The sequence below is a fragment of the Biostraticola tofi genome (genome assembly GCF_004343195.1).
GTDB lineage: Bacteria > Pseudomonadota > Gammaproteobacteria > Enterobacterales > Enterobacteriaceae > Biostraticola > Biostraticola tofi.
This window is the reverse complement of sequence record NZ_SMCR01000002.1, coordinates 1-57671: the sequence shown is the minus strand read 5'-3', so window position 1 is coordinate 57671 and position 57671 is coordinate 1. Positions and strand designations below refer to the sequence as shown.

Annotated in this window: 53 protein-coding genes and 6 pseudogenes (1 of these 59 running past the window's edge); 26 read left to right on the top strand and 33 right to left on the bottom strand. The window is 51.7% G+C overall.

The annotated features are described in order from the left end of the window. The 7 genes from EDC52_RS04445 to EDC52_RS04415 all read right to left on the bottom strand — a co-directional run. On the bottom strand, nucleotides 1-557 hold the 5' portion of the coding sequence (locus tag EDC52_RS04445) for a dihydrodipicolinate synthase family protein (protein WP_131864146.1). Its footprint begins 382 nt before the window's first position; the window shows 557 of its 939 coding nt (coding positions 1-557); its start codon is at nucleotides 555-557; its stop codon lies beyond the left edge, outside the window. A 13-nt stretch (nucleotides 558-570) separates the two neighbouring features. Then, nucleotides 571-1248 (bottom strand): GntR family transcriptional regulator, encoded by a 678-nt coding sequence (locus EDC52_RS04440; RefSeq protein ID WP_131864145.1) that lies wholly within the window; start codon nucleotides 1246-1248, stop codon nucleotides 571-573. Further along, nucleotides 1245-2204 (bottom strand): 5-oxoprolinase subunit C family protein, encoded by a 960-nt coding sequence (locus EDC52_RS04435; RefSeq protein ID WP_131864144.1) that lies wholly within the window; start codon nucleotides 2202-2204, stop codon nucleotides 1245-1247. The genes EDC52_RS04440 and EDC52_RS04435 overlap by 4 nt, the downstream gene beginning before the upstream one ends. Continuing rightward, nucleotides 2201-2920, bottom strand: a complete 720-nt coding sequence (gene pxpB / locus EDC52_RS04430; protein WP_131864143.1) for a 5-oxoprolinase subunit PxpB — start codon at nucleotides 2918-2920, stop codon at nucleotides 2201-2203. Before pxpB ends, EDC52_RS04435 begins: the two co-directional genes overlap by 4 nt. After that, a complete protein-coding gene (locus tag EDC52_RS04425; RefSeq protein ID WP_131864142.1) occupies nucleotides 2917-3918 on the bottom strand; it encodes an ABC transporter ATP-binding protein in 1002 nt (333 codons plus the stop codon). Before EDC52_RS04425 ends, pxpB begins: the two co-directional genes overlap by 4 nt. Continuing rightward, nucleotides 3899-5608, bottom strand: coding sequence for an ABC transporter permease subunit (locus EDC52_RS04420; protein ID WP_230467956.1), 1710 nt, complete (start codon nucleotides 5606-5608; stop codon nucleotides 3899-3901). Before EDC52_RS04420 ends, EDC52_RS04425 begins: the two co-directional genes overlap by 20 nt. A 172-nt stretch (nucleotides 5609-5780) precedes the next feature. Next, complete coding sequence (locus EDC52_RS04415; RefSeq protein WP_131864141.1) at nucleotides 5781-6827, bottom strand: ABC transporter substrate-binding protein; 1047 nt, start codon at nucleotides 6825-6827, stop codon at nucleotides 5781-5783. A 123-nt stretch (nucleotides 6828-6950) separates the two neighbouring features. On the opposite strand from EDC52_RS04415, the gene EDC52_RS04410 reads away from it, so the two are divergent. Both EDC52_RS04410 and EDC52_RS04405 read left to right on the top strand, forming a co-directional pair. Continuing rightward, nucleotides 6951-7727, top strand: a complete 777-nt coding sequence (locus tag EDC52_RS04410; RefSeq protein WP_131864140.1) for a LamB/YcsF family protein — start codon at nucleotides 6951-6953, stop codon at nucleotides 7725-7727. Nucleotides 7728-7836: 109 nt separating this feature from the next. Further along, complete coding sequence (locus EDC52_RS04405) at nucleotides 7837-9045, top strand: pyridoxal phosphate-dependent aminotransferase (protein WP_131864139.1); 1209 nt, start codon at nucleotides 7837-7839, stop codon at nucleotides 9043-9045. A gap of 162 nt (nucleotides 9046-9207) precedes the next feature. On the opposite strand, the gene EDC52_RS04400 is transcribed toward EDC52_RS04405, so the two are convergent. After that, nucleotides 9208-9681, bottom strand: a complete 474-nt coding sequence (locus EDC52_RS04400) for a hypothetical protein (RefSeq protein WP_131864138.1) — start codon at nucleotides 9679-9681, stop codon at nucleotides 9208-9210. Nucleotides 9682-10099: 418 nt separating this feature from the next. Between EDC52_RS04400 and EDC52_RS04395 the strand changes: the two are divergent. Then, nucleotides 10100-10348, top strand: a pseudogene (locus EDC52_RS04395) (pyridoxal-phosphate dependent enzyme); the annotation flags it as partial. 88 nt (nucleotides 10349-10436) lie between these two features. On the opposite strand, the gene EDC52_RS04390 reads toward EDC52_RS04395, so the two are convergent. The 6 genes from EDC52_RS04390 to EDC52_RS04365 all read right to left on the bottom strand — a co-directional run bounded on the left by EDC52_RS04390 (nucleotide 10437) and on the right by EDC52_RS04365 (nucleotide 16760). Further along, complete coding sequence (locus EDC52_RS04390) at nucleotides 10437-10754, bottom strand: helix-turn-helix domain-containing protein (protein ID WP_131864137.1); 318 nt, start codon at nucleotides 10752-10754, stop codon at nucleotides 10437-10439. A gap of 52 nt (nucleotides 10755-10806) precedes the next feature. Beyond that, complete coding sequence (locus EDC52_RS04385; RefSeq protein ID WP_131864136.1) at nucleotides 10807-11262, bottom strand: PTS sugar transporter subunit IIA; 456 nt, start codon at nucleotides 11260-11262, stop codon at nucleotides 10807-10809. Then, entirely contained in the window at nucleotides 11259-12641 is a 1383-nt protein-coding gene (locus tag EDC52_RS04380) for a PTS galactitol transporter subunit IIC (RefSeq protein WP_131864135.1), read from the bottom strand. Before EDC52_RS04380 ends, EDC52_RS04385 begins: the two co-directional genes overlap by 4 nt. 4 nt (nucleotides 12642-12645) lie before the next feature. Beyond that, nucleotides 12646-12927: a PTS sugar transporter subunit IIB gene (locus tag EDC52_RS04375; protein WP_131864134.1), complete on the bottom strand. Its 282-nt coding sequence runs from the start codon at nucleotides 12925-12927 to the stop codon at nucleotides 12646-12648. 485 nt (nucleotides 12928-13412) lie between these two features. Then, nucleotides 13413-15614, bottom strand: coding sequence for a TonB-dependent receptor (locus EDC52_RS04370; protein ID WP_131864133.1), 2202 nt, complete (start codon nucleotides 15612-15614; stop codon nucleotides 13413-13415). A 57-nt stretch (nucleotides 15615-15671) separates the two neighbouring features. Further along, nucleotides 15672-16760, bottom strand: coding sequence for a YncE family protein (locus EDC52_RS04365; protein ID WP_131864132.1), 1089 nt, complete (start codon nucleotides 16758-16760; stop codon nucleotides 15672-15674). A 327-nt stretch (nucleotides 16761-17087) separates the two neighbouring features. Between EDC52_RS04365 and EDC52_RS19845 the strand changes: the two genes are divergently transcribed. Next, complete coding sequence (locus EDC52_RS19845; protein ID WP_165911656.1) at nucleotides 17088-17255, top strand: hypothetical protein; 168 nt, start codon at nucleotides 17088-17090, stop codon at nucleotides 17253-17255. Here the strand turns inward: EDC52_RS19845 and EDC52_RS04360 are convergent. Then, a complete protein-coding gene (locus EDC52_RS04360; protein WP_131864131.1) occupies nucleotides 17252-17833 on the bottom strand; it encodes a TetR/AcrR family transcriptional regulator in 582 nt (193 codons plus the stop codon). The two genes, EDC52_RS19845 and EDC52_RS04360, sit on opposite strands and share 4 nt — an antisense overlap. Before the next feature lie 70 nt (nucleotides 17834-17903). Between EDC52_RS04360 and EDC52_RS04355 the strand changes: the two genes are divergently transcribed. Continuing rightward, nucleotides 17904-18311, top strand: a complete 408-nt coding sequence (locus tag EDC52_RS04355) for a RidA family protein (RefSeq protein ID WP_131864130.1) — start codon at nucleotides 17904-17906, stop codon at nucleotides 18309-18311. A gap of 115 nt (nucleotides 18312-18426) precedes the next feature. Here EDC52_RS04355 and EDC52_RS04350 read toward each other — a convergent pair whose 3' ends face one another. The 6 genes from EDC52_RS04350 to EDC52_RS04325 all read right to left on the bottom strand — a co-directional run bounded on the left by EDC52_RS04350 (nucleotide 18427) and on the right by EDC52_RS04325 (nucleotide 24675). Further along, the gene (locus EDC52_RS04350; protein WP_131864129.1) at nucleotides 18427-19164 is read right to left on the bottom strand and encodes a hypothetical protein; all 738 of its coding nucleotides are present in this window, start codon (nucleotides 19162-19164) and stop codon (nucleotides 18427-18429) included. Nucleotides 19165-19503: 339 nt separating this feature from the next. Further along, nucleotides 19504-20682, bottom strand: a complete 1179-nt coding sequence (locus EDC52_RS04345) for an ROK family protein (protein WP_165911655.1) — start codon at nucleotides 20680-20682, stop codon at nucleotides 19504-19506. 341 nt (nucleotides 20683-21023) lie between these two features. Continuing rightward, nucleotides 21024-22052, bottom strand: a complete 1029-nt coding sequence (locus tag EDC52_RS04340) for an N-acetylglucosamine-6-phosphate deacetylase (RefSeq protein WP_131864127.1) — start codon at nucleotides 22050-22052, stop codon at nucleotides 21024-21026. 11 nt (nucleotides 22053-22063) lie between these two features. Further along, nucleotides 22064-22804, bottom strand: a complete 741-nt coding sequence (locus tag EDC52_RS04335; RefSeq protein ID WP_131864126.1) for a glucosamine-6-phosphate deaminase — start codon at nucleotides 22802-22804, stop codon at nucleotides 22064-22066. A 61-nt stretch (nucleotides 22805-22865) separates the two neighbouring features. After that, nucleotides 22866-24203, bottom strand: a complete 1338-nt coding sequence (locus EDC52_RS04330) for an MFS transporter (protein WP_131864125.1) — start codon at nucleotides 24201-24203, stop codon at nucleotides 22866-22868. Nucleotides 24204-24363: 160 nt separating this feature from the next. Further along, entirely contained in the window at nucleotides 24364-24675 is a 312-nt protein-coding gene (locus EDC52_RS04325) for a hypothetical protein (RefSeq protein ID WP_131864124.1), read from the bottom strand. Nucleotides 24676-24925: 250 nt separating this feature from the next. Between EDC52_RS04325 and bla the strand changes: the two genes are divergently transcribed. Further along, nucleotides 24926-25780 carry a class A beta-lactamase gene (bla, locus tag EDC52_RS04320; RefSeq protein WP_131864123.1) on the top strand — a complete coding sequence of 285 codons (855 nt, stop codon included), beginning with the start codon at nucleotides 24926-24928 and terminating at the stop codon, nucleotides 25778-25780. Between the two features lie 168 nt (nucleotides 25781-25948). Here the strand turns inward: bla and EDC52_RS04315 are convergent, their stop codons facing one another. Genes EDC52_RS04315 through EDC52_RS04305 form a run of 3 tightly spaced genes read right to left on the bottom strand, consistent with a single transcriptional unit; the run spans nucleotide 25949 to nucleotide 29312 of the window. Next, entirely contained in the window at nucleotides 25949-26773 is an 825-nt protein-coding gene (locus EDC52_RS04315) for a sugar phosphate isomerase/epimerase family protein (RefSeq protein WP_131864122.1), read from the bottom strand. A gap of 59 nt (nucleotides 26774-26832) precedes the next feature. After that, the gene (locus tag EDC52_RS04310) at nucleotides 26833-28134 is read right to left on the bottom strand and encodes an ABC transporter substrate-binding protein (protein WP_407924199.1); all 1302 of its coding nucleotides are present in this window, start codon (nucleotides 28132-28134) and stop codon (nucleotides 26833-26835) included. Continuing rightward, entirely contained in the window at nucleotides 28134-29312 is a 1179-nt protein-coding gene (locus EDC52_RS04305) for an oligogalacturonate lyase family protein (protein ID WP_131864120.1), read from the bottom strand. Before EDC52_RS04305 ends, EDC52_RS04310 begins: the two co-directional genes overlap by 1 nt. A gap of 174 nt (nucleotides 29313-29486) precedes the next feature. Here EDC52_RS04305 and EDC52_RS04300 point away from each other — a divergent pair, with 174 nt between their 5' ends. Next, complete coding sequence (locus EDC52_RS04300) at nucleotides 29487-31064, top strand: hypothetical protein (RefSeq protein ID WP_131864119.1); 1578 nt, start codon at nucleotides 29487-29489, stop codon at nucleotides 31062-31064. A 268-nt stretch (nucleotides 31065-31332) separates the two neighbouring features. On the opposite strand, the gene EDC52_RS20315 is transcribed toward EDC52_RS04300, so the two are convergent. Next, a complete protein-coding gene (locus EDC52_RS20315; protein ID WP_329955545.1) occupies nucleotides 31333-31506 on the bottom strand; it encodes a helix-turn-helix domain-containing protein in 174 nt (57 codons plus the stop codon). A 508-nt stretch (nucleotides 31507-32014) separates the two neighbouring features. Between EDC52_RS20315 and EDC52_RS04290 the strand changes: the two are divergent. Continuing rightward, a pseudogene (locus tag EDC52_RS04290) lies at nucleotides 32015-32352 on the top strand (DDE-type integrase/transposase/recombinase); the annotation flags it as partial. Nucleotides 32353-32533: 181 nt separating this feature from the next. Here EDC52_RS04290 and EDC52_RS04285 read toward each other — a convergent pair. Next, nucleotides 32534-33397 carry a helix-turn-helix domain-containing protein gene (locus EDC52_RS04285; protein ID WP_131864659.1) on the bottom strand — a complete coding sequence of 288 codons (864 nt, stop codon included), beginning with the start codon at nucleotides 33395-33397 and terminating at the stop codon, nucleotides 32534-32536. A gap of 257 nt (nucleotides 33398-33654) precedes the next feature. Here EDC52_RS04285 and deoC point away from each other — a divergent pair, with 257 nt between their 5' ends. The 12 genes from deoC to EDC52_RS04225 all read left to right on the top strand — a co-directional run bounded on the left by deoC (nucleotide 33655) and on the right by EDC52_RS04225 (nucleotide 45437). Next, nucleotides 33655-34356, top strand: coding sequence for a deoxyribose-phosphate aldolase (deoC, locus tag EDC52_RS04280; protein ID WP_131864118.1), 702 nt, complete (start codon nucleotides 33655-33657; stop codon nucleotides 34354-34356). Between the two features lie 73 nt (nucleotides 34357-34429). Further along, on the top strand, nucleotides 34430-35359 hold the full coding sequence (locus tag EDC52_RS04275) for a ribokinase (RefSeq protein ID WP_165911654.1): 930 nt from the start codon (nucleotides 34430-34432) through the stop codon (nucleotides 35357-35359). A 5-nt stretch (nucleotides 35360-35364) separates the two neighbouring features. Next, on the top strand, nucleotides 35365-35865 hold the full coding sequence (locus EDC52_RS04270; RefSeq protein ID WP_131864116.1) for an RbsD/FucU domain-containing protein: 501 nt from the start codon (nucleotides 35365-35367) through the stop codon (nucleotides 35863-35865). Nucleotides 35866-35877: 12 nt separating this feature from the next. Further along, complete coding sequence (gene adhP / locus EDC52_RS04265; RefSeq protein WP_131864115.1) at nucleotides 35878-36939, top strand: alcohol dehydrogenase AdhP; 1062 nt, start codon at nucleotides 35878-35880, stop codon at nucleotides 36937-36939. Continuing rightward, the gene (locus tag EDC52_RS04260) at nucleotides 36936-38090 is read left to right on the top strand and encodes a mandelate racemase/muconate lactonizing enzyme family protein (protein WP_131864114.1); all 1155 of its coding nucleotides are present in this window, start codon (nucleotides 36936-36938) and stop codon (nucleotides 38088-38090) included. The genes adhP and EDC52_RS04260 overlap by 4 nt, the downstream gene beginning before the upstream one ends. A 16-nt stretch (nucleotides 38091-38106) precedes the next feature. Next, on the top strand, nucleotides 38107-39057 hold the full coding sequence (locus EDC52_RS04255; protein ID WP_131864113.1) for an aldo/keto reductase: 951 nt from the start codon (nucleotides 38107-38109) through the stop codon (nucleotides 39055-39057). After that, nucleotides 39054-39917 (top strand): amidohydrolase family protein, encoded by an 864-nt coding sequence (locus tag EDC52_RS04250; protein ID WP_131864112.1) that lies wholly within the window; start codon nucleotides 39054-39056, stop codon nucleotides 39915-39917. Before EDC52_RS04255 ends, EDC52_RS04250 begins: the two co-directional genes overlap by 4 nt. Nucleotides 39918-39990: 73 nt before the next feature. After that, the gene (locus EDC52_RS04245; RefSeq protein WP_131864111.1) at nucleotides 39991-41295 is read left to right on the top strand and encodes an MFS transporter; all 1305 of its coding nucleotides are present in this window, start codon (nucleotides 39991-39993) and stop codon (nucleotides 41293-41295) included. An 83-nt stretch (nucleotides 41296-41378) separates the two neighbouring features. Then, nucleotides 41379-42548 carry a lactaldehyde reductase gene (fucO, locus tag EDC52_RS04240; protein ID WP_131864110.1) on the top strand — a complete coding sequence of 390 codons (1170 nt, stop codon included), beginning with the start codon at nucleotides 41379-41381 and terminating at the stop codon, nucleotides 42546-42548. A gap of 16 nt (nucleotides 42549-42564) precedes the next feature. Further along, the gene (locus EDC52_RS04235) at nucleotides 42565-43482 is read left to right on the top strand and encodes a dihydrodipicolinate synthase family protein (protein ID WP_131864109.1); all 918 of its coding nucleotides are present in this window, start codon (nucleotides 42565-42567) and stop codon (nucleotides 43480-43482) included. 4 nt (nucleotides 43483-43486) lie between these two features. Beyond that, nucleotides 43487-43819, top strand: coding sequence for an L-rhamnose mutarotase (locus tag EDC52_RS04230; protein ID WP_196237745.1), 333 nt, complete (start codon nucleotides 43487-43489; stop codon nucleotides 43817-43819). A gap of 97 nt (nucleotides 43820-43916) precedes the next feature. Beyond that, nucleotides 43917-45437, top strand: a complete 1521-nt coding sequence (locus tag EDC52_RS04225) for a carbohydrate porin (protein WP_131864108.1) — start codon at nucleotides 43917-43919, stop codon at nucleotides 45435-45437. Nucleotides 45438-45491: 54 nt separating this feature from the next. Here the strand turns inward: EDC52_RS04225 and EDC52_RS04220 are convergent. After that, nucleotides 45492-45680 (bottom strand): annotated as a pseudogene (locus tag EDC52_RS04220) (integrase core domain-containing protein); the annotation flags it as partial. A 161-nt stretch (nucleotides 45681-45841) separates the two neighbouring features. Between EDC52_RS04220 and EDC52_RS04215 the strand changes: the two are divergent. From EDC52_RS04215 to EDC52_RS04195, 6 genes are all read left to right on the top strand, one after another. After that, nucleotides 45842-47878 carry a hypothetical protein gene (locus EDC52_RS04215; RefSeq protein WP_131864107.1) on the top strand — a complete coding sequence of 679 codons (2037 nt, stop codon included), beginning with the start codon at nucleotides 45842-45844 and terminating at the stop codon, nucleotides 47876-47878. Continuing rightward, the gene (locus EDC52_RS04210; RefSeq protein WP_131864106.1) at nucleotides 47875-48738 is read left to right on the top strand and encodes an OmpA family protein; all 864 of its coding nucleotides are present in this window, start codon (nucleotides 47875-47877) and stop codon (nucleotides 48736-48738) included. The genes EDC52_RS04215 and EDC52_RS04210 overlap by 4 nt, the downstream gene beginning before the upstream one ends. Then, nucleotides 48735-49022, top strand: coding sequence for a hypothetical protein (locus EDC52_RS20030; protein ID WP_230467955.1), 288 nt, complete (start codon nucleotides 48735-48737; stop codon nucleotides 49020-49022). Before EDC52_RS04210 ends, EDC52_RS20030 begins: the two co-directional genes overlap by 4 nt. Beyond that, nucleotides 49023-50063: an EH signature domain-containing protein gene (locus EDC52_RS04205; RefSeq protein ID WP_329955548.1), complete on the top strand. Its 1041-nt coding sequence runs from the start codon at nucleotides 49023-49025 to the stop codon at nucleotides 50061-50063. It begins immediately after the preceding gene. Then, nucleotides 50060-53188 (top strand): DEAD/DEAH box helicase, encoded by a 3129-nt coding sequence (locus tag EDC52_RS04200; protein ID WP_131864105.1) that lies wholly within the window; start codon nucleotides 50060-50062, stop codon nucleotides 53186-53188. The genes EDC52_RS04205 and EDC52_RS04200 overlap by 4 nt, the downstream gene beginning before the upstream one ends. A 300-nt stretch (nucleotides 53189-53488) precedes the next feature. After that, nucleotides 53489-54448, top strand: coding sequence for a 5'-nucleotidase (locus tag EDC52_RS04195; protein ID WP_131864104.1), 960 nt, complete (start codon nucleotides 53489-53491; stop codon nucleotides 54446-54448). Nucleotides 54449-54530: 82 nt separating this feature from the next. On the opposite strand, the pseudogene EDC52_RS04190 reads toward EDC52_RS04195, so the two are convergent. From EDC52_RS04190 to EDC52_RS04170, 6 genes and pseudogenes are all read right to left on the bottom strand, one after another. Beyond that, nucleotides 54531-55454 (bottom strand): annotated as a pseudogene (locus EDC52_RS04190) (tyrosine-type recombinase/integrase); the annotation flags it as partial. Nucleotides 55455-55581: 127 nt separating this feature from the next. After that, nucleotides 55582-55758: pseudogene (locus EDC52_RS20025) on the bottom strand (hypothetical protein); the annotation flags it as partial. A gap of 105 nt (nucleotides 55759-55863) precedes the next feature. Further along, on the bottom strand, nucleotides 55864-56214 hold the full coding sequence (locus EDC52_RS04180; protein WP_131864103.1) for a DUF1493 family protein: 351 nt from the start codon (nucleotides 56212-56214) through the stop codon (nucleotides 55864-55866). Further along, a complete protein-coding gene (locus EDC52_RS04175; protein ID WP_131864102.1) occupies nucleotides 56208-56651 on the bottom strand; it encodes an STM2901 family protein in 444 nt (147 codons plus the stop codon). The genes EDC52_RS04180 and EDC52_RS04175 overlap by 7 nt, the downstream gene beginning before the upstream one ends. 148 nt (nucleotides 56652-56799) lie before the next feature. After that, nucleotides 56800-56964, bottom strand: coding sequence for a hypothetical protein (locus EDC52_RS19840; protein WP_165911653.1), 165 nt, complete (start codon nucleotides 56962-56964; stop codon nucleotides 56800-56802). A 117-nt stretch (nucleotides 56965-57081) separates the two neighbouring features. After that, nucleotides 57082-57671, bottom strand: a pseudogene (locus EDC52_RS04170) (transposase); the annotation flags it as partial.

Genomic DNA, 57671 nt, shown 5'->3' with positions numbered 1-57671 from the left:
CTCTGGCTGCGTACCTGGCTGAGTTTGCGCATGCCCGGCAGATCTTCATGCTTTAGCATCACTACCTGAGGCAGCGCCTCGATAAGGCGGAGGATCACCGGCACCGAGGTATAGACGCCGGTAGCCTGGGGAAAATCCTGCAGGCAGATAGGCACATCCTTGCCCAGCAGACCGGCGACATTGAGAAAATACTGTTCTACCTGAGGGTCGGTTTTCAGGTTGGCGCCCGGTGCCAGCATTACGCCGGCGGCGCCCAGTTCCATCGCCGTTTTGCCGAGCCGCTCCACATGGCGATGGGAGGCATGACTGACCCCGACCACCACCGGCACCCGGCCGTTGACTCTGGCGAGCACCCGCTGCATAAATTGCAGCGACTCTTCATCGGTCAGCTTGGGCGCTTCGCCCATCATGCCGAGGATGGTGATGCCGCTGACGCCTTTCTCCAGATAGAAGTCGGTCAGGCTGTCAGCGCTCGCCAGATCCAGTTCGCCATTGTCGGTAAATGGCGTTGCCGAGATGATGTAAACGCCGCTGGCCTTCTCATTAAGCTTGTTCATTCACTGCATTCCCTCAGATTGCGGTAAACCGCGCCACGATGCTGGCGCGGGCCTGGGTAATATGGTGTTCCATGGACTGGCGGGCGCCGCTGGCGTCGCCGACCCTGATTCGCTCCATCAAGGCGATATGCTCCTGGCAGCCGGGCTCGAAACGCGCCACAGTGCCGTTCTGGTCAAAACTGCGCGCTTTGATCCGCAGATCGAAAATCATGCTTTCCAACATGGCATTGCCGCAATGGGCGGCAATGGTCAGGTGCACCAGATTATCGATACGATGGTTTTCCACAGCAGAAAAATCCTGGGCCAGGCGGTGTGCCTGCAGCGCTGCGATCACCGCATCGGCTTGCTCCGGCGGCATCCGGCCGGCGGCGACATAGGCCGCTTCGCCCTCTAGCAGAATACGTAACTGCAGGATCTCCAGATATTCCCGCAGAGTCGGCTCTTTAATCATCAGTTGCCCGCGCCCCACCCGGCAGGCGAAACCGCCGCCCACCAGCCGGCTGAACGCTTCGCGCAGTGGTGTGCGGGACACGCCCATCGCTGATGCCAGCGTTCTCTCCTGCAGCGGCACATTGGTGGGAATGCGGCCCAGTTGGATCATTTCCAGCAAGCGGCGATAGGTTTCCTCGGTCAGATCAGGCACCGGGGTATCAAGAAAAATACTGTCAGAGCCGGGTAATTTATCAGTCATAGCCAGTTCACTTGAGTTGATTGGATACGGTCGAGGCAGGCGGCCATGCCTGCCTGGAGTTGACGCCAGCGCGCCGCGCCCTGCTCTGGCGTTACCGCGCGAAACGTCAGTCCCTGTCCGGGACGCATCTGACCCAGACGGGGAAGATCGGCGCCGATAAGGGTCGCGATTTTGGGATAGCCGCCGGTGGTCTGCCGATCGTGCAATGCAATGATCGGTTGCCCATTGCCGGGAACCTGGATACTGCCGGGTACCACCGCATCGGATACCATATCGGCGCCGTTAAGATGGCCCAGCGCCGCACCGGCGAGGCGGTAGCCCATGCGGTCGGCCATGGCGCTGATGCGATACCGGCTATGATAAAAGGTCGCCAGGGCGGTCGGGGTAAAAGCTTCCTGCTGCGGACCGGGCACCACCGCCAGCGGACCGGTCGGGTAGAGCCGGTCGAGCAGTCGGTGCGGACAGTGCCGCTGTCCGCAGCCGTTGTCCTCGCCAAGTATTAGCAGGTCGTTTTTGGCCAGAGCCCGACCCTGAAAGCCACCCAGCCCGGCCCGGGTAAAGGTCGCCCGACTGCCCAGCACCAGCGGAACATCAATGCCGCCGGCAAATGCCAGATAGGCGCGCAGGCCCGTTCTGACGGGCCCCAGGGTCAATTCGCTGCCGGCTTTTAGACGATGGCCGGTCCAGGCGGGCAACGGCCGGCCATCAACCTTCGCCTCCATCGCCCCGCCCAGGCACAACAGGCAATCGCCGCCAGTCACTCGGAAACGTCCCCCCAGGGCGGTCAGTTCCAGCGCTGCCGCCGTCGGTCCATTACCCACTACCTGGTTTGCCAGCCTGAACGCGATGGCATCCATCGGCCCGGACGCCGGCACGCCGGCATGGCCATAGCCAGGTCGGCCGATATCCTGAACGGTAGTAAAAAAACCTGGCGACAGCACCTGCAATTGAGTCATGACGCCTTCTCCGCCTCGGGAAGCCAGCGGGGATTGGCGCAGATCGGCTCCAGACGCCGGAACGCCTCCAGGCTTATCGGTTCAAAAATGATGGCATCTCCGGCCTGGAACAGAAAAGCCGGCTGCCGCGCAGGACTGAACGAACGCCAGGGAGTACGGCCAATCAGATGCCAGCCGCTGGGGCCCGCCACGGAACTTATCGCCGTCTGCTGACCACCGATATTAATGCTGCTGGCCGGCGTCATGGCGCGCGGAGAACTGCGCCGCGGCGTATGCAGCGCCGCCGGCAGCCCCCCCAGATAGGCAAAGCCCGGCATGAAACCCACCATAAACACCCGATAAACTGCGCCACAGTGCAGGGCGATGGCTTGTTCAGCAGACAGTTGATGCTCCGCTGCCAGCGAAGACAGATCTTCGCCGCAGCTGCCGCCGTAGCATACCGGCACTCGCCAGCAGCGCGATGGCGCCGATGACAGCGCCAGATGATGCAGGCGATCGCCGCAGGCTCGGCAAAGGTCGGTCAGTTCAATCAACAGCGGATCAAACTGCAGCGTCAATGAACGATAGGTCGGGATAATGTCCTGCACACCATCAATATCGGCAACCGCCGCCGCCAGCGCCTGAACCCTGGCATTCAGCCGGTCATCAATCACCGCGCCGAATTCAATCAATAGCGCCTGGTCGCCTACCGGCACGAAGCGGGGATAGCTGTTCACGTCGTATCCGAAAAGGTCATGGCATCAGCGTCCTGGTATCCGAAGTCAATTCTGCTGCCCGGCTGGCGCAATGCTGGCGGTAAATCCACCGGTGCATAGGCCACCAGCTGCTGTCCCTGATGATCAATCAGCAGTTTCCAGTGCAGGCCGCAGAAGGTGGCCATCCGCAATTCGCCCTGATAGCGACGCTCAGCCTGCTGGCTGGCGGCACCGACCAGCAGGTGCTCCGGTCGCACGCCAACCGTGGCGCTGCCGTTACCGGCGACAAAATTGCATTCGCCCAGGAATCCGGCGACAAAACGGCTGTCCGGCTGGCGATACAGGTTTTGCGGCGCGCCTTCCCCAACAATCTGGCCCTGGTCCATGATGATGATACGATCCGATAGGTTCATGGCCTCCTCCTGATCATGGGTGACGAAAACCACGGTCAGGCCCAGCTCCTGGTGCAACTGTTTGATCTGGATCTGGATCGTCTGACGCAGGTTTTTATCCAGCGCACCCAGCGGTTCATCCATCAGCAGAATATCAGGATTAAACACCAGCGACCGCGCCAGGGCAGCGCGCTGCTGCTGACCGCCGGAAAGCTCGCCCGGCAGCCGGCGGCGATAGTCGCCCAGGCTCACCAGCGCCAGTGCATCGCCTACCCGTCGGTCAATGTCTTCTTTGGCAAGCTTACGCATCCTTAACGGAAAGGCCACGTTCTCAAATACCGACATATGGGGAAACAGGGCGTAGTTCTGGAACACCATGCCGATATTACGATCGGCGATAGGCTGGCGGGTCACGTTGCGACCGGCAATCTGGACGCTGCCGCTGTCCGGCATTTCAAAACCGGCGATGATCTTCAAAATGGTGGTTTTACCGGAACCCGATGCGCCGAGCAGGGTGCAGAACTCGCCGCGCCTCACCGCCAGATCAATCTGCGGCAGCGCGACGGTAGGCCCGTAAGTCTTGCGAATAGCGGTCAGGGTGACGTCTTTACCTTGCAGTTGCTGCATATTTGCCTCCGTTACGTTTAATCAGGCCCTGGGCTAGCAGAATGCCCGCCGTGGCGGCGATAAGCACACAGGAAGCGGAAATCACCGTTGGGTCAAAATCGAACGCCAGTCCTTCATACATCAGTTTGGGTAGCGTCCGGTTGCGGATCGTGGTCAGGAACAGGGACATCACGACATCGTCAAAGGAGGTGACGAAGGCAAACACCGCCCCACCCACCATGCCGGGCACCAGCGCTGGCAGCATCACCCGCCGGAACATTTGCCAGCCGCTGGCGCCCAGGCTGTATGCCGCCAGCTCCAGGCTGGGGTCGAAGCCTTTCAGCGCGGCGCGCAAGGTAATGTAGGTATAAGGCGTTGCCAGCACCGTGTGGCCGAGGATCAGCGCCACCGAGTTATTAATAAGACCCAGCGGGCCGCACAGGTAATAAAGCGAAACGGCGGTAATGATCGCCGGCACCGACATCGGAATGATAAACAGCGTTTCCAGCCAGCTTTTGCGCGGCGAACGCAGCTTATGGATACCCATGGCGGCGGTGGCGCCCAGCACCATCGACAGCAGGGTAACCATAAGTCCGATGCGTACGCTTTCACCCAGTGCCGCTGTCCATTTACGATCGCTGAAGAAGTTGGCATACCAGCGCACGCCATACTCGGCCGGCGGAAAGGTCGGGAAATTGGCGGTGCCGAAACTCATCGGAATGACGATAAGGATCGGCAGGATCAGAAACAGCGCCACCAGAATACCCGCCGCCACCGTAATGCGCCCGCCGCTGCTGCGCTGGGTGACCACCACCGATTGACTGCCTTTGCCTGATGAACCGGCCATCAGCTTATCCAGCCCGAACAGGCGGTTAAACAGCCACAGCGACAGCAGGGTGGTCAGCAGCAGCACCAGGCCGAGTGCGGCGGCGATGCTCCAGTTCAGTTCATCGGTAATATTGTGGGAAATCAGTTCGGCGATCATCCGCTGGCCCGGACCGCCCATCAGTGAAGGTGTGATGTAGTAACCGACGGCGTTCATAAAGACAATGATCGCGCCGGCCACCGCGCCGGGCCGGGTCAGCGGCAAAATGATCCGGGTGAAAATACTGAGTGAATCTGCACCCAGGCTCTGAGCAGCCTGTAAAAGCGTGCTGTCCATCGAACGAAATGAGGAATACAGCGGCAGCACCACAAAAGGCATCAGCACATGGATCATGCCGATCAATACACCGGTGAAGTTATACAGGAAGGCGATCGGTTGTTCGGTAATGTGGCTGCTCATCAGCAGGGAATTGACCACGCCATTTTGCTGCAGCAGGGCTATCCAGGCGGTGGTGCGCACCAGTGCGCTGGACCAAAAAGGCAGTAGCACCGCGAAGAACAGCAATTTAGCCGTCCCGGGCCGCACCGATGCCATCAGCCAGGCCAGCGGATAACTCATGACGATGCAGCCCACCGTGACCGACAGCGCGATGACAAAGGTATTTTGCAGCACGATGCGATAAATCGGCGTATCCCACAAGTGCAGGAAATTATCCAGGCTGAACTGGCCCTGAACATAAAACCCCTGTTTTAACAGCCCAATCAGCGGCCAGACAAAAAACAGCAGCAAAAACAGCAGTAGCGGCAGCGTCGCCACCATTGCCGGCCCGGGTTTTCGCCAACGCCCCTGCTGGGCCGGGTTATCAGTCAATGCAGATACCGCCATAACACACTCCGTTATCACCGGGGGCTTATCGCTACCTTTCCCCCTTACTGCGTTGGCATCGCAGCGGTCATCGGCCGCGATGCATACTGCCCGCTCGACTGTTATCGAGCGGTGTTTAACCATGCCGCGGCCAATGCCGGAACCTGCCGGCACAGGTGCGGTAATTCAGCGGTTATTGGGCGCGAACCTGGTTATAGCGTTCGATAATGGCCTGGCCATTGCGGTCCCACCAGTCCGCATTCATGAACAGGGTGTTCTGCAGACGCTGCGGTGTGGAAGGCAGCCGTTCCAATCGGGCCGGATCGATATACTGCATCGCCGCTTCGGTGGTCGGACCGTAGGCAATATATTTGCTGAACTCGGCTTGATGCTCCGGGGAAGCGATATAGTTAAGCAGTTTCAGGGCACCCTCACGGTTATTGGCCCCTTTAACCAACGCAAAATAGCCGACCTGGGCGATGGAATTATCCCAGGACATGGCGATTTTCACCCCTGAATCGATTCCGGACTGAAAGCGGCCATTCCATCCCAGCGCCATCACCACTTCACCGCTCGCCAGGGCTTGGACCGGTTCAGCGCCGTTTTTCCACCACTTGGCGACATAGGGTTTTATTTTTTTGATTTGGTTCATCGCCCGATCCACCCCTTCCGGGGTATCCAACGTTTTATAGACATCTTCCGGCTTGACGCCGTCGGCAATGAGCGCCGCTTCAATAACAGTCGCCGGCTCATCCTGCAGCGTCCGTTTGCCGGGGAATTTTTTAATATCCCAGAAATCGGCAAAATTCTTCGGCTGGGGTTTACCGTCGGGATAGCTTGTCAGCGAGAAGCCTATCAGTGTCGAAAATATTTCCGAAGGAACGCCATAGTCATTACGGGCTGCCGGGATAATGTGCTGTTGATCAACCATCTGCGGGGTAATCTTTTCAAATACGCCAAGCTTGATGCCCCTCGCCAGACGAGCGCTGTTTTCGGTGACCACATCCCACGCCACCGTTTTGGTGTCCTGCATCGCCTTGAGCTTGCTGACCTGAGGATCGGTATCCTCCACTACCTCGACGCCGGTTTCCTTACTGAAAGGCGTTAACCAGGCTTGGCGAATGGCATCCTGGTAGGCGCCGCCCCAGCTGGCGAAATACAGCTCGTCTGCAGCGGCGTTAACACTGCTTAGACTCAACAGGCCAAAGGCCAGATACCCTGCTTTGATTAATGGCTTCATCAGGTCACTCTCTCCAGGTTAATCGTTAGGTCTGCTCTCACTTTTGATGGCATTGGCGATAAAGACCTCATTTGGCATTCGCATTGCATGCATTGGGTATACCAAGTGTGTCATGGAGGTTTCATGCAAGAAGTAGACCTGAATTCAGATCTGGGTGAAAGTTTTGGGCATTTTACCGTCGGCGATGACCAGGCGATGCTGAAACTGGTGTCATCGGCCAACGTAGCCTGTGGCTTTCACGGCGGCGATGCGCTGGTGATGCACCAGACAGTCATGGCCGCCAAAGCGCGTGGGGTGGATGTCGGCGCCCATCCCGGATTTATGGACTTATGGGGCTTTGGTCGCCGCACCATTACCGGCGATAGCCCTGGCGATTTAGGGCGGATAGTGGTCTACCAACTGGGCGCCATGCAGGCCATCGCACGAACCTGTGGCCATGCCATGACCCATGTGAAACTGCACGGCGCCATGGCCACCCAGGCCTTTACCGATGCCGCAATGTCAGCGGCGATAGTTGCCGCTATCCGCGCCGTGGACCGGAATCTGATACTGGTCTGCACCCCTCACAATGAGACCGAGCGTGCCGCTCGCCAGGCCGGGCTTAGGGTAGCCTGCGAAGCCTTTGCCGATCGCAACTACGGGGAAAACGGCCTCACCCTGCCTCGCCACCAGCCGGACGCGGTAATCCATGACCCGGAACGGGCGGCGCATCGCGCCCTGCAGATGATTGATGAGCAGGCCATTCGCACCCAGGGCGGTGTAAAAATCCCGATGCCTATCCATACGCTTTGCGTCCATGGCGACAATCCGGTCGGCGTCGCTATTGCCCAAAAACTGCGCCAACGCCTGACAGCGGCGGGCGTAACCATAAAGCCGATCAGCCAGCTCAGCGGCTTCTGAGGTTAGCGGGACATGCGCTCGGCGCACTCCGTCAGCACAAAATCTGCGCATCACTGGTGCAGAACTGCACCAGCAGCAGGCAATCCATTGAGCACGATAAGAGAACACTATGTCAGCAGAATTCATCGCCCCGCGCCTGAAGCGCGTTCGTCCTTCACCTACGGCGGCAGTCGCCGACCGGGTCCGCGCTTTGCAGCTGCAGGGGATCGCCGTCATCAGCCTGGGCCAGGGGGAGCTCGATTTCGATACCCCTGACTATATCAAGCAGGCCGGAATAGAGGCTATCCAGCACGGCGAGACCAAATACACGGCGGTAGGCGGCAGCGCGGCGCTTAAATCGGCCATTATCGGCAAATTCAGCCGTGATAATGACCTGGTCTACCGACCTGAAGAAATCATTGCCGGCACCGGCGCCAAACAGTTGATTTTCAATGCCCTGCTGGCCACGCTCAGCGAAGGTCAGCAAGTGATTATCCCGGCCCCCTACTGGGTATCTTATCCCGATATGGTTGCTCTGGCCGACGGTAAGGCAATTACCGTGCCTTGCCTGGAGCAGGACGGCTGGAAGCTGACCCCCGCGGCGCTGAAGGCCGCTATCACCCCCAAGACCCGCTGGCTGATACTTAACTCGCCCAGCAATCCGACCGGCGCCCTTTATAGCCGTCAGGAGCTGGAGGCGCTGGCGGCGGTGCTGCTTGACGCGCCACAGGTGCTGGTGCTGGCGGATGATATCTATGAACCCCTTTGCTATGACGGCGAGGTATTCGCCACTCTGGCCCAGGCAGAGCCGTTGCTTAAGCAGCGCACCCTGACGGTCAACGGTCTGTCCAAGAGTTTCTCGATGACCGGCTGGCGGCTGGGTTATGCCGGCGGTCCAGCCTGGCTTATCGGCGCGATGGAGATATTGCAGTCCCAAAGCACCTCTAACCCTAGCACCATCTCCCAGGCGGCCGGCATTGCCGCCCTAAAGCAACCCGCGCCCTTTCTGCCCGGTTGGTTAATGCAGTTAACCAACCGACGGCGGCGGGTGATGTCTTTGATTGAACAGGTAGCAGGACTGAGCGCAGCCACTCCACCGGCTGCGTTTTATATATTCGTTAACTGTAAGGACCTGATTGGCAAAAGGACCGCTGGAGGGAAGTTGATTGACAGTGACCAGGCATTGGCTGATTACCTGGTTGAGCAGGGCCAGGTGGCGACCTTGCCCGGCTCGGCGTTTGGCATGCCAGGTTATCTGCGTATTGCCTACGCCATAGACGATCAGCTGTTGGATATCGCCTGCCAACGTATTGCCGAAGCCTGCCGGGCTTTGAAATAAGCATTCTAACCGGACAAAGCTATTTTCCCCGCACTTCACTTTTATGGGTGCGGTGATATTATAAAATTGACGATCTGCATTTGAAATAACCAGGGAAAAAACCAGCAGATTAATCTCTGCAGTGTCATTTTTAGCCAGAAATATCAACGTGAGGGGGTAACTTTATTTACCCAGCCCAAAATTATAAACAGGGAGCCTTTTGTTAGAAATAAATACATAATTGGCCGCGCGAGGAGGACGATTAAATTGGTTATTATCCGGTGGAATCAAAGAAGTATTTATGTCATTGGACTTATACGGCATGGCCTCGGCTGAAGGATATTGAAGACACGAGATTGCCACCAGCGCTATCATCAAAGGCTTTAGCTGTAATTTTCCCCTGCCACCCTGCCCGTTCTCGCCTACAGATGCCGGCTGGTCGCTGTCTATGGTGAGTACTGAGGAAGAAACACTCGATAGAGTCATCGGCAGACCCGGATTTACACCTGTCCTGTAACAAGAAAATTTGCGGTAGGAGTCATTATTATTCAATAGTAACTGCGGTCTTGATCCGCCACAGTTGTTCAGAACTTTACCATGAGGGTTGTTTTGATTTCTCCGAGTATGTTGGAGCGAGACTAAATTTATATTGGGCATAATCATTCCTACGTTTCATTTAACCAGATGGCTACCACATGAAATTGCAGTGAGAATAACCTAGCATGAGAAGGTTATGAATAAATTTAAACTTACTTATCCGTTTCCTTTTGGTTAATAAAGTTGAAATCTTTAAAAATTTTATTTATTTTAGTCTGACAAATAATTTCTCTTAATTATCAGCGTTTGCAATAACTTATCGATAATAATTTTTTAAAACAGCATTTTTGATGATGCCCCGGCGCACGGCATGACTTAGCAAGCCTGGCCGAAGCTGCCGGTTAAGGATATCCATGCTTAATTCACCCATTAGCTTTCTTTTCGGCCAACTTAAGAACATCGGCAAAAGATTAAATGAAAGCCGGTAAACCGTGTCGCCGACACAGTTAATGGCCGTGCATTATTTGATATTGGCCACCTGCCCGATGATCGGCAGCCCGCCTCTGACTATCTTATCGGCCATACGCCGGTTTCGGAACTGACCCGGCTGGACACCGGTCCGTGCCGCCTGTTCCTTAAACTTGAGAACCAGAACCCGGGCGGATCAATCAAGGACCGGGTGGCGTTATCGATGATGAACACGCTGAACGGCAGGGCCAATTGGCCCCAGGCGGTACCCTTATCGAAGCGACCGCTGGCAATACCGCACCAGGACTGGCGGCAGTGGGTGCTAACTCAGAATTGGCGGACAAATTGGCTTACCAGCAAAATGCCATCGGCGGTTTGCATCAATCAGCGCTGGCGGCTTACGTTATTCAGGGCTGGTGGTCGGTTTTCTTGAATCGGGCCTGGGTCATTTCCGCCGGTGCCGGAGGATCCATCGCCTCCACCGCTTTTTGCAATTCGGCCAAGGCAAATTTGAGGGAGGCGATTTCCTGCTGCAGCGCCTGTACTTCAAGTGTGGTGCGATTGGCCTTGGGAAAGGCGTCAAGCACGTCATCCTCATGGAACATACGTACCTGACGATTATTAAGCGTCACCAGTTGATATTTCAAACGGCCGCTATTGATGGCGTTATACACCGTCTTCCGGCTGACCATTGCAATTTCAATTACCTGGCTTATGCGTAACATTCTCTTCCTCTAACGCTTTCACTCCACCGTTGGAGGTTATTCTGTTTCCATTCTAGCGGGTGGAAACAGAATCAGTGAACGTTTTTGCTATCTGTTCAGGGGTATATTGGCTGATTTTGTTAACCTGCTCAAGACTGCCCAGCAGACCAAACAGCGATTGGATGATGGCCACTTTTTCGCAACCGGGATCAATGGCCATCAATACGACAATCGCCGGCTTGACCCTTGCATCAGGTTCATCGGTACGATGAAACTCCACCCCAGCCCGATTGATGGCGATGGCAAAGCCGGTCTGGTTGACGTGTTCATACTCGGTATGAGGAATGGCAATACTGTGGGTTTCCATATCGATCCCGGTGGGGTATTCAGCTTCCCGCGTCAATACCCCTGCCAGGAAACTGTCCTTTACCAGTCCATCCTGGCGCAGACTGTTGGCCAGCAGCACCAGTAGTTCATCGCGCTCGCCGGCATGTTCGACGATAAACACTCTATCCGCGCTGAACATCATGATTTTTCCCCTGTTTCGGCGACGACGATGTGGCTTTCCTGTACCAGCTGCAGATTTTCCTGAACGATTTTACGGCGATTCCATAGGGCCAGTAGCAAGCTGCCGAGCGTTACCACCCCAATGCCGATCGCTTTCAAATCAAAGCCCTGGATAATCGCCCACGGCAGCATAGCGCCGGCATAGTCAACGCTACTGATACTGGATGCTCCATTGGGTAAAGAGAAGCCGGTGCTGACCGCTGTACTGGTGACGATTGGCGCCAGGCTGGTACCGATAAGCAGCGCCAGGCTCAATGTCAGCAGGCCGGTGAGCAAGGTACGGAACATATCTCCCCGGCAGACTGCCGTGACCAGCACAAAAGCGAACGGCAGGCCGGTAAGCGATGCAAAAGGCAGGAACTGGTTACCCGGAATGATGGCCGCCAGAATAAGCATAATCGGGATCATCAGCATAGACACCGACAGCGTCACCGGGTGACCCACGCTTACCGCTGAGTCCAGACCGATTGAGATCTGGCCGAAAGAACCGGCCCGGGACTGGGCGATTTCCTGTATCCGTTCGCTGATAGGATATACCCCTTCCATCAGCATTTTGGCCATGCGCGGGATAATGGTCATCACTGCGGCCATGGTGATGGCGGTCTGCAGTATGGTCTTCACATCGACGCCGGCGATAATGGCAAGGATGGCGCCGATAATGGCTCCCAGCGAAGCAGGGTCGCCCAGGATCGACAGGTGGCGCTGAATAACTTCAGTATCGATCTTGATATCGCGCACATAGGGAATGCGATCGACAATGGCGTTCACCAGCCAGGCGGCCGGTACAAAGGAAACCGAGAAACCATGGGGAACAGCGATACCCGGCAGGCTGAGGTATTTTTCCACATCCTTACTGGTCCGATCGGCGATGACCATGGTAATGACGCAGTTCAGACCGGCGGCAAACACCCCGAGCCACAAGTTGTCGGTCAGGATTGCCACCAGCGAGCCGGTAAAGGCATGATGCCACAGGTTCCAGATATCGACATTCAATATGCGGGTGGTCTTGGTGTACAGCATCAGCACATTGATCGCGACGCAGACCGGGATGACCAGCGCCCCAACGCGGGTACCCATCGCTACCGCCGCCGCGGCGGGCCAGCCCACATCCAGCACCGTCAGGTTCAGGCCGAAGCGCTCAACGATCGCATGGCTGACCGGCGTCAGCGAATCGATCATCAGGTTTACCGTGATGCTTAAGCCGATAAAGCCGATACCAACCATCAAGCCGGCTTTGATCGCCTTGGAAATGGACAGGCGCAGGGCCAGACCGAGAATGATGAATATCAGCGGCATCATCACCGATGCGCCGGTACTGACGATATAGTCAATGACGAACATAGGCTCAGCCCTCAGCGAGAATCAGCTCTTTAACGCTATTGAACACTTTGTCTGTGCCCATACCCGTCAGCAGCGGCAGTGCGTTAATCACTGGAAAAGGCACTTTGACGGGTGACGTTGAAACAATAAAGTCCAGGTCGCTGCGGGTGGTGGCTTCCGCTACCGTGCCCTGGGAGATGCGAACCTTGTCCAGCAGATTTTCGCTTATCAGAAAGGCTTCGATTTTTTTCAGCGCTACGGTACTGGTCGCCACACCTGCACCGCAGCAGATCATCATATGTTTCATGGTATTTATCCCTGGTGAAGAAGTGTGATGATTACAGCATGTTCAAAAGAGGTGAAATGTGATCAATGTGTAATTTTACACACAATAAGTGGAGATGAAGGGCTGACGCTAAATAAGTTTTGATTTATTGACTGATAAATAAGGATTTTATAGGAAAGGCTTTTTATCGTGAATGACAATAACTAAATAGTGGTGTGTAACAATCTACAATGACAAGTCGATTATTCCATTGTAAAAATGTGGCGTGGCGTGGCGTGGCGTGGCGTGGCGTGGCGTGGCGTGGCGTGGCGTGGCGTGGCGTGGCAGGTATCAAATTAAGAGATTGGATTCGTATCAAGCTTTCCTGTTCCTTTTTAAAACTCCTTTTAGAGTTCCTTTTTAAAGTTCCTTTTACGATTAATGATGCTGGCCGACGGGCATCCTTTCCCGTCATCCAACCTGGTATTACCGCGCTTATCGCTGCCATGCCAAGTTTCGGGTCACGCTTAGAAATCGTAGGACATCGAGACTTTCAGGGTGCGTGGTTCGCCGCGGAAAATATAGGTGCCGTTATCTTCGACGCCGGACCAGTATTCCTCGTTGGTCACGTTATCAACCCCCACACGCCAGACCATCTCGTTCTGGGCCTGATTGACCCGCATGCGGTATCGCGCGCCCAGATCCAGGGTGGTGTAGTTATCAAGCTTTTTAGTATTGGCCGCATTGGCATATTGTGAACCGGTGTGGTTCAGTCTCGCCGTGGCGGTCAGCCCTTCCACCGCCTTGATATCGTATTCCGCACCGAGTACCGCATAAAAGCTGGACACGCCGATAGCATCATTGCCGTCATTGGCGCCATCCTTGGTTTTGGTCAGCTCAGGATCTAGCCAGGTGGTGCTGGCATTCAGACGCAGGCCCAGCACCGGCTCGCCAAACACATTCAGTTCCACGCCGCGGTTACGCTGCTCGCCATCCAGTCCATAACGGCCGGAAACCGTATTTTGCACCGCAGAAGGCTTTTTGATTTCAAACAGCGACAGGGTACCGCCGATACGGCCGAAGTCAGCCTTTACACCCACTTCATTCTGCTTGGAATGGGCGATACCGGTAGTCTGGCCATAGTTGGCGGAATTTTTGGGCGCTACGCTGCCAGGCTGCAGGGCTTCAGTGTGGTTGGCATACAGTGAGATTTCGGTCCAGGGCTTGTACACCACGCCATAGGTCGGCATCCAGCGGCTTTGGGTATAACGGGATTCGGTATCTTCCGCGCCGGTAGCATTACTGTAGTTACGCACCACCACTTTCTGATGACGGGCGGCCACGGTAAACAGCAACTGATCATCGAGCACGCCCAGGGTGTCGCTCAATAACCAGCCCTGGGTACGGGAACGGCTGGTGGTCAGCGGATCCAGGTAGTTACCACCAGGATAATCAGCATCTGGGATAGCGACCTCATGATTATCATAAATATTGGTGGTTGGACTGGCGGTGGTCATACGCCACGCCGTATCTTCACGCTTGGTCAGCGCTGAGTATCCGACGTTGACTTTGTGAGAGACAAAGCCGGTATTGAATTGTCCGCGTACGCCGGCCATGCCGCTGAACGCGTCACTGATACGGTTGGTATCCAGTCGGCCGATGGTGGCATCACCGCTGCGGTCAATCAGCTTGGGTGAGCTGTAAATGCCGGTTTCGTGGGAGTGCTGTGCGCCGATACCCGCATAGCCGGTCCAGTTGTCGGTCAGATCATACTCGGCGCGGGCCAGGCCGAACTCGTTTTCAATATCGCTGTAGCCCCACTTCTGGCCATAGTTATCGGTGTTATGGGGCACGTCAGGAATAAAATCCACCCCGCTGATATTGACGCCCATGGCACCGCCATGGAAAGTTTTCTTTTGATAACCGGCATCCAGTGAAGTACGCAGTTTATCGCCGCGGTAATCCAGGCCGATAGAGGCAAGGGTAGTACGGCGCTTATCGTTATCTATGGCGGCTTCGCCTTCACGGTGCACCAGGTTGGTACGTACGCCGAACTGGTTGTTATCACCAAACCGACGGCCGGCATCCAGGGTCACGCCGACCTGGGATGAAGAGGTATAATCCAGCCCAAGCGTGGTGTTGGGTGCATCCTGGGCATGTTTCGGCTCAAGGTTTATCATGCCGCCGACACCGGAGGTCGCTGCGCCGTTAACCAGTGAGTTAGCGCCTTTGAAGATTTCTACGCGGTCGATCATCGCGGTATCCACCACCTGGCGCGGCAGTACGCCGGCCAGTCCGCCGATGGTCATGTCATCCCCATCCAGCTTAAAGCCACGGATACGGTAAGTTTCGGCATAGTTACCAAAACCCTGCACCGCCTGAACGCCGGCATCATTCCTTACGATATCGGCAATGGTCTTGGCCTGCTGATCCTGGACCATTTTTGAGGTATAGCCGATAACGTTAAAAGGAACGTCCATCGCTTTCTGCTCGCCCAGCATGCCCAAGCGCCCACCATGCGCAATCTGACCATCCAGATAGGCCGGAACCAACGCATCGCCGCCGGGAGTGAATTCACTGCCCGGTGTGGCCTGCACCACCATTGTCTCTTCCTGAGCTGGATTTTTTGTTTCAGCGCCAGCGGCATGCGCCGAATGCGCGATGGCACCAATAGCCAATGCCAACAGAGTCTTGCGTAATGGTCTTTGTGTAGTCTTGAGGTTATACATAGTCAGCTCAAACAAGTGGACGAGTTAATGATCAATGGCCCGTTGCCGGGCCGGAATTTATTGGTTTAACGGAATACGGACAATGTTATCCGGTCCATTGGTAGAATGATCTTTGTTAAACGGCTGCTTGACGGTCACATACAGCGTCTGGCCATCAGCAGATAACAGCAGGCTGTTCGGCTGAGGGGAAAGACTGATTTGCTTTTTAACCTCATAGGTCGTGGCATTCAGAATCAGCAGTTTTCCAGACTCACGCTGGGTAATGTACAGTTCGTGGCGCGTCGGATTGAATTTTACCGCCAGTGAATCGCCAATCTCAAGCTGCTTCAATACCTTGCCGGTATGAATATCCAGCACCAGCGTGGTCTTGGCCTTTGAATTATCAGTGACAAACAAGCGACCGGTTTCTTTATCTTCCGCCAGATTCAACAGCAGGGCTTCTTTATTGCCCAACGGTTTCCAGCGAGTTTCAATGCGGTTATTGCGCGGGTTGATCACCAGAATTTCGCCGCCGCCATTGGCCGCATACAGCCGCTGAGTCTGCTCCGAGTACAACAGACCTGTTACCCACTTGCCGGCATTATTGATGCGAGTTTTCAATTTCAGGCTGGTGGCATCGACTACCCAGATAACGCCCGGATCGGCTACACCGCCGATGTAAAGGGAACCTTGGTGCCAGAGAATTTCACGCGCTCCGTAAGGGAAACCCTTATCATTACGCTCCTTGAACAGCAGACGGCCGGTAACTTTACCGGTCGCGGTATCCAGGGCGCTGACGCCGCCATCCAGAGAATTGGTGATATACAGGGTCTTACCTTGCGGATCAGACGCAACACCGAAGTTTTTCAGGTCGGTATGGGTCTGGCTTAGGGTTTTCAATGTCGTCGAGTCCAGCTTGTAGACTACCCCACCCTGCGAATTGAACGATTGGGCGCTGGCGACATACAGCGCGCCAGTGGCAGGGCTTAGCGCCATTTCATACAGGCCTTCAGCCAGTTCACGCTGCTGCACATCGGCAGCCTGCGTTTTGGCGGTATCCGCAGGCTGAGCCGCTGGCGCCTGTTTGGCGGTGCCAGATTGATGGGCGGCGCAACCGCTCAGCGCCAGTGTCACCAGCAACGCCAGCGCAGATATTTTTTTACTCATCGAAAACTCCTTCTCCGTTAAAATTCGTCATTAAGCAACGGCGGATGCCAAATCCCCTTTCCGCTGCATCACTCTGTCGGGTTGCCGCGCTGAGGGCTACACCTTAAGCGGCCGTCACGCGTTAGGACCGAGCCGAGCCTTGGCCGGCAATACACTGTCCCAAGCAGTTAAGCCTCATTATTCTGGTGGCATTTCAGGCAGGCACAAACAAAGACAGGGCCACCGTATAAAGCCAGCTTACCCCCTGTGATTTCACCGCGTGCACGATGAACGCTGGAAAGACTGCTGGCCAGCAAAGCAGAAGTCTCCTTTTAAATACTAAAGGAAATGAGAACTATACTTATTATCTTTTCAGAATCAAGATTATTCCCAGAAAAACAGGATAAATTGAGCGCCATGAAACAGGAGAATAGTGGGCCTGACGCTATAGCCAGCGCCAAACCGGCAAAAGCAAATCAAAATGCCTACGCCAATCAATCCGGCAAGGCAAGCTAGTCCGTGGTTTGCAGGATCGAACGGAATACCGCCGCCACCTGATCTGTCGTCGGCTTAGGTCCCTGGCCGGTCGCGTACATCAAGGTGATGCCATCAATCAACCCGGCACAGGTCTCAATAGGCACCTCTTCACTGTCCGAAATAAGTTTAAGAAAGAAGGCTATCGGCCTGCGCGCGGCCGCGGTCAGTTTATCACCGATGCCATGGAGTTCATCGCTGCGTGCGGCAGCAAGGGTAAGTTCCATTCGGGCAAGGAACAGGTTGCGCGATTCATCGGTATAGGTGACCAGCTCATCCGCGACATAATTTACCGCCGCATCAAGGCCGTTTTTCGCCGCCGTTTCGGCAAAGCCGACCTGCAGATCCTCGCAGTCCTTTTCCAGAAATTCAGCCAGTAGCTCTGATGCGGCAATCAGAAACTGCGCCTTTTTTGGGAAGTAATAAGAGGTAGAACCCTGCGGCAAACCCGACACCACATCGACAGCGCGATGGGTCACGCCGGCAAGGCCTCGGGTCGCCAGCAATTCGATAACCCCGTTAAGCAGGGTCATCCGACGATCACTTTTACCTGTTGACATTATTTTCTCTACATATGTATAGTTATTTGAAACAAGAGTAATGCAATCCACATCAGCTATAGGAATAACTATGCCACAATCCCTCGTTCGTATGAACCCACCATCATTACCTGATGCCGCAAAGATGGGCTACTCCCAGATAACCACCGTCGAGCCAGGGCGCATGGCCTATATCTCGGGTCAAGTTGCCTGGCGGCCCGATGGCCAGCCGGTACCTGATGACCTGGTTGAGCAAACCAGAATCGTGACGGCGCACGCCCGGGCCGCACTGAATGCCCTAGGCGCCACCCCACAGGATATTGTCATTGCCAGGGTCTTTATGCTCGATTTGAACCCGGAAACACTGGGCCAGGTGTTCCCTCCCCTGCGTGAGATGTTTAACGGTGCCGAGCCCTGCATCACCGGCGTGGGTGTCGCGTCGCTGGCAGCGCCAGAGTTGAAAATCGAAATGGAACTGACGGTCAGACTGCCGGACTAGGTACAGGCTGATGTGAATTGTCGATGATTTCATCAGTGCTGTTTGCAAGTGAAATAGCGCTGCGGGACAGTCCCGCAGTTGCCGGCAAAATTCAGCAGACCTCATTTACATTACGCTAGATAACGCCTTTTGATTCCAGGGCAAGAAGGATAGGGCTTACTATCACCGAGTATATACAGGAAACAAAGAAAATAAGTTTGTGGTCCATTTTCAATATCTTTCGCGACAGGCATGAGCTGGTCGATATAATAGAGAGTATTATCAATGGAATAGTGCAAAGGAGCAATGTACCGAATACAAAGGCGATAAAGCCACCCAGAGCAGAGACTATCACCAGGAAAATCACCATCCAGATATCAGCGAGATGACTTATTCCTAACAAGGCAGCTGCCGCTTTTGAAAGTACTGCATACGTACCGATGCCATAAACTGTATTATTTTCGATTAGATAGAGGAGAACGGGGGTTACTGCGAACAAAGCAGTAAAGGACACCATCTCTTTAACGTTCCCTCTAATCCCTTTCAGGTAAATACTGCAAGAAATCCCTATGCACAAAAAAATCCCAGGCATATTCCTGAATATATTGCTGTCCCCCGGCACACCGAAAAAATAGAATATCAAGACAAACGCCAATGCCATAAAACCGAAGTACAGGCTGATTCGGTGCAGTTCTTTTTTGCAATCGGCTGACGCTCGCCAGCGCAGAATGTTGATTCCTGCCTGTCTCAAGGTAGCCATAACCAGGTTGCCGTGAGGCGTGGAGCGGATAAGTCCATCAGAAGTAATCACTCCGGCGAGTACCTGCAAAAAGATCAATAAGGCAAATACCATTTCTCCTGTTCTCCCTTTCATTACTTTATACCGGCAGACGGTTTACCGGGCGCCACAGTAGACCATTCAAAGCCAAACCAAGGCTTCCCGCAGAAACATTTGGCTACAGGACCGATACGCCCTGTCGACTGTTCCATTTAGTGGGCAGCCAGCTTAGTATTCCAAAAGGGCTTGTTTAAATTCAAATTGTTTTTTAACTCCATTTTCATGAAAAACTATGGATACCGGTAATCTTAATTAGGGTAGGATCTGAAACCGCAACAGCGGGTGCTTAAATAAGCAATACCGGAGCAAAAGGCATAAGCCGATTCAGTTAGCATTCTTTTATCAGGAAATTCCTCACACCATCCTCTGGTCCCCTCAATCCTGCAGCAGTTCTGCCAGCCCCTGCTCCAGCACCGGAATCGCCGCGCCATAAATGCCGAGATCGCGGCTGACCTGGCTGACAGCTAACTCATGCGTCGACTGGCCGAAAAAGCGGTTCTGCTGTTCAAACCCCTCACAAAAGGCTTGCCACAGCCGGGGATTTTTTACAAACGGCCCGGATATAATCAGTCGCCTGGGAAAAAACACGCGGCAAACGTTGGAGGCGGCGCTGGTGATATGGCGCAATGCCAACTGGATATGCGCATCGTCCATCAGGTCCCGGGTCGCCAGCAGATTGGCGAGGTGGTCTTCATCATCCCCGGCCCTGAAATCATTGCCCAGCACCCGGGGGCCGATAGACCATAGCGCAGTGGTGGTCTCCAGGCATCCCTGCTGCCCGCAGTGACAAGCCTGCTGCTGGCCGGGGATATGCCAGTGTCCGATTTCGCCAAATGCGTATCCGCCTGCGACAATCCGATCCGCCGCCTGGCCGAATGCAAACCCGACACCGTATCCCCAATGGAGCAGCAAGGTACTTTCATCCCGCTGCAGCAAATGCATCAGTAGTTCATTATCCAGCGTGCGCGACAGTGAGATATTGTATTGTTCCTGGGGAAAAATATTCCCGATAGCCAGATTATGCATCCTGGGCCAACGGGAAGTATGGATCCAGCGGTAAGTAGAACGGTCGAATACCCCGCCTAAGGAAAACACGATCCCAACCAGTTGAGCCTCATTGGGCAACTGCTTGATAATCCGCTGGTACAGTTCAAGAAATATGTTTTCCAGCATGCGATTATCGCAATCTGGTGAAGCCTCGAGCTGGTCATGGGCAATAATCTGTGCGGACAGATTAATGATAAAGATATGAACAGACTGGCTAATGACCTGGAAAACCACGGTGACCAGTCGGTTGGCCTTGACCGCAAGCGTCAGCGATGGCCGTCCTCGCCCAACGCTGACGCTTACCTCTTCGGTCAGCAGCCCGACGGCCAGTAGTTCAGCCACACAGTCGGATATGGTGGTTGACCGGATAGCTAATCCTTTGGTCGCCTGACTCCGGGTGTTCACCTGGCCGTTAAGCACCGACAGAAAGACGCGCTCTTGATCATTACTGACGGGCCGGGTAATCGGCAAGCGTGATAAAAAACTGACTGTTTGTTTGTGATTCATGCTTTTTTTAAAAACATAGTGGGCTAATGGCCGGGAATGATGCAGGGATGAAGCCCAATACGTGTCTTGAGCAACCGAGTTTTGCCATAAGGCATTCCTATACCAAGTATCCCGAAAGCCCCGGTAGCAATCAACCATCAATTATCTGCCGGCTGAGGGAACAAAGCGTTGGCAATGAAGGGAACCGCAAAACGGCGCTGAAGCGGCTGTAGCAGTCGCGGCTGCAGGGGGTCGATGCGACGGCCAAAGCGACTGCTGAAGCGGCAGTCGAAGCGGCGGCAAAAAAGGTTCAGTCCAGTGGCCAAGCCTGAAAACGTGAGGGGCATCGCTGCCCCGGGTCATTACAGGTAGTCGCGCACCAGGTCGTTTCCTATCCTGCATGCCGCAACACGATTCACCTCATCCCAGATGACTGCCGACGTCGGCTCGGTAAGCCGGTAGTGGGCAAGCGCAGGCTGCAGGTACCGTGTTGGATTAATGCTCGCCATATCAATGGCTTGCTCAAAGCTGGCGATGTGCCAGTCCACCAGATTACGGATGGCCTGATCCAAGGTCAGGCTGGAGCCGGCGAGGTTATTGGCGCCAGGCACGCGTACCGTTCCATCGGCAACACGCTCAACCGCCACCCCGGCAAAGGGGTATACCCCTAGCCGATCGCAGGCCGCCGCGCTCATCGCATCCGTCACCAGGATGGAGCGTTCCAAGGTTTTGGCCCGCAGCAGGTTTTTCAGCGCGAACGGCGGGATATGCAGCCCATCGGCAATAAAACTGGCGCACAGCGCATCGCAGCCGAGCTGCGCCTGCAGGGTATTGTCCAGCTTCGGCAATGCTTGGGGAATGCCGTTGCCCAAATGGGTGCTGAGGCTAACACCGGCCTCAGCCGCCAACGTGAGCCCGGCATGGCCAATGCTCGAATGGCCCACGGCAACGCGTTTTCCCCTTCGAGTCAAGGCACGGACGAAAGCCAGTCCTTCATCAAACTCCGGCGCGTAAGTCACTAACAGGATTGGCCTGGCGATCAGGCCGTCGAGCTGCTCAATCAATTCGACTACAGGCGCAGCCATCTGTTGAGGCGGATGGCAGCCTGCATAGCCCTCGGCCGGGTTCAGGAACGGCCCTTCCAAATGATAGCCGGGGATCATCAGCGCGCCGAGCCGGCTTGCCGTCACCGCTTTATCCAGCGCAGAAAAACGCCTGGCCAGTACCGGTACGGACGCGGTTATCAGCGTAGGCAGACAACGGGTAACGCCGGTTTTCAGCATCGCTTCCAATGCGCTGTCAAGTTGCTGGGCAGTGATCAATTCATCATTGAAATCAACGCCGGCGAAGCCGTTGACCTGAAGATCAAATAACCCGGGTGTGGCTTTCATATTCAGTTCCTTTATTGCCTGGATAATAACGCAGCTGATGGGTTATCGAGGAAAACCTGGCAATCAGGGTGATGCTGAATAATGGAAGCGGGAACAGTATTGACTACCGGTCCTTCCAGCGCGTTTTTAACCGCTTGAGCCTTGCGCGCATCAGGAATACTCAGGATAAGCACCCGGGAAAGCATGATCTGATGAATACTCATGGAAATCGCCCGGGTGGGCACTTCGTCCAGACTGTCGAACCATTTTTCGCCCAGTTGCTGCCTGCGGCAATCTTCATCCAGCTCGACGACCAGATACGGCGCAGTGGTGGTGAAATCCGCCGGCGGATCATTAAACGCCAGATGGGCGTTCTCGCCGATGCCGGCAAAACATACCTCGATATCCTGCTGACTGATAAGCTTACCCAGACGCGCCAGTTCCTGTTCACTATTCTCGGCTGAACCGTTGACGCCGACAAACTGATGCAGGGCAGGCAGCTTATCCACCACCCGCTCCTGCAAATAACGGCGGAAGCTGGCTCGATGCGTGTCACTCAAGCCAATATATTCATCCAGGTGAAAAATCGTCACCCGCGACCAGTCAATATCTTCCCTGATAAGGTTATCCAGCATTTCAAACTGACTGGCACCGGTAGCGACGATAATGGCAATACGCTCTTTGCTCGCCAACGCCTGTCGCATCGCCTGAGCGCCCGCTGCAGCGGCTTTTTTGCCCAGAAGTTCTTTATTTGCCAAAACCGTAATTTTCATATCTTCCTCTGCATTGTTTTAAATACTTACCCTGGTGTTGGTCAGTTTTCATTAATCATCATCAATGGTGTTCTTCCAAACCTTTGGCCATTTGTACCGCCAGCAAGGTCAGCAGGCAGCAAAAGATCAGGTAATAGATAAGATAGGTAGGTTGCCCATCGCCCAGCGCCACCAGCGCCGCGGCAATCACGGGCGTGGAGCCAGCGAAGATAACGCTGTTCAGCTCACGGGAGAGCGCAATACCTGTGTAGCGATACTGGGTCGGGAACAGGTTGGCGAGAAATGCGCCCTGGGCGCCGGAAGTGGCACCGTGTCCGATACCGTAAGCGATACACATGCCGATGGTCGCCAGCACGATGCTGCCGCTTTGCAGAAACCAGAACAGCGGGAAAGCGAATGCGCCCAGAAAAATGGCACCAAAGGAGAACACCGCGGTGGTGCCGAATTTATCGGTCATTTTGCCCATGATAGGCGTCATAATGGTGTTGACGGTCACGGCAACCATCAGCGCCATCAACCCTTCGGATTTTGCCATGCCGAGCGTATTGGTCAGGTAACTGATGCTGAAAACGCTTAACAGATAGCCATTGGCCTGATGCCCCGCCAGGCTGAAAAAACCGCAGACGAGATTCTTCGGACTGTTGAGCAGCAGCGCCTTGACCGGCACGGCAGAAGCTTTCTTATTCTGTTCGGCTTTTTCCAGCGATTTGACATATTCCGGCGTTTCATCCAGATGTTTTCGGATATAAATCGCCACAATAAACAGCACAATGGAAAATAGGAATGGAACCCGCCAGCCCCAGCTCATAAAGGCCTCATCCGGCAGTTGGCTGACCAGGAAAAAGGCCAGGGTGGACAGCAGAATGGCGACACCGGTTGAAGCATTGATAAGGGAGGTGTAAAAACCGCGTTGTTTTCGGGGAACATATTCGGCCACAAAGGTCTGCGCGCCGGCCAGCTCAGCCCCGGAGCCAAATCCCTGGACCAGGCGGATAACCACCAGCGCCACTGTCGCCCAGATGCCGATATGGTAATAGGTCGGCAGCAGGCCGAGCGCCAGGGTGGCCGCCCCCATCAGTACCACAGCGAAAATCAGTGCAGGTTTACGGCCATAGCGGTCGCCAATATGGGCGATGATCACGCCGCCCAATGGACGGGAAATAAAACCGACCGCAAAGGTCAGGAACGCCGCCATCGTGGCAATGGCCGGTGACAGGTTGGGGAAATAGAGTTTATTGATAACCAGGCCCGCCGCGGCACCATACAAGGAATAATCATACCATTCGATGATCGTCCCGGAGACGCTGGCGAACATAACTTTGCGGATGGTCTTTTTATTGGCGCCCTGCTCAACGGACGGATCCAGTACCGAATCTTTTTCTACGTCTGTTACACTCATCGCACCCCCCGAACTCTTTTATGTTATTGTTTAATAATAAATATATAGCGTCAGGCATTCGCGGAGGACAAAAATCCACCTGCTTGATAATTAAGCTACCACTGTTTAATTTAATTTTGAACGCAATTGTTCATAAATAGATGCGGAATTGAGATCGCAGTCAAGATTTTGCGTTCAGCTGATAAAATCGTCGGGTGTGATGAGAAAGAGCTGAGCCCATCTTAGCGGCAAGAAGCGGGGCAAACAGGAACTGGCGCTGACGCTGTGCTGCCCGGAGAGGCTGCTTGCGGCTGATCCAGTAATCCAGTAATCCAGTAATCCAGTAATCCAGTAATCCAGTAATCCAGTAATCCAATAATCCAATAATCCAGTAATCCTGTAATCCTGTAATCCAGTAATTAAGCAATTCAGCGGGCACTGGTGCCACAGCAAATCCAGTATCACCGCGAGCCTGGTCGGCAGAATCAGGCAAATATGAGCGCGAGTAACCACATCGCTTGGCCGGTAACGAAGGAGATAGCCGTACGGATACGACAATTTTTCAATAAAATCGATTTCAGCCTATCATTCCCGCCCGGCTGCGCCACGCTTAATATAAAATGGCCAAGTGGGGGTGAAGCATCGTTTTTACCGTAAGGCAACTTTGCAGCCAGGGAGGTTTTTGCTGCTGGTGATCGCGTCAGCTCTTGACGCTTGACGCTGAAATTTTAAGGATAATCTGGATGAAGCGTATTGTCGTTATGGTGACCCTTTTCCTGCTTGTCATATGCCAACCCGCGCAGGCGGTCAATATCCAGGGGCTCCAAGCCCTACTGAAACAGCAGGAAATGCGCCTGCATGCCAGAATCGGCATGTCGATAGTGGATGCACAGGGGCAGCCTGTTTTTGGCTACCGCCAGCACGACCGTTTTCCTTTAACCAGCACGTTTAAAGTGCTGGCCTGCGCCGCCTTGCTTGATAGCCTGCACCAGAAAGCCGGCTCCCTGGAGGAAAAACTCACCCTCCAGCCTGGCGCCCTGCTGGACTATTCCCCGGTGACCAGAGACTATCTGCCGCCGGCCGCCATTTCCCTCGGAACGTTATGCAAAGCGGCAGTCAGCTATAGCGATAACACGGCGGCCAATCGCATTCTCACCTACCTGGGCGGCCCCGATGCGGTAACGCGTTTTATGCGCGCTAACGGTGATCAGCTGACCCGACTGGATCGCACCGAGCCCACGCTCAATGAAGCCCGCCCAGGAGATGTGCGCGATACCACTACGCCGGAAAGCATGACGGTCGCGCTGCATACACTCTTGGCCACATCACTGCTGACCCCGCCGCACCGGGAGACACTGCATGGCTGGATGCGGGATGATAAAGTCGCCGACGCCCTGCTGCGCGCCGCCTTACCCTCCGGCTGGGACATTGCGGACAAAACGGGCGCAGGCGGCAACGGCTCGCGCGCCATTATCGCCGCGGTGACGCCACCGGAAGAGCCGCCTTTTTACCTGGCTATCTATATCACTCAAACGGGTGCTTCGATGAAGCAGGCTGATAGCGCGATTGCCAGCATCGGCCGACACCTGTTCCGTTGATACGCGCTGAGGTCTATTTTTGGGGAAAGCTGAGGTCTAACCTTTGGAAAATATGTCCATAAACACCCGCTATCCTCTTTTGGATCGAGTGAGACGGTATGCCGATGAATAAGGCGACCTGAGCTGCCTCGCTCTCCCCGCCGGATCGGCTATGGGTTCGGAAAGCTTTCAGCCAAGGCTCAATCCCCTGAGCCGGGCAATCAGCGGCCCGGCTTCGTCAATCACCGTTTTAACCGTCGGCGCCATATAACATTCCAGCGAAATTGCCCCCTGATAATTTGCCGCTTTCAATGCGCGATAAATTTCCTCAATAGGTAAATGTCCATAGCCCGGGAACCCGCGGTTTGAATCGGCATAATGTACGTGCCTGAGCCATTTCCCCAATGTGGAAATAGCCTTGGCATAATCAGGGTCTTCAATGTTGGCGTGGAAGATATCCCACAGGACGCCGATATTGTCCGGCTCGTCGATCAACTGAATAAAATCCCGCATATCTTCAGCATGGTGCAAGTGGCTGGCTTCGTAGCGATTCAAGGCTTCAACCACCAGCGTAACCTGCTGCCGACGGGCATAGTCCAGACAAGGCTGCAGACTGGCCGCCAGTTGATGCATATAGGCTTCCCGCGCCAGGTTTTGTTCAGCTACCCGCAGCGATCCGACGGTGACAAAGCTGTCCAGCTGCGCGGCGGCGTCAATGTGCTGATACAAACGCTGCTGGGTACGCTTAACCACGCTTGCATCGAGAGCAAGCAATGACAGGCCATCGCGTTTGCGGGCTTGCCCGGTGGCGATAGTGGTACAGCCTAACCGGTGTCGCGCCAGGGCCTGGCGCAAAGTGGCTCCATCCCAGTGTTCATAATCATTAATAGTCAGTTCGGCTGAGTCGAAACCGCTTTGGGCAAGCCATTGCAGGCCCTGCTCAAAATCCGCTGCCGAATACGGCGAAAATGGCGTGTCATAACAGCAGGTCAATGTTGCGCTAAAGGTAATCATGGCGGTGTCCCGGAGAGTGCCACACCTGCAGGCAACTGCGTTGCCCGCAGGTGGGCCTGTTATTTTTTAATGGCGCGTTTAAGAATACGTTCAGCGCTGCGGGAGAAGTTGGCAGCCGCCTCCTTGACCGTGGTGTTGCCCTGGTCAAGATGCTCGATAGTGTTGTGCCACAGTTCCACTAACTGGGGGTTATCAAAATAGGGCGAGGTGGCAATCTCATGGGGTAGCGCCAGCGAGGCGTTAATCCCGGCCACGGTAATGTTGTCCGGCTGGATAACGCCCTGGGCGGTGAGATGCTGATAGGCTTTCTTGCTTTGCGGCGTGCCGCGTTCAAGGCCCATGGCGGCAACCCCCTGCGGGTCATTCATCAGGAAATCGATGAGTTTTGCCGCCGCCGCCGGATGCCTGGTCGATTTTCCAACGCTGAACATCATGGTCGGCTTCAGGAACAGTCCAGCATCTTTGGCACCCGGCAGCATAAAGAACGGCCCTAGTTCCAGCTTGTTATAAGGCGCCGACAGGTTGTTTTCATACATCACCGCATTGGTGTTCCACATGTAGACACCGCCCCATTGGCCTGCAATCCAGGGCTTCATTTCCCAGGTATTGCTTTTACCGTAAGAGGACAATACACGCATCGAAGGGAATACATGGCTATCAACCAGGTCCTTGTAAATCTGGAAAAACTCGACCCATTGCTCAGGGGTATAATTGAATTTCATTTTCTGTTCGTCGATGGCGGCAATATTGTATTTTTGCACCATCCACGATTGAACCAGGGTCAGTGACTCCATATAGTCGAGCACCAGCGGGTATTTGCTTTGGTCGCGTACCTGGAAGGCTTTACCGGCGGCCATCAGTTCCTGCCAGCTTTGGGGATAGCTGACACCCATTTCTTCCCATAACTTCTTGTTGTAATAGAAACTACGGGCGGTAATCGCTACCGGTATACCGTTTAATTTGTTATTGACGGTTACGCTTGCCAGGGTACCGGGATCGTATTGACTTAAATCGATATCCGCTTTCAGGGTGTTGAGATCATAAAAACCGGTACCGGTCTGGGAAAATACCGGCAGCCAGTTCCAGTTAGTCTGGATAACGTCCGGTTCGCTGCCGCCGGCAATCTGCACCGTCAAGCGGGACAAATACCCTTCCCAACCGGCGTATTCGGCTTTCACTTTTATATCGGGGTATTTTTTCTCGAACAGTTCAATGGCCTGCAATGTGGCCTGGTGGCGGCTGTTGCCACCCCACCATGAGATACGGATGTCCACCGGTTCGGCGGCAGCCACCAGGGAACAGGCCAGTAACAATGACGCGGCAACGGGGGCAAATAATTTAGCCATGATTGACTCCGGTATTAGGCGTGGAGGGTCTGCAGAATGTGATCGGGTATTTCCGCCAGATACAGCGCCGGCTTGCCGTCTTTATCGGAACTGAACAGCACCCCCTTTTCATCTGGGGTAAATGAAGGATGTGGATGGGTCACCTGCCGATCGCCATCCAGCACCCGCCATGAAGAACTGTGCTTTGCCACTCGGTGGCTTATTTTTTTCTTTACGTCGAACAGGTATAGGTAGGGATCGGTCACATCGCCGTAGCCGTCGTTATCGGCAATATCAATCGGCTTGCCGGAACCGTCTCCCACCACCAGCGTACCGTTGTCGTTACTCATCACATGGGAACACGGCGGCATGGCGATGATTTTTTCATCTTCACCGCTGTCCATATTGACCCGGCACAGGTAGCGCACCGGGCTGTCTTTGACATAGGTGACATACATCAGCGCGGAGCCATTCGGCACCCAGAACTCATGGGTATAGCTTTCCCCGGGCTGCGGTTCTTTGGCTTTACGGATATGGCTGCCGTCCTCATTCATCAGCCACATGCGCGCATCAACCTGGTCGAGCGGGCCTTCATGGCAAAAAGCGACGGTATGGTCATCGAACGGACGATAAATTGGATGACCCAGCCACTGGTGCTGTTCCAACAGCGTTACGCGTTCGCCGCTGTGCAGATCAATGCGAATAACCCGGCAGCGCGGCTGTTCGGCATAGAACTGCTGGAACACCGTCCAATCGCTGATTGGCCGCCAGCTATCGCGATGGATTTCTACCCCGACCAGTTTGTTGCAGTCAGAATTCGCCACCCAGGTACCGTAGCCGACCCATTCTTCCGGTACTTGATAAACAACGGTTTCCTCGAAGGTGTGCAGGTCGACGCGCATCAGGTTACGTTCTGCTTTGACGTAATACAGCGAAGATTCATCCGGCGATAAGAAACCGCCAAAGGTGTTATCACCAGCGCCTTCGGTAAGCTGCGTGGCGATACCGCTCTCGATATCGAGCAGATAGTAATTGCGGTGTTGAAAAAACTCGCCGGCAAAAATCAGCTTGCGTCCCTGTTGGAGAAAACATTTTTGGTAGAAATAGTTTCGGTGGCAGCAGACGTCGGTCGGCGTAAATCGGGTCACGCGCGCCCCGGTGTCCTGGTCCACGTACTGATGATAGTCAAGTTGCAGGGTGTTACCTTTTGCCATCGGAAGTTCCTCGAATTGTCTTTTTACTGAGTTCGAATAGGGGGTCAAATTTTTCCGTTATCCCCCGGTCTGTTTTCTTGATCACACTTAGTGTCTGGCAATATGCGCATCATTTGACTGTATTTTTGCAGCTGGTTATTATTTTTTGGCCGTTAACCTTGGGTATTAATAAATATGAACAGTCGACAGCCGCTTTTTTTATTGGAAATAAATACGCCGCACATCGCCGACTGGTCATTTTTCCAAAATCTCACGACTTTCATTAAGAAATATCATTTTCAGGGAATAATCATCCATCAGCAGAATTTATTGGCCCAGCTGGCGAGGGCATCGCCTCGCTGCCGACCTTCAGATATCACCAACCTCAATCTGTCGCGTGAAAACACGCTGCTACTGCTGAAAAAAATAAGCGACTATTGCGATGAGCATAACCTGCAGCTATGGCTACAGGGCGAAGCCACCCCTGACTGCACTGAAATAAGAAAAAAATTCCCTGAGTTTTTCCTCAACGACAGCAATAAAGCCGACTTTATTTATTATTTTTTTCAGCACAGCATTGCCGACATCTTGGAACGGTTACCTTCGGTACGCGGCTTACGCCTTTCGTTATCGACCGAAGACGTCGGCGCTCGCCAATGGACGGAGGCGTTAGCGATACTGTATCGCAATATTCGTCGCCTGGGACGGCAGCTGATTCTGCGCGATTACCAGGATAAAACCTGGCCCCGGCAGATGTTGCGCACCACCCTTGAGGCCCTACCCGCCGATGTCCGCGCCTCGGTAAAAACCACTGAACTGGATTACCGACCAGGCTTCGCGACCAATCCCAATTTGCTCAATATCACCGGCAATAAAAAATGGCTCGAGATCGATCTCTGGGGCCTGGACTATGGCTGGACCCTGCTGCCCTGTTATTTGCTAGATGAGTTCCAGCAACGTTTACAATGGCTAAACCATGAGCCAGATAGCGCGCCTGAGGCCATCACCGTACGTATCGACTGGGAATGGCTGCCCCAGTTATCCCTTCGCGATTCAATCAACGAGGTCAACCTTTATGGCCTGTCTCGCCTTATCCACGAGCCCGATATTTCCCCTCGCCAGCTGCTGCTGGACTGGCTTCATCTCAACGGCAACGGCCAGCTGACACACCGTACGGCCCAACAAATTGGCGATGTTATCGCCGCCAGCTATGAATGGAGCTGTATCACCCCCAATTTGCTGGGGCGGGTGTTGCAAAGCCGTAGCCAGCCGCCGGCGAATATTGAACATGCCCTGCGTTTACTTCATCTCGATACCCGCAGCGCCAACTGGACGCAATCTTTCCAGCCCTTGATGCCCTCTGACGATCCGGCACTTGGCAGACAGCAATGCCAGCTTATCGAACTGGAGAATCAACGTTCGCGTTTTCTGGCCGATTATATGTCGACCCGCAGCGTAAAATTATTATCGAGCTCCGGGTTGACTGAACAAATAATCCAAAATATTGGCGGCAGTATTATTCGCGCACAAAAATATACGATAATATATTATGACTTTATTCAAGCGCTCACCTTGAAACTGTTATTAAGGAAATATGGCCAGCAACACGATACGCAATTGCAACTGGATGAGGCTCTGGCGTTATTTGCTAAGCATAATCATCAGCTGCGGGAATGGTATGCCACCGAGGGGGGGCATCATCCTTATTCTTTTCAGACGCTATTAAACCCTGAACGTATTAGTGAGTTAATAACGTCGCTGCATAATGATTAAGGCCATGGGTAGAGGATGGTGGGTAAAGGGCGTGATGTAAATTATCTATGAGGGGGAATTTGGCGGGGGATGGGCGTTGGATGCTGGAATTTGATCTGGCTTGCAGAATGAGAAGAAATGCAGTGGGGTTGATCACATAAATAAAGGGTGAGAATGTGAGGTCGGGCTAGGATTGCAGACTTGGTGAACGATGACAGGCATTCAGGCGTGTGCTCAAATGACATCGCCCCACTGCCATCCCGATAAAGCGTACCCACAATAACGCCGTTCATAGAGACGGTAAGCGCCTGTGTTCTCCTCTATTACCACTCCCTGCTCCAGACTTTTTTCTCATCAAGCACTGCGTTTTTTTCACCACATACAGTTCCAGCTCAAGGGCAGAGAGGATTTTGAATAAGGTTTCGAGTTTGGTGGATTCGGGTTTATTTTCAAAATCAGACACAGTGGTTTGCTTTATGCCGACGCTTTCAGCGGTATTAAACTGGGTTAATTTTATAACTTGCGTTGATCCCTGACCGTGCTGGCCAGTGACCCTGAAGAAGTTGCCTTCATATTTACCCCCTATAGGGGATATTACCGTTATATCCCCTGTAAGGGATATTTTACAAACACACACAAGCAGTGAGCTACAGCGATAATGTTCTGAAAGACATGGTGTATCATGGGATCTGTGACTTTTTAAGTCAGAAGATTATTATCCATTAGTTATAATGAACAAAATTGCAAGTAGGGCATTATGTGGTTCGAATAGCCTGCCGACATTTTATTTTTCAGACAAAGTCTATTTTTTGATTAGGTCAAGAGAAGCAAACCAGTTAAACACTGTGTATTAGCCCCCTGATGATCCATACACTTTGACCCGCCTAAAATAAGAGGTCGGCTTCGAACTATGTTCAAGACTGGTCAAAGCGAAATCATGGGTACTGTTCTTACTGAGCCAGAGCGACTACAGTCACACAGGCCGGGTGGCGGTGGCCGACAGCAATCGCCGCTGGAGTTCGGATGGCTTCGAGTTCCGCTGCGACAACGGCGAAAAGCTGCGGGTCACCTTCGCCATCGACTGTGGCGACAGGGAAGCCTTGGACTGGGCGGCCAGCACCGGCGGTTATGACAGCGATACGGTACAGGACGTTTGCTACGCGCAGTGGAACGCCGGTTCGGGCAGCACCTGCCGACAGCGCCCATCGAATGGCTGACGGATAACGGTTCGGCCTATCGTGCCGATGAAACCCGGAGCTTCGCTAACATGCTAGGCCTGGAGCCCAGAACGACCGCGATCAGAAGTCCATAAAGTCACGGTGTAGCAGAAAGCTTCGTTCAGACGATCCAGAAAGCCCGGGTTGCGCATCGCCGAACCCTGGCCCTCAGGATCGATCTGCACTTACCTGACGATGAGGATTTGTTGTGAGCCGATATAGATAGCCAGGTGATCACCCGCTTCAGATGTAAACCACGCTCAGTGCTGTTCCTCAATCCATTCGCTGCTCCCGGCGGCGAAAGTCGCTTGGCGATAACCCAACCTCACGATGAAAATCGCGGGAAAAATGGAGCGGATCGTTATACCCAACCTGCCCTGAAATTCGGCCTATCGATTCCTGTGTCTCCACCAGCAAGCGGCGTGCCTGCGACAGGCGGTATTTTTTTAGCCAGCGTAATGGGCTTTGGTTAAACGTCATTTGAAATAAGCGGAATAGCTGCGATTTACTTACCTGGCAATACTGCATAAATATATCAATATCCCAGTCATCGCTGTAATGGCTATGTATCTGATAAATAAGCCGACCAAGCCCACGGTGAGTAATAACCGGGGATTTGGTCACCTCGGTACTGCGATTCTCCAGCAAGGTAAAAATCAGCCGCGCACAGAGTTCGTCACAATGCGCATCGGTCACTAATGTGTGGCTTTTCATCAAGCTAAAAATATGGTGATAAATTTCAGTGACCTTTTCAGGGTTATCGAACTGGAATACCGGATTTTGCGGAACATCCAATATCTTCATGATATTACTCAGTTTTTCGCTATCAATGCGTATCCATAATATTTCCCATGGCTCATCTTTATGGGGAAAATGTTCATGTGGCCAACGGACAGGTAACCACACCAGGCACCCTTCCTTCACTTCATAAAGGTGATGTTCTAACCGGACAAAGCCACTTCCCTTCAGGCAAAAAATCAGCTCATGCCCAACAACCGACTGCCGCCGCACATGAAAATTTTCCGCGGTTCTGATATGGCCTGCGCGCAGAATTTGGTAATTCATCAGGGTTGAAAACTTATCTGACTCCCGATACCAGTTCGCCAGGACCTGTGTTTGTTGCGCGAGTTTTTCCATTCCGGATTTCCATTTTGAACAAGAATTTGCTGCAGACACCTTCGTTCATCGTGGCATGGACTCGCGTCAAAAACATGTTATGTCGCCAGAGCACTGATAGATTTTTGAACAAGCTCACAACTTTATTGACATGGAAATTCTGTCCATATTGCAGGGAATCCCAACTATCACGCTTTCTGCCAAAGCTGCCTAAAGTAAATGTCAGATTCGCCGCATAACTCGCCGTGCGTTAACTTAGCCAACAGGAGTAGAAGTAAATGATTGATTTTAACGATCCCCGTCAGGTAGCCAAGGCCATCCAGTTCACTAACGTCAGCCCAGACTTGACCCGTGAGGGACTTATCCAGCACCTGAATCTTTGCCTGGAGTATCAGTTTGACGCTGCGATGATCGCGCCTTGTTGGGTAGCCGTGGCAAAAGATGTACTGACAGGCAGTGGCGTACGTGTTGCAACCACCGTGAACTTCCCGCAAGCCAATGACACCACCGCAATGAAAATTGCAGTGGTGCGTGAACTGGCTAAAGAAGGCGCGGACGAGTTCGACTTCCCACCAAACCCAGGTTTTTTACTCGGTGGCATGGATGACCTTTATTTCAACGAGCTGAAAGAAGTCACCCACGTGGCACATGATTTGGGCATGAAAGTCAAAGCGATGCTGGAATTTGGCTTCATTACCGAAGAAGCAATGAAAATCAAAGCAACGCGTTTTGCCTATGAAGCAGGCATTGATTGGGTGAAACAATCGAGTGGTTGGGGCAAAGGTGGATGTGCTGCAACCGTGGAAGATGTTCAACTTCTCAAAGCGAATATTCAGGCACCTTGCCGGGTAAAAGTTTCCGGTAAAGTCAACACGCTGGAAAAAATGAAAGAGATGTTCATTGCCGGTGCAGAACTGGTAGGCACCAGCTCAGGCCCTGAACTGGTGAAAGGTCTGACCGGGGACATTAACGCTTACTGATCGATGGAAGCCGTCGGCATCTAACCGACGGCTTCCTCAATGAAAACAAACAGCACAATTGACGGAGTATGTGATGAGTGTATTTATTCTCGGCAGCTACGCGAAAGCTTTGGTTATGACGGCTGACCGCATTCCATTGGCTGGTGAAACGCTAATTGGCCAGGATTTTCGCCAGACATGGGGAGGCAAAGGTTCTGACATGGCGGTGCAAGCAGCACGCCTGGGGGCTGATGTCTCTTATGCGGGTGTGGTGGGTGATGATGCGTTTGGACATGAATTTGTCAGTCTGATGCAGCAAGAAGGCGTCGATATCCAGGGGCTGACACTGTCTGCCGAATTGCCAACGGGCGCCGGGCTCATCATTAAAGATAACGAAGCACGCAATATCATTGTTGTGGATATGGGTGCCAACAAGCTCTTTACTCCGGCGCTGGTTGACCAGGCGTTGCCACAACTCAAGCAAAGCAACGTTGCCCTGGCGCAGCTTGAAATCCCTCTGGAAACCGCACTCTACGGGCTACGAAAAGCCAAGGATTTGGGCAAAACAACGATCCTGAACCCAGCACCCGCCCGCAATTTGCGCGGGATTGACCTGAGTGCGATTGATTACCTGACACCCAATGAGTCCGAGGCGCGCGTCGCAGTTGGGCTTGCGCCAAATGATGCCCGCAGCAACCGGGAAATTGCCGATCTGTTGCTGGAAACAGGCTGCAAATATGTTTTGATGACATTGGGTGATGCGGGTTCCGCTGTTTTTAGTCACAACGACACGCAAGAAATCCCGCCCTGTAAAGTCGACGTTGTGGACAGTAATGGCGCAGGCGACAGCTTTAATGCGGCACTCGCCGTTGCACTTGATGAAGGCCAACCGATAGCCGAAGCCGTCTTGCTGGCGAATGCCACTGCGGCCATGTGTTGTACCGACTGGGAAACTGTCCCTTCCTATCGATACCGCGCAGATGTCGATGCCTTTATGAAAACCATGCTCGTTGCAGAGGAATAATAAAAATGAGACCCGATAGAATCTTACACCCTGAACTCGCCGCTGCATTAGCCACACTCGGTCACACCGACATTGTATTAGTGACAGATGCCGGCTTCCCGACCCCTCCACAAGCAAAACGCATTGATTTGGGATTCTGGCCTGGCACTGTTGATGTGCTGGAGATCCTGCGCGTGCTGCGCCAGGAAATGTTTGCCGAAGAAGTGCATTTCGCCAGTGAAGTGCGTGATTGCCATCCGCAGCTTTATCGTGATGTGCAAACCATCTATACCGGCTCCGGCGCGGAATTCCACGAAGCCAGCCACGAAACGTTATGCCACGACATTGCCCATCGGGCAAAAGTGGTCATCCGCTCGGGTTCATTCAATCCATGGGCTAATTTTGCGCTGGTTGCCAGTACTGATCCCTTTGCCTGGTTTACCGAACAATCGGGTGTGCAGCCCCTGCCCGCTTACGTAGCAAGACGCCAGCGTATCCGTGACAACGTAGTACCAGAGCTTAAATAACAGGGAACGATCATGAAAGCAGCCGTCATTAGCCAACGCCATCCCGGTAAAGTCGACATCCAAAAGATAACGCTACGTGCCTTAGAGGCCGGGGAAGCTTTAGTCGAAGTGGAATGCTGTGGCGTATGCCATACCGATTTACATGTGGTTCAGGGGGATTTTGGCCCCGTACCAGGCCGAGTTCCTGGGCACGAAGGTATCGGGATCGTGCGTGCCATTGCCAATGATGTCACCAGCTTGCGTATTGGTGATCGCGTCAGCATTGCCTGGTTCTATGAAGGATGTGGCGTGTGTGAATACTGCGTCAGTGGGCGGGAAACCTTCTGTCGCAAGGTTAAAAATGCAGGCTACAGCGTCGATGGCGCAATGGCTGAACAGTGTATTGTCAAAGCTGATTACGCGGTAAAAGTGCCTGCCGGGCTTGATCCGTTAATCGCCAGCAGTATTACCTGCGCTGGCGTCACCACTTATAAAGCCATCAAAGTTTCTGCTATTCGCCCAGGGCAGTGGCTGGCTATTTGGGGTGCCGGCGGGCTTGGCAACATGGCTATTCAGTATGCACGCAATGTCTTTAACGCCCGGGTTATCGCCATCGATATTCAGGACGATAAACTCGATCTGGCTCGCGAATCAGGCGCCGAGATAACGCTAAACGCCATGCGTGATGACGTGCCTGCGCGGATCCATACAATCACCTCGGGTGGTGCGCATAGCGCTGTTGTGGTTGCCGTGGCTCGCACCGCGTTTAATCAAGCAGTAGACAGCCTCCGAGCCGGTGGCAAAGTCGTTTGCGTCGCCGTTCCTCCTGGCAACCTGGACTTGAATATCGTCAAAACTGTTCTAGGGGGTATTGAGATTGTCGGCAGCCTGGTCGGTACTCGCCAGGATTTAGCCGAAGCCTTCGAACATGCCCTTGCCGGGCGCGTCAAACCGGTGGTTCAGTCTCGTCAACTATATGAAATTAATGCCATTTTCTCAGAAATGGAGAGCGGCAGCATTCAAGGCCGCATGGTGATTGATTTGCGCACGCCCCTTTCCGAAACTCCGGAACTGGAACAGGAGTTGACCGCATGAAAATCACGGGCTGGCGCACGCTAAAAACTGTTCATCGTTGGGGCCGCCCGATTGGCGACGTTAACGGCACCGTTGAGTCTGGCGTAACAGAAGTTCCCCTGCTTATCCTGGAAACAGATGAGGGAGTTTCTGGCATCGGCCTCGGAGGGCATGCCGATATTGCACGCATCTTTCCGGCAATTGAGGGCGAAGACCCACGCGCGGTAACCGCACTTTACGATCGCATGCAGTCATGGGTATTTAAAAGCGGCCATGCCGGCAGTGTTTTTGGCGCAATTGGCGTGGTGGACATGGCGCTGTGGGATCTGAAAGCGAAACTGGCGAACCAACCTTTGTGGCGGTTACTTGGCGCGCGTCAGCCCTTTGTTCCAGGTTATGCCTCCGGGCTGGATTTCCCTTTATCGCTGGAAGAACTCGTCAACCTGCACAGCCGATTTGCTGAACGTGGTTTCAGTGCCTTCAAGCTTAAAGGTGGGCTCGATGTTGAACAGGATATTGAGCGCTTACGGGCGGTGCGGGAAGTGTATCTGGGTAATTCACCGTCTCCCGCAATGATGATTGATGTGAATGAGTCGATGAGCGCCAAACAAGCGGTGCGCTATGTGCGACGCCTTGAAGAAACGCTTGATCTGACCTGGATTGAAGAACCGGTCAGACGTTGGGATGCCGTCGGCCACGCCCTTGTTCGCCAACAAATAAACTGTGCTGTCGCTACCGGAGAAAACCTTACAGGTATCGAACAGTTCCAGCCGTTGTTACGCGAACAAGCGGTGGATGTGTTGCAGGCAGGCATGTGTTGGGGAATAAGCCATTTCCTGCGTGTCGCAAACCTTGCTCATGCTTTCAGTTTACCGGTAAGCCCCGTTGGCTATAACGCTAACCCTGTTGCTCACGCAGCGGCGGCTATTCCCAACCATATGAGCTGTGAAATTCAAGATCTCAGTTTCCCTCTGGGCTTGCACGTCGACCAGCGCATCGAAAATGGCGGGATCATGTTAGGCAACACGCCAGGGCTGGGCATCACGTTTGATGAAACCACGCTTGCACAGCAATTGAATGAAGGCGGCTGGACGCTTCCACAAGGACCTCATGTTCGCCCAGAACGTGCCGGGCTGCGCTTGTCCCTCAGGGCTACGCAAAATAACGAATGAACAAGGAACAGGAAAAATGAAAACAGTAGCTTTAGGGCGCACAGGCATTCAGGTTCCCGTACTGGCAATGGGTGCCGCCTCACTTGGCAGTATTTATCACCCGGTATCACAACAACAAGCTAACGATACGGTCGCCACGGCACTTGAACACGGCGTTAACTATTTCGATGTCGCACCTTATTACGGTTTAACCAAAGCAGAAACCGCATTGGGTGGCGCATTGAAGGGGGTCCCACGCGCAAGCTATACCCTCGCAACCAAAGTAGGTCGCTATGGCGACAGCCACTGGGATTTCTCCCGCGAAGCCACTTTGCGCAGCATTGATGAAAGCCTCGTTCGCCTGGGTACTGATTACATCGACGTTATTCAGTGTCATGACATCGAATACGGTGATTTGCACCAGTTAGTTGAAGAAGCACTTCCGACGCTTCGTGAACTCAAACAAAGTGGCGTAGTAAGGCATGTTGGCATCACTGGCTACGATCTTGCGCTGCTGGAAAAACTGGCCGTGGAGCAGAAAGTCGATACCGTTATGGCCTACTGCACCTGGACGTTACAGGACCGTCGGTTAGGCGATGTTGCCAGGCGGTTAAACCAGGCTGGGATCGGTGTGCTGAATGCCTCCCCACTTTCGATGGGACTACTCACTCGCGGCGGCGCGCCAACCTGGCACCCGGCACACGAAGAGGTACAGAATGCCTGCCGCGCCGTCTCTGCGTTGTGCGATCGTGAAGGCGTGAATATTTCCCAGGTCGCATTGCAGTTTGCACTGACCACGGCGGCTGAACAGGGTATTGCCACCACAGTTATCGGCACCGCAAGCAAAGCAAACATGCTCGATAACGTGCTCTGGTGTGAACAACCGCTGGATGCCGCGTTGCTGCGAAAAATTGATGAGCTGATCGCACCCGTTCTGAATATTGGCTGGGATGTGCTGCCAGGCAACGGGGGCAAGGCCCAAAAATGACGCTAATAGACAGCCACCTGCATCTGTGGGACCCACGTGTTCTGCACTACGGCTGGCTTAGTGAGGTTCCAGCGCTCAACCATGCACATTTGCCGGAAGATTTAGCCGCAGAAGGTCCGGCCCCGAATGCCGCCATTGTGGTACAGGCAGACTGCACAGCGGATCAGGCGCTGGCTGAGGTGAACTGGATTAACGAACGGGCAGTACATTCGCCTTTTCAAATTGCCGGGATCGTGGCCTGGGCACCGCTAGAAAACGGAGAAGCGGTAATACCGCTGCTACGCCAGCTACGCGCCCTGCCGCGCGTAGTCGGTATTCGTCGCTCGCTTCAAAATGAACCTGATACATTGTTTTACGATGCCCATTACCGCGCAGGTTTGCTGGCAGCCGCTCAGGAAGGTTTTGTTCTCGATTTATGTGTCCGGGCTCATCAATTACCGGCGGTGCATCATCTGTTGAGTTGGCTGTTTGCGCACCAACCGAATGCCAGGGTAGTGCTGGACCATATGGGGAAACCGGGGATCATCAACAACGCCTGGCAGGAATGGCAAAACGCGTTCGCGCAACTGGCTGAGTTCCCTTCGCTGTTCTGCAAGATTTCCGGGCTTCCTACCGAGGCGGACTGGCAAACATGGGACGATGAACAACTCGCTCCGTGGATCCATCACGCGATTAACAGCTTTGGGCCTTATCGCTGCTTATTTGGGGGCGACTGGCCAGTGGTCAATTTAGCCGGGGGGTATTCTCGCTGGAAAAAATGTGTCGAAAAGGCAATCGCCAATCTGCATGCCCGCGACAAACACGCCATTATGGGCGGGAATGCTCGTAATATTTATTTATCCGATTCAGGCGGAGAGTAACAAATAAGGAACAAGCTCTGGATGTCGTTTATTTCGCAGTACCCTACTGAAAAAAATAATTGAGGAAATAAGCATGTCTGATAATAGTAATACACTGCACCCTACAAATGAAAGCGGTAAGTTTAAAGATAAAGCCTCAGAAAATACATTGCACGTAACCGGAAGAAGAAAGCGGATACTTCTTGCTTCATTGTTTACTAACTTCTTCGTATTACTGGCTCTGTATTGCGGTGTTATTTCTGTTTTATTACCTAACCATATAGCGCAAATCGATCCGGCAAATAAAGCCAATAACCTGGCGATTGTCATGACCTCGGCGCTGTTATTTACCATTTTTGCTCAACCCATTGCAGGCGCATTATCAGACCGTTGCCGCTCAACCTGGGGGCGTCGCTCGCCGTGGATTGTTGGGGGCGCGTTGATTGGCGGCCTGGCAATTTTTGGGATTTCAATGACCACCACCGTTGCCGGTATCGCCGTGTTTTGGCTTATGGCAGCCGTTTCGCTTAACTGTATGAACGGGCCACTCGCCACCGTAGTCGCAGACCGCTTCTTACCGGAAAACCGGGGTATCGCTTCTGGGTTTGTCGGTGCTGGCTCAACGGCAGGCGGTACGGTCGGTATTATTATCGCCGGTTACCTGGCATATAATCTGCAACTCGGTTACCTGGTATTTGGTCTTGCGATCATCGCCTGTTGCGTAGCGTTTGTCCTGATAAACCGCGAGCCCTCTACCCGCGCACTTGACGTTGAACCCTTCAAATGGGGCACCTTCTTCAAGAGTTTCTGGGTAAGCCCACGCCTATATCCTGATTTTGGATGGGCGTTCTTTGGCCGCTTCGCCATGTTCCTGGGGTATCAAGGGGTTGTAACCTATCAGCTGTATATTCTTCAGGACTACATTGGTTTAAGTGTTAAAGACTCTAACTATGCCATCGGGACTATTTCAGTGATTACCCTGGTGACACTGCTGTTCTCTGGCCTGGTGTCGGGTTATCTTTCCGATAAGTATCAACGCCGTAAAATCTTTGTTTTTGCTTCCAGTATTCTGATGGCAATTGGACTGATGATCCCGTTATTCGTGCCGACGCTCAACGGTATGTATTACTATGCGGCGATCCTGGGTCTTGGTTACGGTGCTTATACCTCCATTGATATGGCACTGATGACCCAAGTATTACCCGGTGGTGGAAAACAAGCAGGCAAAGACATGGGTATTTTGACCATTGCCACTGTGTTACCACAATCTTTCAGCCCAATACTATCCGCATGGTTATTATCAACATTTAATAATGACTATTCGACTCTATTTATTGCCGCAATCATCTTTGTTTTTGCATCATCATTTTTTGTCTTACCGATAAAATCAGTTAGATAAAGAATTTTAAATTGCAGGCAAGGTCGCACTTATTAATAGGTACGAGTGCCCTCGCCTGCGCTTAACGCCAAGGAGCTGCAATAATGTCACAACGAATGATATTAAATGAAACATCCTGGTTCGGACGCGGCAGCCGCAATCAACTGATTGCAGAAATTGAACGCCGTGGATTTAAAAAAGCGTTGGTCGTCACCGATTCAGGGCTGGTGAAATGCGGGATCGTCGGGAAGATCACCGAGTTACTCGATAATGCCGATAAAGCCTGGTCACTTTATGATGGCGTGGTGCCTAACCCAGGCATTAACGTGGTGAAAAACGGTGTTGAGGCTTTTCGTCAATGCGATGCCGATTATCTGATTGCCATCGGCGGCGGTTCACCACAAGACACCAGCAAAGCGATTGGCATCATTATCAACAATCCAGAATTTGCAGACGTGCGCAGCCTGGAAGGTTTCACCCCCACCACCAAACCCTGCGCGCCGATTATCGCCATCCCTACCACGGCTGGCACTGCGGCAGAAGTCACCATCAATTACGTGATAACCGACGAAGAAAAGCAGCGAAAATTTGTCTGTATCGACCCGCACGATATTCCCCAGGTTGCCATTGTTGATGCCGACTTAATGGATGCCATGCCCGCGCCGCTAAAAGCCGCAACCGGGATTGATGCCCTCACCCACGCCATCGAAGGCTATATCACCCTGGGAGCATGGGCACTGACCGATGCACTCCATCTGAAAGCGATTGAGCTTATCGCGCAATCACTGCGCCAGTCCGTTGCAGGGCAGGCCGACGCAGTAGAACAGATGGCACTGGCGCAATACATTGCGGGAATGGGTTTCTCCAATGTTGGGCTGGGACTGGTCCACGGTATGGCTCACCCGCTTGGTGCCTTTTACAACACGCCTCACGGCGTCGCGAATGCGGTTCTGTTGCCCTGGATAATGGAATGGAATGCTGATTTTACAGGTGAAAAGTACCGTGATATCGCGCGAGTGATGGGTGTTGAGCATGCCAGTACGTTACCGTTGGCTGCGGTTCGTCAGGCTGCGGTATCTGCCGTCTGGCAATTAAATAAAGATGTGGGTATCCCGGCATCTCTGCGCGAAGTGGGCGTGAAAGAAGAAGATATTTTGACACTCTCACAAGCAGCGCTGGACGATATTTGTACCCGTGGCAATCCGCGGGGGGTCACGCTTGAGGCGATAGTCTCGCTTTACCAACAAGCATTCCATGGACCACGAGTTCAATAACCAGCTGGAGAAAATCATGAGTCAGCCTCGTTTTAGTGGTGTTATTCCCCCGGTTCCCACTCTGTTTAATGAACTGGGTGAATTTGATAGCGTTGCACAAGCGATACTCATTGAGCATTTGCTGTCATCGCCAGTCGATGGCCTGTTTTTCCTCGGCAGCGCCGGAGAGTTTGCCCATATGTCGGAAGCCCAGCGCACGCAAGTTGCTGAGTTTTGCGTGCGCCAGGTTGCAGGCAGAAAACCCGTATTGATCGGTATCGCTTACTGTGGCACGCAACAAACGATTAATGCCGGTCTGCATGCCCAGCAAATTGGTGCGAGTGGCGCGGTGGTGGTCAACCCATGGTACAACCCGCTCAGTGAAGCGAACCTGCTAAACCACTACAAAACCATCGCCAATGCACTTGAATTGCCAATTATTCTCTACAACTTCCCGGCGCTGACCGGGCAGCCGCTTCCTGTAAACGTGATCCGCGAGCTGGCGTTGAGCTGCCCCAACATTGTCGGCCTTAAAGATACCGTCGATACCTTATCGCATATCCGCGAGACGATTCATGCAGTGAAACCGCACCGCCCTGACTTCGCCATTTTCGCCGGTTATGACGAGTACCTGCTGGGCACCTTGATTCTTGGGGGGGACGGTTGTATCCCGGCTAGTGCGAACTTTGCACCTCAACTCACCTGTGGAATTCTTGATGCGTTCCGTAAACAAGACTTCTCGCGGGCAGTTGAATTGCAGCAGTCGCTTTCCTGGATACCGCCTCTTTATAGTATGGATTTGCCGTTCTATAACGCGGTGAAATATGCCTTGCAACTTATTGGGTTAGATATACCTGTGCATTCACTGCCTCCAGCATCCCCATTGAAAGAAGAAATGAAAGTTGAAATAAAAAACATTCTGCTGCGCGCAGGAGTTATTAATAATAAGGAATAGGCCCATGAGTAAAATACGCCGTTTTGGTTGTGTTGTTCAGGTCAGGCCTGAGAAGCTGGAATATTATAAAGCGCTACATGCTAACCCGTGGCCTGAAGTGAATGCCATGATTAAGGAGTGTAACTTACGTAATTTCTCTATCTATTATAAAAGTGGATTGCTGTTCAGTTATCTTGAATATATGGGCGACGATTATGAAGCCGATCAGAAAAAGATGGCTGCACACCTGAAAACTCAGGAGTGGTGGCAAGAAACTGGCCCATGCCAAAAGTCACTGGACGGAGAACCAGACGGAACGCTATGGGTTGAGATGGAAGAAATATATCACCTCGATTAACTGAAAATAAGATAAACAAACCCTGCTGTTGCGCCATTTAACTGGCGCAGGTTTTTCATTACCTTTGTATATCTGACAACCAATTGACGAGAACAATATGAAAATGACTTCTGCTGCATTTATAGGCTGCGGGCTTATAAATATATTATCGATTCCTCATGTCATTGCTGCCCCTGGATTAACCATTGAAGAACGCCTTAACCAATTAGAATTACGACTGCAAAAAGCAGAATCCCGAGCCACTACTGCCGAGCAAAAGAATGAGCAATTACAGGCTCAAATTCAGCACAGCGAACAACAAGCTCAACAGGCGCAAAAGACGACTCAGGATTTAGAAAAACGCACCAAACATATTGAAAAAGTCACCCCGGATGACAATGGTTATTTCGAACTGCATGGCTACGCACGCTCTGGAATGATGACAACGCAAAATGCCCGTCACGCTCAGGGTGGCCCTTATTTGACCCCAGCCGGGCAAACGGGTGGTGCGGTTGGGCGTCTTGGCAATGAACCAGATACCTACGTCGAAGTTTATCTGGAGAAGAAGCAACGCCTTGAGAACGGTGCAACAACACGCTTTATGACGATGATCGCCGATCAGCAAAAAAGTTATAACGACTGGACGGCAGACTCCAGCACTTTAAACGTCAGCCAGGCGTTCGCGGAAATTGCCTCCTTGCCAAGTTTTACCGGCATGTTCAAAGACACCACGTTATGGGCCGGTAAACGTGTGGATCGTGACAACTTTGAAATCCCCTGGCTTGATTCAAAAATGATCGCGCTTAATGGTACGGGTGGCGGTATTTACGACATCAAGTGGAGTGACGACATCCACAGTAACTTTTCTTTCATTGGCCGTAGTTTTGGTGACGTAGATATCGTAAATAATGACGTTCAGAACTATATCCTGACGGCAAATAACTACGTAGGCCCTGTGCAGTTATATGTCAGCGGAATGAAAGCTAAAGATAATGATGAACGACAAATCCCGAACGGAATAAAAGTCTTTAATGCGGCAGACCAGGGTTACACCACATTACTGGGCTACAAAACCGAAAGCTTTTATGGCCTGACTAAAGGTGAATCACGCAGTGCTATTTCCTGGGGGCAAGGCCTGGGTGCCGAAGTTAAAAATATCGGTACAGACCCTGCATTACTGTCGGATGCGAAAACGCTGCGTCTGGCAAGCTACGGTATCGTGAATATCGCCAAAGACTGGGATTTTGCCCCTTCTGTGCTGGCGCAGCAGAGTAGCGATCGTTACGTAAAAAATGACGACTACCGCTGGTTCACCCTTAATGGTCGCTTAATGCAAAATATCACCGAAAACTTTGTATTAGGTTACGAAGCCTCCTGGCAATATATGGATTTGGACCCGAATGGTTATCTTGATTACCAGAAAGTCCACGGTAACTTTTACAAGCTGACCTTTGCCCCAACCTTCCGCGCTGACAATATTTCGCCCTTCTTTAGTCGTCCTGAATTGCGCTTCTTCGCAACCTGGATGAACTGGGATAAATCGCTGGATAATTACAGCTCGCACGATACGCTCGGCCAGAAAGACTTTACTGCCGGTGGCGAGTGGAGTTTCGGTATTCAAATGGAAACCTTCTTTTAGCCGTAACCTTACGGCCTCTGGTAATCAGAGGCCGTTTTGTAGTCCCTCCGGTTTTTAGTACCACTGCCAATGAGGATCTCCGACCAGTTTTTGCCTTGCGTAAATAACTGGCGGCATATCGCCGAGTGAGCTGTGTGGACGCTCCTCGTTATATTCTGTACGCCAGCTCTCTATTAAAAACCGCACTTCGGATAGCGTCCGGAACAGATACATATCAAGTATTTCTGTTCGCAGGGTTTTGTTGACCACTACACAACCAACCCAATCCTCTGATTTTTATAACTAAAATTTTCAAATAACCCTAACAACCGCACAACGCTGAAGAATAGATAAGATCCAAGAAATCAATTAGAGTAATCTCATAAAAGAATATTCTCCCCTCCTTGTTACTTATGGTGTAAAAAATGGACATCTTGCTGGCCCCCGGCGTTCTGGTGCGTAATGGCATTTTGTATTTTGCTTCAATATTGAAAAATGATGCGGCTCCCGGCTATGTGACTATCTTTTTAGTCGTCGCACTTTGTATTACCGTTGTACGCTGGCGAAAACTGGTTAAACGCCGCCTCACTGCGTTTCGCCTTATCCATTCCATTATTGCCAAATCCCCCGAAGATGAATTTAGCCTGCATGTTACCGACATCGATACCGGTATCGCCGCCTTAAACGTGACCGAAGAACAGCAAAATGTAGCCGAGGCATGGAAGGAATATCGGGATACCCATATTGTCGACGATCAGGACGGTACCCTTGTGGTGCGCAATGCCGTTCGCCCTAGTCAGTTTTTTAATTTGGATGACTTGCATTTCACACAGGGATTCTGGCGCATCGTTCCGGGCTTGTTTGTGACTATTGGTCTGTCTCTGACCTTTCTCGGCTTGATTTCTGCACTTAATTCAATGAGTACCTCTCTGGACGATGGCGGCAGCGGGGCATTAGAAGGTTTACTTACCATCGCCTCAGCGAAGTTCATCATGTCGCTGACGGGCCTGTGCTGCTCAATAGTTTTTACCATAGGCTTGCGTAGCGGCACCTCACAGCTGGAAAAAACGGTTCATAGCCTCAATAGCTTGATTGAAAAACGCCTGACATTTATCAGCTTGGAAGATTTATCCATACGTCAGCTAAAGGCGACAATTGAAAGTCGAGAACATTTCCGCAAGCTGGGACTTGAGATGGTGGCAGAAATTGGTCGCCCACTTCGCGAAGATCTGCCAAGAGCGATATCGGAATCCATCAGTTCAGCAATTACCCCGGTCATAGAGCAAGTTAGCCGCTTAGGTAATGATGGTGTCGGCGAAATGGTACAAAGCCTCTCCTCGCGTTTTTCTGAAGATGTTGGCCGGGCCTTAACGCAAGCCAGTGAACGCATTTCGCTGGCAGGCGATCAAATCAAATTGCTCGCGGAAAGAATGGATCAAAGCTCAGGGAAAATGGGCAACGAAATGGAAAGCGCTATTGGACGCTTAGGTCTGGCGGTTGAAACGCTGCGGGAAGGAATGTCACAAACAGCGGAAACGGCAACGTCTGCATTCAATCAAGGTGCCGAAAATCTACTCGCCACCATGAACTCAACGCTACAAGGGATTAAAGACAATACGGGTGATGGCGCAAGAGCGATGGGCGAAGCAGCTGCAGATATGAAGGCCGCCGCTCTAGGGATCCGTACAGAACTGGAAACCGCAGCAAAACAGGGCGCAGAAGCCGCGCAAGCTCGCATGTCAGAATCAGCTTCACAAGCGAGCGATGCCATCGGCCAGGCCGCGACACACATTCTGAGCGCATTTGGTAATACAGCCGGAGAAATTACCAAAGCGACAGAAACGATGACTCAGAACGCTAGCAGCCAACTTCTTTCCCCTCTTTCCACCATTGCGGAAAAACTAGAAGACGTCATGGGCATGCTTGACGAAACAAGTACCGCTTTACGTCGTGCTTCAGAGGGTATTAAAGAGGGAGCCATTGCCTCTGAAAATGCGTCAGGTAGCTTCCGCTCGTCGGCTCAATCGCTTACTGACGCAGCCGATCCGATCCGCTCGATGATGGAACGTATCGAAGTCAGCACGCGTCAACTGCGTGAGAGCAGCGAGAATAGCCTTTCAGCTATTGCCGCCGCAGCGAAAACGAATGCAGAGCAATCCGCTATGACTCTGTCGGCAGCGCAAGAGACGTTGGGTGGACAGCAGCGTGCGGTTGAATCCACTTTGACGAACCTTCAGTCTCTGATCACTGCATTACGTGGCCAGTGTGAACGACTGGATAGTATTGATGAGAAACTCGGCAAGGCGTTCGACTCTTATCAGGAGCAAGTTGCAACGTCTGTAGAAACACTTTTCGATCACGTTAAAACTATGCAGTCCGCGTTAATGCCAGCACTGGATACCATGCAGAGTATTGTCGACCAGGCGGAAAACTTTGCACCTAAACAGGGACGCATGTCATGAGAGGGAACGCCAATCGTAAGCGTTCAAATGAAGAGGAAGAAGAATCCGTCTTTGTTTCAATGACGGACATGACGGTGAGCTTCCTGTTTATTGTTATGGTGCTGCTCGCATTCTTTGCCAGCCGGTATAACGATAAAAATACTGTTCCCCGCGACGAATATGAACGCGCGGTTCAATCACGCGATAAAACGATTGAAGATCTCCGCTCTGAAATAGCAGTATTGAAGCGAGTCGATCCTTTGGAACAGTATATGTCTCGCGCAGCAACAGCTCGCCTTAACCTGCTTTATCAGCTACGCGATAATCTCAAACAGTCTTTCCCATTGTTGCCAGTTGATGTGATTCCTGAGGAAGGAACTCTGCGCTTCCAGGGCGAAGGGCTATTTATCAGCAATAGTTTTGCCTTAAGCGATGACAAGCGAAAGATTGTCGAAGCGCTGGCAAAAACCCTCGACTCACTCCTGCCCTGCTATACCTTTAACCAGAATGCGGGTTGGCATAAAAGCTGTAATCCTTCATTCGCCATCATTGAGGCAGTCCAGATTGAAGGACATACTGACTCGAAAGGTGATGATGTTTATAACCTGAATCTTTCGACTAACCGTGCAATAACGACATTTACCAGCATGCTTGCGGCTGCACCGGATTTGGTCGCACATTTCAATATGCGGCATCAGCCGGTTCTTTCGGTTGCGGGGTACGGTAAAATGCGCCCTGTTCGCCCTAATGACACACAACAGAATATGGCCATGAATCGCCGCATAGATCTTCGTATTATTATGCATACACCAGCCAATGCTGCGGAAATTGAAGACATTCGCCAGCGTCTGATTGAACCGTTGAAGAAGAGCATGCCATGAAATTGAGCGATATCTTTCTGAAGCCAGTCACACTTTTCAAGCCAGCAATAGCAGTATCAAAAGGTTTATCGGTCAAGATTCAAGCCATTCATGAGCGCTGGCCAGACGTAGTCAGAGAGATTGCCGAACGCGATCGTGAAAAGGTTTTACGCAAGCTGCTCGGGTATGTAGAGAGCTGGCAATGGGATGAGGTGAAAATGTCATTCATCTGCTCCGGCGCACCGATTGTTTTTGATAAAGAATTCAGAACTCAAGACGACTTTACTGCGTTGCAAGAGTTTTAACTGCGGGAAACTATTGTTACGGACTCATCATCCTTTATTTCCGCAATGATTTCGGCATACATCCGCAGCTACGAACCTGGTTCAGCGCACACAACCAAAATTAAAAACTGTCTTGATATCGCCAGCGAGCACATGAGCGATAAATGGAAAGATGTTATCGAACAATTGCCTCAATTCTTTGATGCTAAGCAGGCGCATCAAGCGCTGGCCGAAAAAATGGTGATGATGGACTCACCGTGGAAAGAGCTCAAACAATTTGGCATCACACGCCCGCACGAGCCGGGTTTAATGTCGCATGCTCATCTGGCGTATATAGCATTGCTTAGGCCTGAATTACATGAAAAAGCAGCTATTGAGAAGCTATTTTCCTGGTTGAAACCCGATGGCAAAAGTAACGCGCTAATGGATGGCGCTTCTGAGGCTATCAATGCGTTGTTATCACATTGGCTGTATGAGCAACCCGACGAAAAACTCTCACGTTTTCTGACTGAAATACTTGTAGCTTTGTACCAAGATCCACGCCTGAGTCGCGGTGGAGTATGGGGTAGCGTAGATGAACAATGCCGTAACCTCATCATCAACTGGCTGACACGTGAGAACATTTTGTTCTTCCTGGATGTGGTCTCAAAAGTTGAAGACAGCCATATGTGGGAACCCCGGCGGGAATTTTGGTTAGGGCTTTATAACCAAGGGAAAGTCACTGCAGCGTGGGTGGCATTTAGCAGCATGGCCTCCTTAAAAGCAAAAGAAATGAAAGGTTCTATGAGGGACTCTTCAACGCTGAACTTTGGAATTCAAACGGCACTTGGTAATCGTGATAAAACCTCATTGCTCATTTTACAAATTGGTAAATGCATCGTCATTGAAGGTTCACACAGTTATAAAGTTCATATTTTCCGAAGTGCTAATAAATACAGCCCAGAACTGTACCAATTAAAATACAATTGCGAACAAATCCGTATGCTACAGAACTCAGTTGCTATTCCACATTTGAGCGGCTGGCAGGATAAAGTGCGTGAACAAATTGAGTATCTGTCATGACATTTACCTTCAATCATAATGCAGAAACGATCACTCTGAATATCGCTGAAGAAAAACAGAGTTTAATCAGCCGTCTGTTTAAACGGCAGCAATCCGCAACATTATCTGGCCTCACACATAACGATCGCGCCTTAGCTTTCGCTATAGCTGATCTGAAAGCCCTGGCGGAAGAATTTGAAGAACCTTTGTACATAAGTCACGACTCTATACAAATGAGTCATCGGCTGGCTGGCCTGCTTGACTCAGAAACAGCACAGAATTTGTGCTTACCCCCTCTTGTCGATCTGACATTAAAAACCGACATTGAAGGTTCATTAGGTAGCGATACTTTTCGTTTACAGTATGAATGGCTACGCAACGGTGTTCGCCAAATACCACAACGAACAGGAGCAATTTTAGCTACATCTCAGGGGTTACGCCGGTTGTCATTGTGGATGATGGAGGCCATTGAAGTCGCGGAAAAATTTACACCAGGCGGCGGTGAAGCATCCGACTGGGAATCGCTGGCTCGTTTCAGGCAGTCTCTCGATCCCGGCATCCAGATGGGAAATGAGATCAATGCCGTTAGGGTATCGATGACCGATTTTATGCAGGGTTTAGAAGTCTGCATTGCTGATCGTTTTTCTATTTCCAGCAGCGCAAATGGCGCTGACGATTTCGAGATAGTCCCTTTTTCTGGCAGGAACATAGAAGAACTTGAAAATAACGGAGAAGCTGTCAGCGAAGCTGCAGGTGAGTTACGTGAACAAACTTTACGTCGTTTCCAGCAGCGTGTCAGAACTCAAGGGACTCTTTCCGCTTATCGTGTTGGTGAAGGTAATTATCTGGTCATTGACCGAAGCGCACGACCTATTCTTGACATCATGGTACAGAAACAAAAGTCTGCACCTGAAGAACGACGTGCTTTTATAGCAAACCCACGACCTGCAATTACCGATGCTGTTGAAAAATATCTCAGGCAATCAGGTAAGCTGGATGGGCTCGATGAGGTCGGCGAGGAAGAAGCTATTGAAGCCGCTTCAGGTCCCGCTTTTATTGAAACCGTTGAATATTCCGAACGCGTTAAAGGTATTTTGCTTTATCAAAAAGGTGCTGTTTCTGCTCACATGACTGGCGAAACAACCTGGTTACCAGAGGTAATCCCCGACGCCCTGGCCAAAATTATTGATGCGATGGATAGCCAGGCGCTCGCAAATGTCTGCGAGCAAATACGTATTGCTATAGATGCATCGCAACAGGAAATTGAGGTCGCTTCTTATCCAATCAAAGCTGCCGAAGACACGTTAGGCGCACTTGAAAAACGATTGGCTGATCTTAAAGAGATGGAAGGCTCGACAGAAATAACAGAAAAAAAAGATAAGCCCACAGTTGATAACCTACCTGCTGCTACGGTTATCCTGGATACCAAAGATAATTTTGAGGAAATATCCTGGAGACCGGACCTTACAAAACGTCCTGTATTTATCGACGAACAATTGCCTACAGGCGTTAAAACCGCATTACGATTGCATCAGCTAGAAAGCTTTAGCCTGCAACTTACTTCCTGGAAGTCAGGGATGCCTGGCATCTTGAACGCAGATGAACAAGGATTGGGTAAAACGCTTCAAACCATTGCATTTCTTCGCTGGTTAAAAGAGAACAACCAAGTCAATACTGCCAGCAATAAAGAACGCGGACCGATATTAATTGTGGCACCCACATCCCTGCTGGAAAATTGGAATGCAGAGGTAGCACAGCATACCGATGGCGAAGGGCTCGGACATTTGCTCCGACTATATGGTTCATCATTAAGTCAGTATAAAAATTTCGATGCTAAAGGTATCGAGACGAAAGATGGTACTCCCTTACTGAATTTTCGGCAGCTTCACGAAGCTATTGAAGAAGGTAAAGGCCACCGTTTCTGGATATTAACAACTTATACAACGCTCACCAATTATCAGCATTCCCTTGCGAAAATTCATTTCTCAGCCGTTGTCTTTGATGAAATCCAGGCAATAAAAAATCCCGATTCGCTTCGCGCACGTGCCGCTCGAGCCATCAATGCTGATTATCAAATTGGCCTTACAGGCACACCTATTGAGAATACAACAAGTGACTTATGGGCGGTCATGGATCAACTGGCCCCTGGGTCTCTGGATACCTTACGTAATTTCAACAGCCTTTACAGCGAACCTGATGAACTGAATATGCTTCAACTTTATCAGCAGGTTTTTGAACCCCGTAATCAGCTACCGCCTTTAGCGTTTCGTCGTTTAAAAGAAGATGTTGCGAAAGAGCTGCCCTCTAAAACACGTTTTCTGCATCCTCGTTTAATGCCTGAAGGGCAGGCAATTGCCTACGAAACTGCCCGGCTCAAACTTTCTCAAGGTGGTCCTGGCGCCGCATTGAAAATGCTACAGCATATACGTGGCGTTTCGGTTCACCCGGCGATGGAGATGAGTGGGAACAGTCAGAGTTTTATCGATGCTTCTGCTCGCCTGACTGCATGCTTTAAAATTCTGCATCAAATTAGATCAAAAGGTGAACGTGTCCTGGTTTTCATTGAGCATCGAAAGATGCAATTCCGCTTTATGGAGTTAGCACGACAAGAGTTTAGCCTTGAGGAAATTGCTCACATAAATGGCGATACACCTATCCAAAAGCGTCAGGCTATTGTACGTAAATTCCAGCGTCATCTTGAACAGGATGGGGGCTTTGACTTATTAGTTCTCGGTCCCAAAGCGGCAGGAACAGGTTTGACATTAACTGCCGCCACTCACGTTATTCACTTGTCTCGCTGGTGGAATCCTGCTGTTGAAGAGCAATGTAATGACCGAGTTCACCGCATCGGACAAAAGTATCCAGTTCAGATCCATATGCCCATGGCGATCCATGCAGGTTATCAGGAGCATTCTTTTGACTGTTTGCTTCAAGGACTCATGTCACGAAAGAGAAATTTAGCGCGTGCAGCACTCTGGCCAATGGGCGACTGCGCAGGTGACATATCGCAACTGCAAGTGGCCTTGAAAAAGGAACAAAGTGAGGCAAATGGAGATGTTCTTGAAACGAGTATTAGAATGATGTTTGAGAGAGATGCAGAAACTGATGGTGCGCCAATGAGTGATGGCTCCTATCGGATAAGCTAATTTCCATAATTTTTAAATCATGATAGTGGGTAATAAGAATGGGGCACTAACCGGTGATTAACAAGTAAAATGTATGTTAAATTCCGCTTATGTATTAGAAGCAAGCCACTAATTAAAGCAGGGGAGCCTCTGAGATTATATTTCTGTTTCTTGGCCCATGCACAGCCTTTTTAAAGGCTTGAACCGGTTAGTCAAACTATATTTAATTTGCTTACCCAATAAATATACAGTACTGCTTCTCAACATTTAACATTGGGCAAATAATTAATTATTCTATGTCACATCCAGCAGGAGTAAAAAATGCCTCTAGACTTGAGTAATACGCTTGTAATTGGCATTAGTGCCACGGCTCTTTTTGATATGAGCGAATCTGATCAGATATTTCGTAACATCTATGTGACCGACCCTGACAGCGCCATTGAAAAGTATCGAGCCTACATGCTGGAACACGAGAATCAATCTCTACAACCTGGAACAGGTTATCCTTTGATCAAGGCGCTTCTGGGTCTGAACCAGTATCGTCAACCGAATGATAAATCATCTCTGGTTGAAGTCGTCGTTATGTCGCGCAATAGCCCCGACACCGGTATCCGAGTTCTAAATACAATTCGCCACGACAAGCTAGATATCACCCGCTCTGCCTTCACAGCCGGTGAAACGGTCGCTGACTATCTTGACGCCTTCGATGTTGATCTGTTTTTAACAACTAGCGTAGATGATGCACAAAAAGTCATCGACTCTCGATTTTGTGCCGCTGCAATATTAAAAGACCCACCTTCAGGCTCTTCCGAAATCCCTGAAGGACAAGTTCGCATTGCTTTCGATGGTGATGCAGTCCTTTTCTCAGATGAAAGTGAGCTGGTCTACAAAACTCAGGGTATGGCAGCTTTCCACGCACAAGAAGATGCTCAACAAGATATCCCAATGGCCGAAGGCCCCTACGCTACTCTGCTAAAAAAACTAGCGAAACTTCAAGACCGTCTACCTACTCGAATGGAATATTCTCCTGTGCGTATTGCTTTAGTTACCGCTAGAAACAGCCCCTCAGAAATGAGGGTAATTAAAACTCTCAGGAGTTGGGGTGTGTATGTTGACGAAGCCTTTTTCCTTGGGGGAGTTGAGAAAACCAAGGTACTTCAGGCCTTTAAACCTCACATATTCTTTGACGATCAAGATATACATTTAAATGCCGCAGCGAAACTTGTCCCATCCGGCAAAGTACCTTATGCCAGCAATTCAGAGCTATTTAACGCTTCATGACCGATACAGAATCCCGGGAACATTTCACGGTTCCCGGTTGATATTATTTATAGTCAATGATTCAAGTTCTCATAGATCCTGTTTATTTCGGACCCCAAATTTTTTTCCCAAAATCAAACGGACTAACCCCCTTCTCCCTATTCGCATCCAGAAAATCTGCCCACCACTGCAACATCAACCTGCGTTCATCCAAATGCTCCGCCTTATGAATGTAAGACGCACGCACAGAGTTACGTTCCTGATGGCTCATCTGCCGCTCTACTGCATCCTTAGACCACATCCCTGATTCAATTAGCGAACTACATGCCATGGTTCTAAAACCGTGACCGCAGACTTCAACTTTCGTGCCATAACCCATCACCCTGAGCGCATTGTTAACCGTGTTTTCACTCATCGGTTTACGCGGATCGTGATCGCCAACGAAAATTAAATCGCGATTACCATTTAGGCGTTTTATTTTCGCAAGGACTGCAAGGGCCTGACGAGATAAAGGTACCAGATGCGGCGTTCGCATTTTAGATCCACGGTGAGAATGCTTAACACCTTCCAATGGTTCACGATCTGCCGGTATCGTCCACATTGATGTCTCAAAGTCGATCTCTGACCAACGGGCGAAACGCAGCTCACTAGAACGGATAAAGACTAGCAATGTCATCTCTATTGCCAAACGAGTGAGCGGTCTGCCGGTGTAGGTGTCGATACGATGAAGTAGTTCAGGAGTACGGCTAAGTTCTAAAGCAGGACGATGCTGCCGTTTTGCTGTAGCGACGGCTCCAGCCATTTCCTGCGCGGGATTGTAGTCGGTCAAGCCGCTTTGTACGGCAATAGCGCATGATTGCTGTGGTGCGCAGTTGTAGGCGCGAAGCCACCTCAAGACGTCCAGACTTCTCTACCGCTTTGAAGGTGCCAGCAAATCGCGGGTTTTAAGTTCGGCAATATTGCATTTACCGATAGAGGGGAAGAGGTTGTCCTCGAGGGTTTTCAAAACACGATTGCTATGATCCTTTATATTAGCCCCCTGATGATCCATACACTTTGACCCGCCTAAAATAAGAGGTAGGCTTGGAACTATGTTCAAGACTGGTCAAAGCGAAATCATGGGTACTGTTCTTACTGAGCCAGACGACTTCAGCGTCACCTTCATCTTCAAAGAAGCCGCGAACGATCCTCTCATCCAACCGTCCAGTAGCGATGTCCATCCACCGGGTGAACATGTCCGCCTCTTTATGCTCAAATGCCCCTTTGCCAGACTCGGCATCTGCCAAGGAATTGCGCCAGTATGATGCGAACCCCTGAGTGTTCCTGTCCATTCACCGTCCTGTGATTTTATGAATAATGTTGATTTAGCTAATCCGGTTAACGGAACCTAACCGCCCTATCACCTCGTAGATAGACTTGGGGAATTTTTACATTGATTAGGTGAAAAGCCATCGTCCAGCTTTTGCTGATTCAATGAGCATATGAAGCGTCAGGGGCTTTGGTTCAACATCGGGGATTTTGTGAGATCCAGGTCTTAAAAAGTTGGGCAGGAAGCCTTTTTCATAAGGCCAATATGCTAGGAAATCAAAATCGCTGTCATCGACCTTAAATCGCTCGAAATAATCATTCATGATTTCGTCGCCTGTCTCTCTGGCCCACGGATATTTACCGGTGGAGAGGCTGGTTTCAAGCGTTAGCCCAGGCTTTTCCTTTGAGAAAAGGGGCTTGAAATTATAGTTTTTATCATACCATTCCAACACAGCGCTTTCTATCGTGTCTTTTACCATAGCTTGTCACCTTTATTTACAATCAGGTTATAGTTATGGGTTGTTTTCCATGCGATTTGAGCCACGTCATTCATTATAAAACCTATCCCAAGTATAGGTATCCAGCGTCCAGCGAAAGCACCCAAATTATTAACGTAACTGAATCTCAGTTGTATAATGCTCTCAGTTGTAAGCGTCGGCCAGCGGTGTACTCTGATCTTTAACCAAACGCGCAGGTTGGTACTCAAGATCGACGTGCCCTTCGTTGTTCCGGCCGGTTTCGCCCGTGTGGTCTGGGTTGGCTGGCCTAAAATGATCAGGGCTAACGTAGCTATATCCTCCACGCCAAGCTGTTTTTGGGCATTATCTAGAAACACGAAGAAAAAAAGCTCTCCAGCAGTGAGATTATGCATTCCTTTGTAAAAATAGGTTCCGCCCAGTTCTTCAACAGTATCCATTACGCACCTGGTTTATGGCTTTCTCAATACCATATCTACCAAATAATGTTCGTCCTGAAAAAAAATTTTACGTTGAGCTGTAGTTCCCCCTGAAATTAGTCTTACCGCTTAATGAAGTTATGTGGTTAAAATACAGCCAGCGAGTGAATTAATCTTCCTCTTTATGCTCAAATGCTTTTTTGCCAGACTCGGCACTCGCTAAGGAGTTGAGCAGTATGACGCGAACTCCTGACTTTTCCTGTTCATTCACCGCGATGACCTGCAGCAATGAAAGCACCGACTTTTGTACCAACGTCCGCTCAGGGAATGCCACCAGGGCTTCATGATTGTAACCCTAAAATACCTTAAACACGCGAAAACGGTAACCAGCAGGTAGTGTATCATTCAGATAATCCGGTCAGTGTCAAGGTTGTTGTCACCCCCTGCTAATTTAGGCTGCCTGTTTTTCCCGCTCAGGATTGAGTGTCACGGTACTTATCGGCTGCCAGTTTCTTGTCTCTCCTGACCAGCGTTCCGGGTGCGCTGCCTGCGCCGCCCGGTATACCTCATCCCGTCCAAGTCATCGCCTCGGTGCCGCTGCGCCGGCGTCACGTAGCGTATACCACTGTGATAGTGCTCCTCGTTATACCAACGCGTAAAAATACCCACCCATTCACGCGCATCCTCTAACGTTTTGAACCCGGCCGAGGGCCAATGGGGCACGTATTTCACCGTCCGGAACAGCGACTCCACATAAGCATTATCATTACTTACCCGCGGTCGGCTGTGCGATGGCGTGATTTTTAACTCTTCCAACTTGGCTTTCAGCGTCTGGGACTTCATCGCCGCGCCATTGTCCGCATGCAACACTAGCGGTTGCCGGTAACAGTGCTCACCCAGCACCGTGCGCTCCATCAATGCCGCTGCCCACTCACCGCTTTCTTCCTCATGGACTTCATCACCCACGATTTTCCGGCTGAAGATATCTTCCACCAGATACAGGTAATACCAGCGACCTTTCACCACCGACGGCAGCCAGGT

Excerpts from the sequence above, each read along its gene's own strand:
- EDC52_RS04315 (WP_131864122.1), bottom strand. The coding sequence starts at position 26,773 with ATGATTACCTTTAGCGCAACATTGACCTGCTGTTATGACACGCCATTT.
- EDC52_RS04370 (WP_131864133.1), bottom strand. The coding sequence starts at position 15,614 with ATGTATAACCTCAAGACTACACAAAGACCATTACGCAAGACTCTGTTG.
- EDC52_RS04275 (WP_165911654.1), top strand. The coding sequence starts at position 34,430 with ATGAGTGTATTTATTCTCGGCAGCTACGCGAAAGCTTTGGTTATGACG.
- EDC52_RS04330 (WP_131864125.1), bottom strand. The coding sequence starts at position 24,203 with ATGAGTGTAACAGACGTAGAAAAAGATTCGGTACTGGATCCGTCCGTT.
- EDC52_RS04175 (WP_131864102.1), bottom strand. The coding sequence starts at position 56,651 with ATGGATACTGTTGAAGAACTGGGCGGAACCTATTTTTACAAAGGAATG.
- EDC52_RS19845 (WP_165911656.1), top strand. The coding sequence starts at position 17,088 with ATGAGAACTATACTTATTATCTTTTCAGAATCAAGATTATTCCCAGAA.
- bla (WP_131864123.1), top strand. The coding sequence starts at position 24,926 with ATGAAGCGTATTGTCGTTATGGTGACCCTTTTCCTGCTTGTCATATGC.
- EDC52_RS04195 (WP_131864104.1), top strand. The coding sequence starts at position 53,489 with ATGCCTCTAGACTTGAGTAATACGCTTGTAATTGGCATTAGTGCCACG.
- EDC52_RS04250 (WP_131864112.1), top strand. The coding sequence starts at position 39,054 with ATGACGCTAATAGACAGCCACCTGCATCTGTGGGACCCACGTGTTCTG.
- EDC52_RS04340 (WP_131864127.1), bottom strand. The coding sequence starts at position 22,052 with ATGAAAGCCACACCCGGGTTATTTGATCTTCAGGTCAACGGCTTCGCC.
- EDC52_RS04360 (WP_131864131.1), bottom strand. The coding sequence starts at position 17,833 with ATGTCAACAGGTAAAAGTGATCGTCGGATGACCCTGCTTAACGGGGTT.
- EDC52_RS04355 (WP_131864130.1), top strand. The coding sequence starts at position 17,904 with ATGCCACAATCCCTCGTTCGTATGAACCCACCATCATTACCTGATGCC.
- EDC52_RS04415 (WP_131864141.1), bottom strand. The coding sequence starts at position 6,827 with ATGAAGCCATTAATCAAAGCAGGGTATCTGGCCTTTGGCCTGTTGAGT.
- EDC52_RS04210 (WP_131864106.1), top strand. The coding sequence starts at position 47,875 with ATGAGAGGGAACGCCAATCGTAAGCGTTCAAATGAAGAGGAAGAAGAA.
- EDC52_RS04390 (WP_131864137.1), bottom strand. The coding sequence starts at position 10,754 with ATGTTACGCATAAGCCAGGTAATTGAAATTGCAATGGTCAGCCGGAAG.
- adhP (WP_131864115.1), top strand. The coding sequence starts at position 35,878 with ATGAAAGCAGCCGTCATTAGCCAACGCCATCCCGGTAAAGTCGACATC.
- EDC52_RS04180 (WP_131864103.1), bottom strand. The coding sequence starts at position 56,214 with ATGGTAAAAGACACGATAGAAAGCGCTGTGTTGGAATGGTATGATAAA.
- EDC52_RS04200 (WP_131864105.1), top strand. The coding sequence starts at position 50,060 with ATGACATTTACCTTCAATCATAATGCAGAAACGATCACTCTGAATATC.
- EDC52_RS04385 (WP_131864136.1), bottom strand. The coding sequence starts at position 11,262 with ATGATGTTCAGCGCGGATAGAGTGTTTATCGTCGAACATGCCGGCGAG.
- EDC52_RS04215 (WP_131864107.1), top strand. The coding sequence starts at position 45,842 with ATGGACATCTTGCTGGCCCCCGGCGTTCTGGTGCGTAATGGCATTTTG.
- EDC52_RS04405 (WP_131864139.1), top strand. The coding sequence starts at position 7,837 with ATGTCAGCAGAATTCATCGCCCCGCGCCTGAAGCGCGTTCGTCCTTCA.
- deoC (WP_131864118.1), top strand. The coding sequence starts at position 33,655 with ATGATTGATTTTAACGATCCCCGTCAGGTAGCCAAGGCCATCCAGTTC.
- EDC52_RS04270 (WP_131864116.1), top strand. The coding sequence starts at position 35,365 with ATGAGACCCGATAGAATCTTACACCCTGAACTCGCCGCTGCATTAGCC.
- EDC52_RS04245 (WP_131864111.1), top strand. The coding sequence starts at position 39,991 with ATGTCTGATAATAGTAATACACTGCACCCTACAAATGAAAGCGGTAAG.
- EDC52_RS04400 (WP_131864138.1), bottom strand. The coding sequence starts at position 9,681 with ATGCCCAATATAAATTTAGTCTCGCTCCAACATACTCGGAGAAATCAA.
- fucO (WP_131864110.1), top strand. The coding sequence starts at position 41,379 with ATGTCACAACGAATGATATTAAATGAAACATCCTGGTTCGGACGCGGC.
- EDC52_RS20030 (WP_230467955.1), top strand. The coding sequence starts at position 48,735 with ATGAAATTGAGCGATATCTTTCTGAAGCCAGTCACACTTTTCAAGCCA.
- EDC52_RS04235 (WP_131864109.1), top strand. The coding sequence starts at position 42,565 with ATGAGTCAGCCTCGTTTTAGTGGTGTTATTCCCCCGGTTCCCACTCTG.
- EDC52_RS04440 (WP_131864145.1), bottom strand. The coding sequence starts at position 1,248 with ATGACTGATAAATTACCCGGCTCTGACAGTATTTTTCTTGATACCCCG.
- EDC52_RS04300 (WP_131864119.1), top strand. The coding sequence starts at position 29,487 with ATGAACAGTCGACAGCCGCTTTTTTTATTGGAAATAAATACGCCGCAC.
- EDC52_RS04255 (WP_131864113.1), top strand. The coding sequence starts at position 38,107 with ATGAAAACAGTAGCTTTAGGGCGCACAGGCATTCAGGTTCCCGTACTG.
- EDC52_RS04350 (WP_131864129.1), bottom strand. The coding sequence starts at position 19,164 with ATGAAAGGGAGAACAGGAGAAATGGTATTTGCCTTATTGATCTTTTTG.
- EDC52_RS04365 (WP_131864132.1), bottom strand. The coding sequence starts at position 16,760 with ATGAGTAAAAAAATATCTGCGCTGGCGTTGCTGGTGACACTGGCGCTG.
- EDC52_RS04435 (WP_131864144.1), bottom strand. The coding sequence starts at position 2,204 with ATGACTCAATTGCAGGTGCTGTCGCCAGGTTTTTTTACTACCGTTCAG.
- EDC52_RS04380 (WP_131864135.1), bottom strand. The coding sequence starts at position 12,641 with ATGTTCGTCATTGACTATATCGTCAGTACCGGCGCATCGGTGATGATG.
- EDC52_RS04285 (WP_131864659.1), bottom strand. The coding sequence starts at position 33,397 with ATGGAAAAACTCGCGCAACAAACACAGGTCCTGGCGAACTGGTATCGG.
- EDC52_RS04335 (WP_131864126.1), bottom strand. The coding sequence starts at position 22,804 with ATGAAAATTACGGTTTTGGCAAATAAAGAACTTCTGGGCAAAAAAGCC.
- EDC52_RS04345 (WP_165911655.1), bottom strand. The coding sequence starts at position 20,682 with ATGAATCACAAACAAACAGTCAGTTTTTTATCACGCTTGCCGATTACC.
- EDC52_RS04260 (WP_131864114.1), top strand. The coding sequence starts at position 36,936 with ATGAAAATCACGGGCTGGCGCACGCTAAAAACTGTTCATCGTTGGGGC.
- EDC52_RS04375 (WP_131864134.1), bottom strand. The coding sequence starts at position 12,927 with ATGAAACATATGATGATCTGCTGCGGTGCAGGTGTGGCGACCAGTACC.
- EDC52_RS04305 (WP_131864120.1), bottom strand. The coding sequence starts at position 29,312 with ATGGCAAAAGGTAACACCCTGCAACTTGACTATCATCAGTACGTGGAC.
- EDC52_RS04230 (WP_196237745.1), top strand. The coding sequence starts at position 43,487 with ATGAGTAAAATACGCCGTTTTGGTTGTGTTGTTCAGGTCAGGCCTGAG.
- EDC52_RS04410 (WP_131864140.1), top strand. The coding sequence starts at position 6,951 with ATGCAAGAAGTAGACCTGAATTCAGATCTGGGTGAAAGTTTTGGGCAT.
- EDC52_RS04225 (WP_131864108.1), top strand. The coding sequence starts at position 43,917 with ATGAAAATGACTTCTGCTGCATTTATAGGCTGCGGGCTTATAAATATA.
- EDC52_RS04425 (WP_131864142.1), bottom strand. The coding sequence starts at position 3,918 with ATGCAGCAACTGCAAGGTAAAGACGTCACCCTGACCGCTATTCGCAAG.
- EDC52_RS04420 (WP_230467956.1), bottom strand. The coding sequence starts at position 5,608 with ATGGCGGTATCTGCATTGACTGATAACCCGGCCCAGCAGGGGCGTTGG.